The sequence below is a fragment of the Enterobacter sp. V89_11 genome (assembly GCF_029967775.1).
Taxonomy (GTDB): Bacteria; Pseudomonadota; Gammaproteobacteria; order Enterobacterales; family Enterobacteriaceae; genus Enterobacter; species Enterobacter ludwigii.
In genome coordinates this window covers 1-56,789 of record NZ_JASCAN010000013.1, presented here as the reverse complement: position 1 = coordinate 56,789, position 56,789 = coordinate 1, and the positions used below count along the sequence as shown (strand labels likewise).

Below are 56,789 nucleotides of genomic sequence, written 5' to 3'. Positions count from 1 at the left end.
TCTTCCTGGCGAAACGCTAACGGCTGATATGAGTAAGAAAGTCAGCGGTGACAGCAGCGTTAAGTTTTTCCCGGCCAGCCGCTATGGCGTTGAGGTACCGAGCTTTACGTCGGAATTAAATAAATAAAATAGGGATATGACGGTGAGTAAACAAAGCCGCCTTGCACTTTGTGTCCGCGCCATTCTTTGCGGCACATTACCTCTGGTGTTACTTGATTCAACATCCGTTCTGGCGAGGGAGGTCACCTTCGACACGGGGATAATGCAAACGCTGGGGTTGAATAAAGATCTCAACCATTACTTCGCAGAAGCACCACGCTTTTTACCCGGAACCCACTCCGTTTCGGTGAAGGTAAACGGGAAAGAGCGAGGAATGGCTGCAGTTCGTTTCAACAAAGATGGCATGCTTTGCTTTGATAACGATCTCATGGAGTTTGCTGGGCTGATGCCTGTGTCAATAAAGTCCGGTGAGGAGTGTCATGATATTCGGGATAACTATCCTAAAGCCGTCATCAACGCCTTGCCTAACCAGGAGGCCGTTGAACTCTATCTGCCAGCTGAAGCGGTGAACAGTCTGTCGTCGGATATCAAAAACTTCCAGCATGGCGGAACGGCGGCGCTGCTGAACTATTCATTGTTCAGCACCCATAACGACTATGGTGACAATGACAGCAGCCGCTACTCTCAGGCCAGCCTGGAAGCCGGATTCAACACGATGGACTGGGCGCTGCGCAGCCGTTATATCCTGACGGATGACGACGGTAGCCGAAATGCCGAAAGCATTTACACTTATGCTGAGCATGTCTTTACCGCGCAAAAAATGACGATGCAGGTGGGTGAAATCAACGCCATGTCCAACGTGTTGAGCGGGGTGCCGATTACCGGCGTTCAGTTTATGCCGACCAGCGGTCTGGCGAGAGCAAGCTCTGGCGTGAGCGTGTCCGGTATTGCCCAGTCTTCCCAGGCACGTGTCGAAATCCGCCAGAACGGTCAACTGGTCTTCAGTACCCTTGTGCCAGCCGGCCCCTTCACGCTGGATGACGTGCCCGTGGTTCGCAACAATGTGGATCTGGACGTCTCAGTGGTGGAATCCGACGGCGCAACTAACCGTTTCATCGTCCCGGCGTCTCAGGTAAGGGCACGCAACCTTTCACGCCCGCAGGGTCTAACCCTTTCTGTAGGTCAGGTCCGCAGCATTGACAGTGACTATAACGATCCGCTGGTGATGAACATCTCTGACGGCTGGCGTGTCTCTCCGTGGATGAATCTCCTGGCTTCAGGTGCCGCTGCGGAAAACTATCAGGCGGCAGGCGGCAGGACAGAGTTCCTGATAAGCGATGACTGGACCCTTTCAACGGGTGCGGCAGTCAGCAATGCGAGCTTTGATGACAGCAGCAGCGGGGTAAAAACCGAGCTGCAAAGTGATTACATCCTGAACGAGTACGTCGGTCTTTCAGGCAGTGCGACGCATTACAGCGGAGAGTATCGCGAACTGGCTGATGCGATGGATGATGATTATCAGGGATATGACAACACCTATTCCGGCAACGTTCGTTTCTCCTCCCCTCTGGCGGGGGTGTTTAGCGCAGGGTTCAACTACAACCAGACCAGCGGTGACGGTGAAGATTCACGTTACCTCTTGCTGTCATGGGGCAAGACCTTTACGTACGCGTCAGTATCCATGAACTGGCAAAGTGCGGTCGGTAATGTCGATGACGATCAGGACAATGAGATGTTCTACGTCAACGTGAGCATCCCGCTCGGCGGCAGTCAGTCCATCAGTACCTATATGCGTAAACAGGGTGATAGCACCTCCTATGGCGCGTCTAACAGCGGCTCGCTGGGAGACAATACGAACTATTACATCTCAGCCGATCGCGATCAGGATTCGAAAGACAACAGCTTCAACGGCAACATCAACACTAACCTGCGCTATACGCAACTGAGCGTGGGGGGCGGAACCAGTGGGGATAATCAGCGGAACTACAATGTGACATTGTCGGGTGGCGTGGCCATGCATAAAGAGGGTGTGACTTTCTCGCCGTATACGATTCAGGACACCTTCGCGATTGCCAGACTGAGCGAGAAGAAGAGCGGCGTTGAAATCTCCACTCCGCAAGGTACCGTCTGGACCGATCCATGGGGCCAGGCCGTGGTGCCTTCACTCAACGAATGGCATAACTCCCGCATAGAAATTGATGCTAATAAGCTGCCGCAGAGTATGACGCTGGCTAACGGCACGAAATATATTGCCGCAGGCCATGCCTCGGTCAGCGAGATTGATTTCAAAGTACTCAACAGCCGCCGCGTCATGCTAAGCGTTAAGCAGGCTGACGGTCAGCCCCTGAGTAAAGGGATCTCGATTGTTGATGAGAAAGGTAACTATATCGTGACCACGGTTGATGATGGCCACGTCTTTATTAACGATGCCGATCAGCTGAGCGCGCTCTACGCGCTAGACGGTGACAATAACCGACTGTGTAAGATTGATTACACCCTGGCTGATAAGCATGACGAAAATGCCTTCTATGAAGAAGTGAATGGAGTCTGCCGATGAACAGTCGACACTTATCGGGCTTAGTGGCCTTGCTGATGCTCGGTGTGACAGGAATAACCCATGCTGAAGAGTGCCAGCTCAGTCTCTCACAGCCGGTGGTGGATTATCATGAAATGCGCCGGGATACGATCGAAACGACGCAGCAGGACTGGCATAAAATGGCCGATCGTGACATCACGGTAAATGTTTTTTGCCCTCAGTCTCAGCAGATGGCGGTGATACTGCTTGGTACAGCGGGAGATAAGGGGCGGTTTCTTTTTGGGCAGTCCGGCGGTGTCGCAGTCAAAATTGACAACATGACCGTCGATGGCAAAAGTTACACCGTGGGTAAAACGGTCGATCAGCTGAATTTTACGCCGGAAAACGGTACACCGACGCCGTTCTATCTGCGTAATAACGAGGCGGTGATTGCGCTTGAGAATAACCAGGTCCCTTCCGGCCAGCAGATGAGTTTCAACGTAACGCTCTCACCGGTTCTCAACGAAAGCGCGTTCAGCCATCTGACAGATCAAACTACGCTGGAAAGTGATTTGACCTGGAGCTTATTGACGAAGTAACCCTTCTTTTTGCGGCACCACAGAAAAGCGGAGCTGCAGGGGGAAAACCAACGGCGGTTAACCGCATAAAAAAAGCCGGATGGTATTTGCCATCCGGCTTTTTTCTTACACTTCCAGGTAGTTCAGAATACCGTCAGCGGCTTTACGACCTTCGGCAATTGCGGTAACGACCAGGTCGGAACCGCGAACGATATCACCGCCAGCAAAGATTTTCGGGTTGCTGGTCTGGAACGCGTTTTCGTTGCCTTCCGGCGCAATAACACGACCCTGAGAGTCCAGCTCTACGCTGTGCTTCGCCAGCCACTCCATGCTGTGAGGACGGAAACCGAACGCCATTACTACGGCATCGGCCGGGATCACATGCTCGGAGCCTGCCACGATCTCTGCGCGACGACGACCTTTCGCATCCGGCGCACCCATCTCAGTGCGCGCCATTTTCACGCCGCTCACTTTGCCATTGGCATTCACTTCAATACCCAGAGGCTGGATGTTGAACTGGAATTCCACGCCCTCTTCACGCGCGTTTTTCACTTCGCGTTTAGAGCCCGGCATGTTCTCTTCGTCACGACGATAGGCGCAGATCACGTGTGCCGCATTCTGGCGAATGGAGGTACGCACGCAGTCCATCGCGGTATCACCCCCGCCCAGCACCACCACGCGTTTGCCTTCCATGCTGACATACGGCTCATCGGCGGTTTCGCCATAGCCCATGATCTGTTTGGTATTGGCAATCAGGAATGGCAGTGCGTCGAATACGCCCGGCGCATCTTCGTTTTCCAGACCACCGCGCATGGACTGATAGGTTCCCACGCCCAGGAAGACGGCGTCGTAATCCTTCAGCAGGTCGTCGAGCTGCACGTCGCGACCCACTTCCACATTCAGTTTGAACTCAATGCCCATACCGGTGAAGATTTCACGGCGGCGGGTCATGACCTCTTTTTCCAGCTTGAAGGCCGGAATACCGAAGGTCAGCAGACCGCCGATTTCCGGATGGCGGTCAAAGACCACCGCCTTCACGCCGTTACGGGTCAGAACGTCCGCACAGGCCAGGCCCGCCGGGCCCGCACCGATGATCGCCACACGCTTGTCGGTTTGCTTCACGCCGGTCATATCCGGACGCCAGCCCATTTCGAAGGCTTTATCGTTGATATAGCGTTCGATATTACCGATGGTCACCGCGCCAAATTCGTCGTTCAGCGTACAGGAACCTTCACACAGACGGTCCTGAGGACACACGCGGCCGCACACTTCCGGCAGGGTGTTTGTCTGATGAGACAGCTCGGCAGCTTCAAAAATACGTCCTTCGTTGGCCAGTTTCAGCCAGTTCGGGATGTAGTTATGGACCGGACATTTCCATTCGCAGTAAGGGTTACCGCAGGACAGGCAGCGGTCTGCCTGTGCTTTGGCCTGGCCTTCTGAAAACGGCTCATAGATTTCTACAAATTCAATTTTACGGATCTTCAGCGGTTTCTTTGGCGGATCAACACGCTGCAGGTCGATAAACTGGTATACGTTCTGGCTCATCTGAATTCCTTACTGCGCCTGCACACGCAGCTCTGCTGCGCTACGACTACGGTGACCCAACAGGGCTTTAACATCGCTGGACTTCGGTTTAACCAGCGCGAATTTCGCAGAGAACGCCGGCCAGTTGGCCAGGATCTCTTCGCCGCGCGAAGAACCGGTATGCTGCACGTGTTCGGTAATCAAACCGCGCAGGTGTTCTTCGTGGATAGCCAGCGTTTCAACGTCCAGCACTTCCACCAGTTCAGGGTTCACGCGTTTGCGGAACTCACCGTCTTCATCCAGGACGTAAGCAAAACCGCCCGTCATGCCTGCGCCAAAGTTCACGCCGGTTTTACCCAGGACGCACACAATCCCGCCCGTCATGTATTCACAACCGTTATCACCGATACCTTCAACCACGGTGATGGCACCGGAGTTACGTACGGCAAAACGTTCACCTGCACGACCCGCTGCAAACAGACGACCACCGGTCGCGCCGTACAGACAGGTGTTACCGATGATGCTGGCATCGCAGCTACGGAAGGCTGAACCGACCGGCGGACGCACCGCCAGCAGACCACCCGCCATGCCTTTACCGACATAGTCGTTGGCATCACCGGTCAGATACAGTTCAACGCCGCCGGCGTTCCACACGCCGAAGCTCTGACCCGCAGTACCGCTGAAATGCGCGGTAATCGGGTCGGCCGCCAGGCCCTGGTCACCGTGTGTTTGCGCGATGTAACCGGAAAGCGATGCACCGACAGAACGATCAGTGTTGCGGATATCAAACCAGAACGTTTTGCTCTGCTTGTCATCCACGTACGGTTTCGCTTGCTGCAGCAGCTGCGCGTTCAGCACGCCATTGTCGAACGGCGGGTTGTTCTCGGTGCAGTAGACCGCTTTGCCAGGATGTGGCTCGGCAGTTTCCAGCAACTTAGACAGCTCCAGCTTCTGCTGTTTGGCGGTGAAACCTTCCAGCTCTTTGAGCAGGTCGGTACGGCCAATCAGATCCACCAGGCGTTTCACGCCCAGCTGTGCCATCAGCTCACGGGTTTCGCGGGCGATGAAATCAAAGTAGTTCGTCACTTTGAACGGCAGGCCGTGGTAATGGTTCTTACGCAGCTTCTCGTCCTGGGTTGCAACACCGGTAGCACAGTTGTTCAGGTGGCAAATACGCAGGTATTTACAGCCGAGCGCGACCATAGGGCCCGTGCCGAAACCAAAGCTTTCCGCACCCAGAATCGCCGCCTTGATGATGTCGAGGCCGGTTTTCAGGCCGCCATCCACCTGCAGACGGATCTTATGACGCAGACCGTTAGCCACCAGCGCCTGCTGGGTTTCCACCAGGCCAAGCTCCCACGGACAGCCCGCGTATTTCACGGAGGAGAGTGGGCTTGCCCCGGTACCACCGTCATAACCGGCGATGGTGATCAGGTCCGCATAGGCTTTTGCCACACCAGTCGCGATGGTGCCAACGCCCGGTTCGGAAACCAGCTTCACGGAGATCATCGCTTTCGGGTTGACCTGTTTCAGGTCGAAAATCAGCTGCGCCAGATCCTCGATAGAGTAAATATCGTGATGCGGTGGCGGAGAAATCAGCGTCACACCCGGTACGGAGTAGCGTAATTTGGCGATATACGGCGTGACTTTATCACCCGGTAACTGGCCGCCTTCGCCCGGTTTTGCACCCTGAGCGACTTTAATCTGAATCACGTCGGCGTTAACCAGATACGCTGGCGTGACGCCAAAGCGACCGGATGCAACCTGCTTGATACGTGAGACTTTGTTGGTGCCATAACGGGCAGGGTCTTCACCACCTTCACCGGAGTTTGAATTGCCGCCGATGCTGTTCATCGCTTCAGCCAGCGCTTCGTGAGCTTCCGGGCTGAGCGCACCGATGGACATTGCCGCGGTGTCAAAGCGTTTAAACAGTTCAGTGGCAGGCTCAACGTCGTCAATGCTGACGGCTTCATCACCCGGGTTCAGCGCCAGCAGGTCGCGCAGCGTCGCCGCCGGACGGCTGTTCACCAGTTCAGCATACTGCTGGTAATCGCTGTACTCGCCGCTCTGAACGGCCTGTTGCAGCGTACGCACCACGTCCGGGTTATAAGCGTGATATTCACCGCCGTGGACATACTTCAGCAGACCACCTTGATCCAGCGGCTTACGTGCCAGCCAGGCGCGTTTCGACAGGTTCATCAGATCCTGCTGGAAGTCAGCGAATCCGGCACCGCCGATACGGCTGATAACACCCTGGAAGCAAAGTGTCGCCACGTCGTCATGCAGACCGACCGCTTCAAACAGCTTCGAGCAGCGGTAGGAGGCGATGGTCGAGATGCCCATTTTGGACATGATTTTGTACAGGCCTTTGTTGATGCCGTTACGGTAGTTCAGCATCACCGTGCGGTAATCTTTGTCGATAGCACGGGTATCCACGAGACGCGCCAGCGTTTCGTAGGCCAGGTACGGGTAAATAGCCGTCGCACCAAAGCCTAACAGCACGGCAAAGTGGTGCGGATCGCGGGCGCTGGCGGTTTCAACAATGATGTTGGCGTCGCAGCGCAGGCTCTTATCGACCAGACGCGTCTGGATAGCACCTACCGCCATTGGGGCCGGTACCGGCAGACGGTTTTTCGCAATATTGCGGTCAGAGAGCACCAGCAGAACGGTACCGTTACGCACCATCTGTTCCGCTTTGTCACACAGCGCATTCACCGTCTCTTCGAGGGTCGCTTCGGTCACGTCGAAAGTGATATCGAGCGTGTCGGCGCGGTAGTGATCCTCTTTCAGGGTGGTGAGCTGTTTGAAATCAGAGTACAGCAGGATCGGCGATTTAAAGGTCAGGCGGTGCGCCTGGCCTTCAGCTTCGCAGAAGACGTTCATCTCGCGACCGATGCTGGTGGCCAGTGACATCACGTGTGCTTCACGCAGCGGATCGATTGGCGGGTTGGTCACCTGCGCAAACTGCTGACGGAAGTAATCATAAATGATGCGTGGCTGGCTGGAGAGCACGGCAAACGGGGTATCGTCACCCATGGAGCCGACCGCTTCCTGGCCATTTTCACCGAGTACGCGGATCACTGAATCCAGCTCTTCGGCGCTGTAGTTAAACTGTTTCTGGAAGCTGGCGAGCGTATCGTCGTCCAGCTCACGACTGCCCACTTCTTCATCCGGCAGATCTTCGAATGGCACCAGGCGACGAACGTTTTTCTCCATCCACTCTTTGTACGGATGGCGGCTCTTCAGATCGTTATCGGTTTCAGCAGAGTGCAGAATGCGCCCACCGCGGGTGTCGATAACCATCAGCTCGCCCGGGCCAACGCGGCCTTTCTCAACCACTTCGTCAGGCTGGTAATCCCAGATACCGACTTCAGAGGCGCAGGTGATGAGCTTATCTTTGGTGATGACGTAGCGTGCCGGACGCAGACCGTTACGGTCCAGGTTACAGGCAGCAAAGCGACCGTCGGACATAACGATGCCCGCCGGGCCATCCCACGGCTCCATGTGCATGGAGTTAAAGTCGAAGAACGCGCGCAGCTCTGGATCCATATCCGGGTTGTTCTGCCATGCCGGTGGCACGAGCAGACGCATGGCGCGCACGATATCCATACCGCCTGCCAGCAGCAGCTCCAGCATGTTATCCATGGAGCTGGAGTCAGAGCCGGTTTCGTTAACGAACGGCGCGGCATCGTGCAGGTCAGGGATCAGTGGCGTCTGGAACTTATAGGTACGAGCACGCGCCCACTGGCGGTTACCGGTAATGGTATTGATCTCGCCGTTGTGCGCCAGGTAGCGGAACGGCTGTGCCAGCGGCCAGCGAGGGACGGTGTTGGTGGAGAAGCGCTGGTGGAAGAGGCAGATGGCCGATTCCAGACGCAGGTCCGCCAGGTCCAGGTAGAAGCGCGGCAGGTCAGCCGGCATACACAGACCTTTATAGATGTTCACCAGGTTAGAGAGGCTACAGACGTAGAACTCCTTGTCGTCCTGGAGACGTTTTTCAATGCGACGACGGGCGATAAACAGACGGCGTTCCATATCACGCGGACGCCAGCCCGCAGGGGCATTAACAAAAATCTGTTCAATTCGAGGCAGCGAGGAGAGGGCGATTTCGCCGAGTACCCCTTCGTTGGTTGGCACATCGCGCCAGCCAACAATAGACAGGGTTTCACGTTGAAGTTCTTCTTCGACGATGCGGCGTGAGGCGGCAGCTTTTTCAGGATCCTGATTCAGGAACAGCATACCGACAGCGTAGTTTTTGGCTAAACGCCAGCCGCGCTCTTCCGCAACGATACGGAAGAAACGATCCGGTTTTTGCAGCAGCAGACCGCAACCGTCGCCGGTTTTACCATCAGCAAGGATGGCACCACGGTGCTGCATGCGGGCCAGTGCGTGAATAGCAGTACGCACTACCTTGTGGCTAGGTTCGCCTTCTATGTGGGCGATCAGGCCGAAACCACAGTTATCCTTCTCAAGGGATTTATCGTACAACATATCAGTGAACCTCCCCAGGCTCGTCGGGCTTCCCACTGAACCGTGGCGCACAGGCACAGAAAGAGCATGGCGACGGGGTTTGCGTTTCATACGCGTACCTCGCATTCGCCCTCTTTTTCATCCTTTCGCGCAGGTAAACAAGTTTGAGGACTTGCTTCAGAGGGAATCTCAATTACTGCATAAATATGATGAGCAGGCTGCTCATCCAGAAAGCTTCCAGCGGATTTCCAACTTATCGGGAATTGGTACACAGGTCAAATGGCAATCTTATTTATACAAAAATGTGCTAAAGAGCTATTAACTATTTGTATATAAAAGAAATTCAACTCTATTTACAACGTTTGTAAGCTGTGGTGAGACGCAGCGGAGTGTGATCTGACTCACTATATGAAAGCGGTATTATCGATGTAGCGTGCTGAATAGCCGTTTTTTAGCAGAATAATTCTCTACGATGAAATGCAAACCCGCATAAAGTCACTGTTTTTCAGTGCTGACGCTATAAGTGAAAAAAACAATCAGAACATAAGGAAAAGTAATCACAACTGGCGTGAATGAAATTGCAGTAATCCTGAGTATTTATTCATAGAGATAAAGGCCGTCCAGGGCGATTGATCCAGGTCATCGCCGACAGAGGCTAAAAATGGCAGGCTTGTCCCCTTTCTTTGGGACGGTCTATCAGATTATGCAGTTACAGAAATTAGTCAACATGTTTGGTGGGGATCTTTTGCAGCGTTATGGGCAAAAGGTTCACAAGCTGACGCTGCATGGCGGTTTTAGCTGCCCGAACCGTGACGGGACGATCGGGCGCGGGGGCTGTACTTTCTGTAATGTGGCGTCTTTTGCTGACGAAGCGCAGCAGCATCGTTCTATCGTCGAACAGCTGTCCCATCAGGCGAGTCTGGTCAACCGTGCGAAACAGTATCTGGCCTATTTCCAGGCCTACACCAGCACATGGGCGGAAGTACAGGTCTTGCGTTCCATGTATCAGCAGGCGGTAAGTCAGGCCAGTATCGTAGGGCTGTGTGTGGGCACCCGCCCGGACTGCGTGCCGGAAGCGGTACTGGACCTTCTCAGCGAGTACAAGGAGCAGGGGTATGAGATCTGGCTGGAGCTGGGCCTGCAAAGTGCGCACGACAAAACTCTGCACCGCATCAACCGTGGACATGATTTTGCCTGTTACCAGCGCACCACACGTCTCGCGCGTGAGCGTGGGCTAAAGGTGTGCTCACACCTGATTGTCGGCCTGCCAGGCGAAGGGCAGCAGCACGGTCTTGAGACACTGGAAAAGGTGGTCGAGACCGGTGTGGACGGAATTAAGCTGCATCCACTGCACATCGTAAAGGGCAGTATCATGGCCAAAGCCTGGGAAGCCGGGCGCTTAACCGGTATTGAGCTTGATGCGTATACGATGACGGCGGGGGAGATGATTCGGCACACCCCGCCGGAGATTGTCTACCACCGCATCTCCGCCAGCGCCCGCCGTCCAACGCTTCTTGCACCGCTCTGGTGTGAGAACCGCTGGACGGGGATGGTGGAAATCGACCGTTATCTGCAAGAGCACGGCGTACAGGGGTCGGCGCTTGGTCGCCCCTGGGTTCCCCGCTTACCGGCGACGACCGCCTAACAGGCTCCCCAGCATGCCGCGTACAATCTGATTCGTGACCTGACGCGCTGCACTTTTCGCCATGGTCTGCACGACGCCATCGCGTTTGCCGCCGCGTGGTCCGGTTGTACCAAACAGGATATCCTTAAGCCCGCCCAGGATGCCGTCGTCCACGGCAACAGACTGGCCTTTGGCGGCAGGCGCGTCCTGGGATTCGGTGGTGGCCTGTACCCCTTTTTGCAGCATCTCGAATGCCGACTCGCGATCCACGTCGTCCTCATACTTACCATACAGCGGGGAGCGGTTAATCAGGCCGTTGCGTTCATCGTCCGTCACGGGTCCCATCCGGGAGCAAGGGGCAATCACCATTGCGCGCTCCACAACGGACGGGCTGCCTTTTGCATCCAGGAAAGAGATAAGCGCTTCACCGGTGCCCAACGCCTGGATGGCCGCTTCGGTATCAAATGCCGGGTTCGCTCGCATGGTTTGTGCGGCGGCTTTAACGGCCTTCTGATCTTTCGGCGTAAAGGCGCGCAGGGCATGCTGTACGCGGTTGCCAAGCTGTCCCAGCACGTTGTCAGGAATATCGGACGGGTTTTGCGAAACAAACCAGACGCCGACGCCTTTAGAGCGGATCAGGCGGATCACCTGTTCAATCTTATCCAGAAGAACCTGTGGCGCATCGTTAAACAGCAGGTGCGCTTCGTCGAAGAAGAAGACCAGCTTGGGTTTGTCGAGATCGCCGGCTTCAGGTAACTGCTCGTACAGTTCAGAGAGCATCCACAGCAGGCTGGCGGCGTAGAGCTTCGGCATCTGGTAAAGCTTCTCTGAGCTCAGAATATTGATGATGCCTTTCCCGTTGCTGTCGGTGCGCATCCAGTCCTTGATATCCAGCATCGGCTCGCCAAAGAAATGTTCGGCACCCTGTTGCTCCAGGGTCAGTAACCCGCGCTGGATGGCCCCGACGGAGGCGCTGCTGATATTACCGTACTGGTTCTGGAACGATTTGGCGTTATTACCGATGTACTGGGTAATGGCCCGCAGATCTTTGAAATCAAGCAGCAGCAGACCCTGGTCGTCGGCAATACGGAAGATGATGTTCAGCACACCGGACTGCACGTCGTTGAGGTTGAGCAGACGAGCCAGCAGCAGTGGACCGAGATCAGAGACGGTTGCACGTACCGGGTGACCTTTCTCACCAAAGATATCCCATAACACGACCGGATTGTTGTGCGGTGTCCAGTCCGTGATGCCGATATTTTTGAGTCGGTCGAGCAGTTTTTCGGACGGAGTGCCTTCCTGAGCCACACCGGTTAAATCGCCTTTTACATCGGCCATAAAGACCGGTACGCCAATCTCTGAAAGCGACTCTGCCAGCTTCTGCAGGGTCACGGTTTTCCCCGTCCCGGTGGCCCCGGTGATGAGACCGTGGCGGTTGGCCATCGCGGGCAGTAAAAACAGCTCTTTGTCCAGCGTGCGGGCAATTAACAATGGTGTACTCATAATGCGCTTCCTCTCTTAGTCCTCGGTCGAGTATAGGCAACCTGACGGCAAAATGGCTGAGTAAATTGCTGACTTTGCGGCGCATTATCCAGCGCGGACTATGCTTTTGCATACGGTTCACAAAATTTTGGAAAACTATGTCCAGATTCTTCTTTAACGATCGCAAACAGCTGGTCAACGACGCCATCGAAGGCATACTGATTTCGGCACCACACGCTAATCTCGTCAAACTTGATATCGACCCGGCCATTCGGGTGGTGGCGCGCAGCGACTGGGATAAAAGCCGGGTGGCGGTTATTTCAGGCGGTGGCTCTGGTCACGAACCTGCACACGCCGGGTTTGTCGGCAAAGGGATGCTCACGGCAGCGGTGTGCGGGGATCTTTTTGCTTCGCCGAGCGTTGATGCGGTGCTGAACGCCATTGTGGCGGTAACGGGCGATCGGGGTTGTCTGCTGATCGTGAAAAATTACACCGGCGACCGGCTTAATTTCGGCCTGGCGGCAGAAAAAGCCAAGCGCTATGGCCTGAAGGTCGAGATGGTCATTGTCGCCGATGATATTGCCCTGCCGGATAACAAACAGCCGCGCGGTATCGCCGGTACGGCACTGGTTCATAAAATCGCGGGCTATGCGGCAGAGCACGGCAAATCACTGACCGAGGTGCGCGATATCGCGCAACAGGCTTGCGATAATCTCTGGAGCCTGGGCGTGGCAATGCAAACCTGTAACCTGCCGGGCAGTGATGATGAAGAGGGGCGGATCAAGCAGGGGCACGTGGAGCTGGGGCTTGGGATCCACGGGGAGCCTGGTGCCTCGGTTGTCGATACGCAAAACAGCAAAGCCATCATCGACACGCTGGTCGAGCCGCTCAAAGCGCAGGCCGGTAACGGGCGTTTTGCGGTGCTTATCAATAACCTCGGCGGCGTGTCGGCGCTGGAGATGGCGTTGCTCACCAAAGAGCTCGCCCACTCGGCGCTGAAAGAGAATATCGCTTATCTGATTGGTCCGGCACCGCTGGTGAGTGCCCTGGATATGAAAGGCTTTTCGCTGACGTTGCTGAAGCTTAACGATCTGTTCGAAAAAGCTCTCCATGAAGAGGTGGAGACGTTGGGCTGGCAGAAGCCGGTGGCGTTTGCGCCGCTGCGCGTGCAGGAACATAGCGCGATCCATGACCGCGTGGAATATACCGCCTCGGACAATCCACGGGTCGCAGAGATCGTCTCCACGGTCACGCAGACGCTGATCCAGCTGGAAAACCGCCTCAATGCGCTGGATGCCAAAGTGGGTGATGGCGATACGGGCTCTACCTTTGCGCAAGGGGCGCGGGATATTGCGCAGCGTCTGGAGAAGAAACAGCTTCCGCTAAATGATGTGTCGACGCTGTTGCTGCTGGTTGGCGAGCGGCTGGCAACGGTTATGGGGGGCTCAAGCGGTGTGCTGATGTCGATCTTCTTTACCGCTGCCGGGCAGACGCTGCACGATGGTCAGCCGTTGCCGGAAGCGCTCTTAAGCGGGCTGGCGCAGATGAAGCAGTATGGTGGGGCAGATCTTGGCGATCGCACCTTGATCGATGCCCTGCAACCGGCGCTGGAGGCATTGCAGAAAGGCGACCTTCAGGCTGCTGCGCAGGCTGCGAACGCGGGCGCTGAGGCGACAGCGAATATGGTGAAAGCGGGTGCCGGACGTTCGTCGTATGTCAACAAAGAGAACCTGGAGGGGGTGACCGACCCGGGGGCCGTGGCGGTGGCAGAGGTGTTCAAGGCAATGACCGCAGCAAAACGGTAACACCCGTTAGCGTTTTGAGTATTACACCCTCTCCCGATGGGAGAGGGTGGAGATGCGTGCAATCAGGCCGCACGCACCCCGCGCGTTCACATCAAAAATCCGCTTTCAACACCACGCGATAACGGGCTTTACCGTCACGCACATGCTGGATAGCTTCGTTGATTTTAGACATCGGATACAGTTCGGTGGTGGGCGCCACTTTAGTGCGTCCGGCAAACTTCATCAGTTTGCGCAATTCGAACGGCGTACCGGTTGCTGAACCGGAGACGCTGCGATCCCCCCCGATCAGCGTAAACGCAGGCACCGGCAGCGGCTTCATCACCGCACCGACGGTGTGGAAGTTACCGCCGTGGGCCAGCGCTTCAAAGTACGGTTGCCAGTCGAGATCGACGTTAACGGTATTGATGATCAGATCAAACTGACCTGCCAGCGACTTGAGCGCTTGCGGATCGCGGCTGTTGACTACCTTATCCGCCCCCATCGCCAGCACTTCTTTCTCTTTGGCCGGGTTCGAGCTAAACGCCGTGACTTCACAGCCCATCGCGTGCAGCAGTTTAATTGCGATATGGCCCAGACCACCAATCCCGATGACACCCACACGGCTGGTGGCGGTGACATGATGCATCAGCAGCGGTTTGAATACGGTGATACCGCCGCACAGCAGCGGACCGGCAGATTCGATATCAATGCTGTCCGGCAGGGGAATAACCCATTGCCAGTCGGCACGCAGTTTATCGGCGAAACCGCCTTTGTTCAGAATGGTAGGGACTGCGCCTTCGAGGCAGTTGATTTGGTTACCGCTGATACAGGCATCGCAGTGACCACAGCTGCGCGCCGTCCAGCCAATACCCACGCGCTGGCCGACCTTCAGCCCTTTGTCCTGTGCGGCGCTACCGAGCGCCACAACGCGGCCAATGACTTCGTGGCCAGCAATCAGTGGATACTGTGAGAAGCCCCATTCATTGTCGATCATGGAGAGATCGGAGTGGCAGATCCCGCAGTAATCAACCTGCACTTCGACGTCTTCTGCTTTTAGGTCGCCCGCATCGTATTCGTACAGCTCAAGTTCTGCACCCGCCTGCGGTGCGGCGTAGCTTTTTATCTTCGACATCGTGTTTCCCCCGTTATGGTGTGAACTGAGAGTGTAGAGCATTCAGTTTACAGTCGCTTAACAGAAGAGGGCAGGAATGCCCTTTACAGAGTTTTCAGCATCCTGACTTCGCAATCGACGTGGCCGGTACAGCCCAGCGGCGCATCAATATGCGTAAAGCCCAGATGTTCATACAGGCCAATGGCCTCTTTGAGGAAGGCGGTTGTTTCCAGGTAACAGCGTTTAAAACCCTGAGTACGCGCATGTTCAAGGGCGATAAGCGCCAGCTTTTTCGCCAGCCCTTGCCCGCGTACTGATGGCAGGAAATACATTTTTTGCAGTTCGCAGATATCCGGCTCGCTGCAGCTTAAAGGCGCCACGCCACCGCCGCCCACCACCTGGCCGTTCTGCTCAATAACCCAATAGGCGTAGCCCGGCTGGCTGTACAGCTGAAACAGCTCATCCAGATTCGGGTCGGCAACGGTATAGCCTTTGTCGGCGGTCAGGCCATACTCAGCGGAAACCGTTCGGATAACGGCGGCAATAGCCGGGTTGTCCTGCTCAGTGATCCGACGCATCGTCGTCGCGACGGGGGTAATCACGCTCATAGTCTTACTCATTACAAAAATTGACACACAACTGCTGTTAATAGCACTGCAGTAAAGGGAGCGCAAGCGAGGAGTTTTCAGGAAGGATACCCCTTACGCCCTGAAGCGTAAGGGGTAAAAGCATTACAGGGCTGCAATAACCGCCTGCTGCTCGATCAGTTTGGTCTTAGCATCGGCGAAGGCAACCAGACGCTCACGCTCTTTCGCGATAACCGCTTCCGGCGCGCGGGCAACAAAGCCTTCATTCGCCAGTTTGCTTTCGATTTTGCCAATTTCCACATCGACCTTAGCCACTTCTTTTGCCAGACGAGCCAACTCAGCGTCTTTGTCGATAAGACCTGCCATCGGGATCAGCAGTTCGGCGCCGTCGATGATTTTGGTCACGGATACCGGACCTTTGTCATCCGCAGGCAGCACGGTGATGCTTTCCAGACGCGCCATGGTTTTCAGGAAGGTGTTGTTCTCGGTGACACGGCGAACAGCAGCCTCACTGCAACCGCGCAGCAGCAGCTCCAGAGGTTTACCCGGGGCGATGTTCATTTCGGCACGGATATTACGTACCGCCACGATCGCCTGTTTCAGCCATTCGGTATCGGCTGACGCCGCTTCATCGACCTTCGCTGCATCGAATTCCGGGAACGGCTGCAGCATGATGGTGTCGGCGTTGATGCCGGCAATCACTTTCACACGCTGCCAGATGGTTTCGGTGATGAATGGAATAATCGGGTGCGCCAGACGCAGCAGACCTTCCAGAACGGTAATCAGCGTGTTGCGCGTACCGCGCAGTTCCGCTTCAGAACCGCCGTTCATTACCGGTTTTGCCAGCTCAAGGTACCAGTCACAGAACTGGTTCCAGGTGAATTCATACAGAATGCCCGCCGCGATATCGAAGCGGTAGCTGTCCAGCGCTTCGCGGAAGGCTTTCACCGTCTGGTTGAACTCTGCCAGGATCCAGCGATCGGCCAGAGACAGGGTCATCTCGCCGCCGTTGAAGCCGCAATCCTGATCTTCGGTGTTCATCAGCACGAAGCGGCTGGCGTTCCACAGCTTGTTACAGAAGTTACGGTAACCTTCCAGGCGCTTCATGTCCCAGTTGATGTCACGACCGGTTGAAGCCAGTGCCGCCAGAGTGAAACGCAGGGCGTCAGTACCGTGAGGTTCGATCCCATTCGGGAACTGTTTCTCAGTACGCTTGCGGATCTTCTCTGCCAGCTGCGGTTGCATCATGTTGCCGGTACGTTTTTCCAGCAGCTCTTCGAGGGAGATACCGTCAACCATGTCCAGCGGGTCGATAACGTTACCCTTGGACTTGGACATCTTCTGGCCTTCGTCGTCACGAATCAGACCGGTCATGTAGACGGTATGGAACGGAACCTGTGGCTTGCCGTTTTCATCTTTGATGAAGTGCATGGTCATCATGATCATGCGGGCGATCCAGAAGAAGATGATGTCGAAGCCGGACACCATCACGCTGGTTGGGTGGAACTGACGCAGCGCGTCGGTGTTCTCCGGCCAGCCCAGCGTGGAGAAGGTCCACAGTGCGGAGGAGAACCAGGTGTCCAGTACGTCTTCGTCCTGACGCAGGGCAACATCGGCACTCAGGTTGTTCTCCTGACGAACTTCATCTTCGCTGCGGCCAACATAGACGTTGCCTTCGCTGTCGTACCAGGCCGGGATACGGTGGCCCCACCACAGCTGACGGGAGATACACCAGTCCTGAATATCACGCATCCAGGAGAAGTACATGTTTTCATACTGCTTCGGCACGAACTGGATGTCGCCGTTCTCAACCGCTTCAACAGCCGGTTTCGCCAGCACGTCGGCGCGCACATACCACTGGTCGGTCAGCATTGGCTCGATAACAACACCCCCACGGTCACCGTACGGCACGGTCAGATCGTGAGGTTTGATCTCTTCCAGCAGGCCGAGTGCATCCACTGCAGCGACAATCGCTTTACGCGCGGCAAAACGTTCCATTTTCTGGAATTCAGCCGGAATGTCGCTGGAGTAAACGTCGGATTCGTTACCTTTGGTGTCATACACTTCCGCGCTTTCACGGATATCACCGTCGAACGTCAGAATGTTGATCATTGGCAGGGCGTGACGACGACCCACTTCGTAGTCGTTGAAGTCGTGTGCCGGGGTGATTTTCACACAGCCGGTGCCTTTTTCCATGTCGGCGTGTTCATCGCCCACAACGGGAATGCGGCGGTTAACCAGCGGCAGCACCACGAATTTACCAATCAGATCTTTATAACGCGGATCTTCCGGGTTAACGGCCACGCCGGTATCGCCCAGCAGGGTTTCCGGACGGGTGGTCGCTACCACCAGATAATCTTTACCGTCTGCCGTTTTAGCGCCGTCGGCCAGCGGATAGCGGATATGCCACATGGAGCCTTTAGACTCACGGTTTTCCACTTCCAGGTCGGAGATAGCGGTGCGCAGTTTAGGGTCCCAGTTTACCAGGCGCTTGCCACGGTAAATCAGGTCTTCTTTGTACAGACGGACAAACACTTCTTTAACGGCGTTGGAAAGGCCTTCGTCCATGGTGAAGCGCTCGCGCTCCCAGTCCACGGAGTTGCCAAGACGGCGCATCTGACGGGTGATGGTACCGCCGGATTCTGCTTTCCACTGCCAGATTTTATCGATGAACGCGTCGCGACCGTAGTCGTGGCGGGTTTTACCTTCTTCAGCGGCAATTTTACGCTCAACCACCATCTGGGTCGCGATACCCGCGTGGTCAGTCCCCGCCTGCCACAGGGTGTTTTTGCCCTGCATGCGCTGGTAGCGGATCATGGTATCCATGATGGTCTGCTGGAAGGCATGACCCATATGCAAACTGCCGGTGACGTTCGGCGGTGGGATCATGATGCAGAAGGACTCTTTGCTTTCATCGCCGTTAGGCTTGAAATAGCCCTGCTGTTCCCAGTGCTCGTAAAGCGGCTGTTCGATATCGCGTGGGTTATATGTCTTTTCCATTATTTCCAGGTTGCCGTATTCAGGTTAAAACCAGCCAGGCGGTACGCTTTATAGCGTTCGCGCGCCAGTTGTTTCAAAGATTCTTCGTAAGGGACAAAGTCTACCACTTCTGTGAAAGCGGTGGCAAAATCTGCAAAATCTATCCGCAGGCTAATCAGAATATCGCGCGCGCTGCTGTTGCGCTTTTGCGGCCAGGCAATCTCTACCGGTGCGCCGCCACGAGGGCCTTCGCCAGACAGATTATGCGGAACAAAACTCTCCGGCGGGCGTGCCCAGAGTGCTTCGTCAAGGCGGATGGCCTGCTGCTCATCTTCGCAGGCAATCAGAACGCGTTTACCTGCACGCCAACGTTCTGCGGCAATTTCACACACCAGCTGTTCAACTGCGCTGAGGCCGTCCTGATGGGTGTCGTTGTCCAGAAGGTAGAACGTTGCATTCTTCATATATGGGGCTTCTTGTTGTGGATTTAAATGCAAGGCCGGGCTGACCCGGCCTACAAACGGCATCTTTCCGTAGGCCCGGTAAGCGTAGCGCTACCGGGCATCTGACGGCAATTACTCTTCGCCGTTAAAACCCGCACGATTGAGCAGGAACTGCGACAGTAACGCGACCGGACGACCGGTTGCGCCTTTGGCCTTACCGGAACGCCAGGCGGTACCTGCGATATCCAGATGCGCCCAGTTGTACTTACGGGTAAAGCGCGCCAGGAAGCAGCCCGCAGTAATTGCCCCGCCAGGACGACCGCCGATGTTCGCCATATCGGCGAAATTAGACTCCAGCTGTTCCTGGTACTCGTCACCCAGTGGCAGACGCCATGCGCGGTCGCCGGCCTGTTCGGACGCGCCAATCAGCTCGTGCGCCAGAGGATTGTGGTTCGACATCAGCCCGGTGATGTGATGGCCCAGCGCAATCACACAGGCACCGGTCAGCGTGGCCACGTCAATGACCGCTTCAGGCTCGAAGCGCTCAACGTAGGTCAGCACGTCGCACAGCACCAGACGGCCCTCGGCGTCGGTGTTCAGCACTTCAACGGTCTGGCCGGACATGGTCGTCAGAACGTCACCCGGACGGTACGCACGACCGCCTGGCATGTTTTCACAGCCCGCCAGCACGCCAATGACGTTTATCGGCAGCTGAAGTTCCGCCACCATACGCATCACGCCATACACTGCTGCTGCACCACACATGTCGTACTTCATCTCGTCCATGCCTTCGGCAGGCTTGATGGAGATACCGCCGGAATCGAAGGTCAGACCCTTACCAACCAGCACAATCGGACGCGCATCTTCAGACGGGTTACCTTTGTACTCGATAACCGACATCAGCGACTCATTCTGGGAGCCGTTGCCGACTGCCAGATAGGAGTGCATTCCCAGCTCTTTCATCTGCTGTTCGCCGATGACGCGGGTGATGACATTCTTACTGTAGGCGTCAGCCAGCTGACGTGCCTGAGAGGCCAGATACGCTGCGTTACAGATGTTAGGCGGCATATTGCCCAGATCTTTTGCGGCTTTAATCCCGGCAGCAATTGCCAGACCGTGCTGGATAGCGCGTTCACCGCTGGTCAGCTCGCGACGGGTCGGTACGTTAAAGACCATCTTACGCAGCGGACGACGTGGCTCGCTTTTGTTGGTTTTCAGCTGGTCGAAGCTGTACAGGCTCTCTTTTGCCGTTTCGACCGCCTGACGCACTTTCCAGTAGGTGTTACGGCCTTTGACGTGCAGCTCGGTCAGGAAGCAAACGGCTTCCATTGAGCCGGTATCATTCAGCGTATTAATCGTTTTCTGAATAACCTGCTTATACTGACGTTCATCCAGCTCGCGCTCTTTACCGCAGCCAATCAGCAGAATACGTTCAGACAGTACGTTTGGAACATGGTGCAGTAACAGCGTCTGCCCAGGTTTGCCTTCCAGTTCGCCACGGCGCAGCAGGGCGCTGATGTAGCCATCACTGATCTTATCGAGTTGCTCGGCGATCGGGGAGAGTCGGCGTGGTTCAAAGACGCCCACAACGATGCAGGCACTCCGCTGTTTCTCCGGGCTACCGCTTTTTACACTGAACTCCATGCACTACGCTCCTGAATCTTAAAGACAACAGCGGCTGCTACAGATAGAATTGAAACCTTTCGTAACTCATGTCCGCTGTTGTGGTGACTTCGTGTTAATCTTACGTTACTACGGTTTCGACACGTCAGAAAAAGTCCTGAAGCGTGAATCCGCCGGATGTTTTAATCTTAGCGATGATTTCGACGACTCAAGAGAATAAATGACGTTTAAGCCATGAAACAAGCGATTTTCCAGCAAAGAGACGGGTTTTTACGGGCGTATTTAAAGTGATAATCATAAGATATCTGGTGCGGGAGACGCTCAAAAGCCAGCTGGCGATCCTCTTCATCCTGCTGCTGATTTTTTTCTGTCAGAAGCTGGTCAGGATCCTCGGTGCGGCCGTTGACGGCGAAATTCCTACGAATCTGGTGCTTTCCCTGCTTGGTTTAGGGATCCCGGAAATGGCGCAGCTTATCCTGCCGCTAAGTCTTTTCCTCGGTCTGCTCATGACGCTCGGCAAGCTTTATACCGAGAGTGAAATCACCGTGATGCACGCCTGCGGCTTGAGTAAAGCCGTACTGGTGAAAGCCGCTATGGTTCTGGCGCTTTTCACAGGTATTGTTGCGGCGGTGAATGTGATGTGGGCGGGCCCAACGTCTTCCCGTCACCAGGATGAAGTGCTGGCAGAAGCCAAAGCAAACCCGGGTATGGCCGCACTGGCGCAGGGCCAGTTCCAGCAGGCGACGGACGGGAATTCTGTTCTCTTTATCGAAAGCGTGGATGGTAGCCGCTTTAACGATGTGTTCCTTGCGCAGCTCCGCACCAAAGGGAATGCCCGTCCTTCCGTCGTGGTGGCCGATTCGGGTCAACTGTCACAGCGTAAAGATGGCTCTCAGGTAGTGACGCTGAATAAAGGCACGCGCTTCGAAGGCACTGCGATGCTGCGCGATTTCCGCATCACCGATTTCCAGAACTACCAGGCCATTATTGGTCACCAGACCGTGGCGCTCGATCCAAGTGATACCGAGCAAATGGATATGCGTACCCTGTTCAATACGGACAACAACCGTGCGCGTGCCGAACTGCACTGGCGTATCACGCTAGTATTCGCCGTATTTATGATGGCTCTGATGGTCGTTCCGCTGAGTGTGGTTAACCCACGTCAGGGACGCGTGCTGTCAATGTTGCCAGCCATGCTGCTGTACCTGGTGTTCTTCCTGTTGCAGACCTCAATTAAGTCTAACGGTGGTAAGGGTAAAATTGACCCGTTCGTCTGGACCTGGGTGGTCAATGGTCTGTATCTGCTGCTGGCGGTGGGACTCAACCTGTGGGATACGGTGCCTGTGCGCCGCATTCGTGCCCGCTTCTCGCGTAAAGGAGCCCTCTAATGCAGGCGTTTGGCGTTCTTGACCGCTATATCGGTAAAACTATTTTTTCCACCATCATGATGACGTTGTTCATGCTGGTGTCGCTCTCCGGCATTATCAAATTTGTCGATCAGTTGAAAAAAGCCGGGCAGGGGAGCTATGACGCGCTGGGTGCGGGCATGTATACCCTGCTCAGCGTGCCAAAAGATGTGCAGATCTTCTTCCCGATGGCAGCCCTGCTGGGTGCGCTGTTGGGCTTAGGGATGCTGGCACAGCGCAGTGAACTGGTTGTTATGCAGGCTTCGGGCTTCACCCGTATGCAGGTTGCGCTGTCGGTGATGAAAACCGCGATCCCGCTGGTGCTGTTGACCATGGCAATTGGCGAGTGGGTGGCACCGCAGGGTGAGCAGATGGCGCGTAACTATCGTGCGCAGGCGATGTACGGTGGCTCATTGCTCTCAACGCAGCAAGGGTTGTGGGCAAAAGATGGTGACAGCTTCGTCTATATCGAACGTGTGAAGGGCGATGACGAACTGGGGGGCGTGAGTATTTACACCTTCAATAACGATCGTCGTTTGCTCTCCGTGCGTCACGCCTCTTCGGCCAAGTTTGACGCCGAGCATAAGCAATGGCGGTTGTCGCAGGTGGATGAGTCAGACCTGACCGATCCAAAACAGATCTCCGGCTCTCAGACGGTGTCGGGCATGTGGAAAACCAAACTCACGCCCGACAAACTCGGCGTGGTGGCGCTGGATCCTGACGCTCTCTCCATCAGTGGTTTGCACAACTACGTGAAATACCTGAAGTCGAGCGGACAGGACGCCGGACGTTATCAGCTCAACATGTGGAGCAAAATCTTCCAGCCGTTGTCCGTGGCGGTGATGATGCTGATGGCACTGTCGTTTATCTTTGGCCCGTTGCGTAGCGTGCCGATGGGCGTGCGCGTGGTGACCGGGATCAGCTTCGGCTTTGTATTCTACGTTCTCGATCAGATCTTCGGCCCGCTGACGCTGGTTTATGGCATTCCGCCTGTTATCGGCGCGCTGCTGCCGAGCGCCAGCTTCTTCCTGATCAGCCTCTGGCTGATGCTGAAACGCTCCTGACAGACCTCTCCTCGCTTCCGGCGAACCGGAAGCGAGGCTAATCTCCTGTTTCACCCCGCACTTTTTCTCACAACCTTCAACGCCCCGCCGCGAATTTGAGTATTATTGAGCGATAAAGTCGTGAAGGGATCCTCTATGAAGCAAATTCGAATGCTGGCCCAGTACTACGTCGATCTGATGATGAAGCTTGGGCTGGTGCGTTTCTCCATGCTGCTGGCACTGGCGCTGGTCGTTCTGGCCATTGTCGTACAGATGGCCGTAACCATGGTTCTGCACGGTCAGGTCGAGAGTATCGACGTGATCCGCTCCATCTTCTTTGGCTTGCTGATTACACCCTGGGCGGTCTATTTCCTATCTGTGGTAGTTGAACAACTGGAGGAGTCCCGTCAGCGCCTGTCAAAACTGGTCGATAAACTGGAAGAGATGCGCGATCGCGATCTGAAGCTCAACGTTCAGCTAAAGGATAATATCGCCCAACTGAACCAGGAGATTTCGGATCGTGAGAAGGCGGAGGCTGAACGCCAGGCGACGCTGGAGCAGCTGAAAATCGAAATGAAAGAGCGCGAGGTGACGCAGATCCAGCTTGAGCAGCAATCCTCTTTCCTGCGCTCGTTCCTTGATGCATCACCGGATCTGGTTTTCTACCGTAATGAAGATAAAGAGTTTTCCGGCTGTAACCGGGCGATGGAACTGCTGACCGGGAAGAGTGAGAAGCAGCTGATTCACCTGAAGCCGCAGGACGTATACTCCGAAGAGGCGGCCGCCAAAGTGATGGAGACGGACGAAAAAGTGTTCCGTCATAACGTTTCGCTGACCTATGAACAGTGGCTGGATTACCCCGACGGGCGCAAAGCCTGCTTTGAGATCCGTAAGGTGCCGTACTACGACCGCGTGGGGAAACGCCACGGTCTGATGGGGTTTGGCCGCGATATCACCGAGCGTAAGCGCTATCAGGATGCCCTTGAACGTGCCAGCCGCGATAAAACCACCTTCATCTCCACCATCAGCCATGAACTGCGTACGCCACTTAACGGAATTGTCGGCCTGAGCCGCATTCTGCTGGACACCGATCTCACCGCAGAACAGGAAAAATACCTTAAAACCATCCATGTCTCAGCGGTCACGCTGGGGAATATCTTCAACGATATTATCGATATGGATAAGATGGAACGCCGCAAAGTGCAGCTTGATAACCAGCCGGTTGATTTCACCGGTTTCCTTGCCGATCTGGAAAACCTGTCGGGTTTGCAGGCGCAACAGAAGGGGCTGAGCTTTGTCATGGATCCCACGCTGCCGCTGCCGCACAAGGTGGTTACCGACGGCACGCGTCTGCGCCAGATCCTGTGGAACCTTATCAGCAATGCGGTCAAATTTACCCAGAAAGGGCAGGTCTCGGTACGTATTCGCTATGACCAGGGCGACATGCTGCACTTTGAGGTGGAAGACTCCGGCATTGGGATTCCGCAGGAAGAGCAGGACAAAATCTTTGCGATGTACTATCAGGTGAAGGACAGCAACGGCGGCAAGCCCGCTACCGGCACGGGAATTGGTCTGGCGGTGTCTAAACGTCTTGCGAAGAGCATGGGCGGTGATATTACCGTCGCCAGCCATCCGGGCAAAGGCTCAACCTTCACGCTGACGGTGCACGCGCCGGCGGTGGCGGAAGAGGTGGAAGATACCTTCGAAAACGACGATATGCCGCTGCCCGCGCTGCATGTCCTGCTGGTGGAAGATATTGAGCTTAACGTGATTGTCGCACGCTCTGTCCTGGAAAAACTGGGCAACAGTGTGGATGTGGCGATGACCGGTAAAGCCGCGCTGGAGATGTTTAAGCCGGGTGAATATGATCTCGTTCTGCTGGATATTCAGTTGCCGGACATGACCGGGCTGGATATTTCCCGTGAACTGACGAGCCAGTACGCTGCCGACGAACTGCCGCCGCTGGTGGCGTTGACGGCGAACGTGCTGAAAGATAAAAAAGAGTACCTCGATGCCGGTATGGATGATGTACTTAGCAAGCCGCTGGCGGTGCCTGCCCTGACCGCCATGATCAAGAAGTTCTGGGATACCCATGATGAAGAGGAGAACACCATGACGTCTGTGGATAGTGCGAAAGCCCAAACGATACTCGATACCGCGATGCTGGAGCAGTACATCGATCTGGTTGGTCCAAAACTGATTACCGACGGTCTGGCGGTATTTGAAAAAATGATGCCGGGCTATCTGAGCGTGCTGGAGTCAAATCTGACAGCGCGGGATCAGAAAGGCATTGTGGAAGAAGGGCATAAAATCAAAGGTGCGGCCGGCTCGGTCGGCTTACGTCACCTGCAGCAGCTGGGACAACAGATTCAGTCACCTGATCTACCTGCCTGGGAAGATAACGTAGGTGATTGGGTTGAAGAGATGAAACAAGAGTGGCAGAACGATGTGGCGGTGCTTAAAGCCTGGGTGGACGCCAGAAAAAAATGACCCCGGCTTAACCGGGGTGCGCTAATACTGCGCCAACACCAGGGAAATTGTGGCTGCGCCTGTTTTTTTGTGTTGTTTTCGTATGGACGCCGCCTGAAAATTTAGGCCGTACGCAAATAAGATAGCAAATCTTAAATGGTTTGTTACAGGAATCAGTGAAATGTGTGAAGCATAGCGTTTTAATCAAAATTAATTATGTGCTTCAGCGAGTTGCAGAGAAGGATCGTCATGATGAAAAAGATTGGTGTCGTACTGAGCGGATGTGGCGTTTACGATGGTTCTGAGATACACGAAGCCGTCATCACATTGCTGGCCCTGGCAAGAGAGGGGGCTGAAGTCATTTGCTTCGCGCCAGACAAAAATCAGGCTGATGTCATTAATCATCTGACCGGGGAGCCGATGGCGGAAACCCGTAACGTCCTGATTGAAGCCGCGCGTATTGCGCGTGGCGAAATTCATCCTCTGATTCAGGCGGACGCGGCAGAGCTTGATGCGTTAATTGTGCCGGGCGGGTTTGGGGCGGCTAAAAACCTCAGCACGTTTGCCACGCAAGGCGCCGGGTGTCAGGTTGATCCGCATTTAAAAGCGTTATCACAGGCCATGCATGCGGCGGGTAAACCGCAGGGCTTTATCTGTATCGCTCCGGCCATGCTTCCGACAATTTTTGATTTCCCGCTGCGCCTGACCATCGGGACCGATATTGATACAGCGGAAATCATCGAGGAGATGGGAGGCGAGCACATCCCTTGTCCGGTGGATGACATTGTGGTGGATGAAGACAATAAAATCGTCACCACACCTGCGTATATGCTGGCGCAGACTATCGCGGAAGCCGCTTCAGGCATTGAAAAGCTGGTGGCCAGAGTGCTGGTGCTGACTGAATGAGGCGTCAATTCGCCGCAGGCGCCTGGGTAAAACGTATTCTTTGGCGTGCCGTGCTGGTGCTGGCGGTGTTCTGGGGCGGCGGACTGGCATTATTCAGCATTCTGCCGGTTCCGTTTTCTGCCGTGATGGTTGAGCGTCAGCTGAGCGCGTGGTTCACCGGTGACTTCAGCTATGTTGCCCACTCTGACTGGGTGAGCACAGATGAAATCTCCCCGTGGATGGGGCTGGCGGTGATAGCGGCGGAGGATCAGAAATTCCCGGAGCACTGGGGGTTTGACGTGGCGGCAATCGAGAAAGCGCTCGCCCATAATGAACGCCATGAAAACCGCGTGCGCGGCGCATCGACGCTGTCACAACAGACGGCCAAAAACCTGTTTTTGTGGGATGGCCGCAGCTGGGTGCGAAAAGGGCTGGAAGCCGGATTGACCCTGGGGATGGAAACGGTCTGGAGCAAGAAACGTATTCTGACGGTCTATCTGAACATTGCCGAGTTTGGTGATGGCGTGTTTGGTGTCGAAGCCGCGTCGCAGCGATATTTCAATAAACCTGCCAGCCGGCTGAGCCTTTCTGAAGCTGCGCTGTTGGCCGCGGTCTTGCCTAACCCAATTCGCTTTAAAGCCGATGCACCCTCAGGCTATGTGCGAAACCGACAGGCGTGGATCATGCGCCAGATGCGGCAGCTGGGAGGGGAAGGGTTTATGGCGAGAAATAAATTGATGTAAGGCGGGTAAGCGTAGCGCTACCCGCCATGAAAGAGGTGTTAGTCTTCGTCAAACCCGGCGTTAAACAGCGCAATCACCGCCGCCAGCGCTTCCTCTTCCTGTGGACCGGTAGCTTCTACTTCAATCTGGCGGCCTTTGGCGGAGTCCAGCATCAGCAGCGCAATCACGCTGTTCGCTTCCGCCTCGGTACCTTCATCGTTACGCAGCAGAACTTCTGCATCGAAACCCTGCATCAGCTCAAACAGTTTCATCGCCGGACGTGCATGCATGCCCAGCTTATTGGTGATCTCAACGGTTTGTTTTACGGTCATGTTTTACGTTTTTCCAGCGTGCGATGACGGGACTGAACGTTCTTCCCGCGTGAGCGGAAATAGTCGGCCAGCTGTTCGGCGATATAGACCGAACGATGTTTACCGCCGGTACAGCCAATCGCCACGGTCAGGTAGCTACGATTGTTTGTCTCCAGCATAGGTAACCATAGCTCAAGGTAGCTTCGCGTCTGGTAGATAAAATTGTGAACTTCTGTGTGTCTGTCGAGGAAGGCCGCGACGGGCTTATCGAGACCGGTCATTGGACGCAGCTTCGGATCCCAGTGCGGGTTCGGCAGGAAGCGCACGTCGAAAACATAATCCGCATCGATAGGAATACCGTGCTTAAAGCCAAATGACTCGAACACCATCGTCAGTTCACGCTCGCGTTTGCCCAGTAAACGGGTACGCAGCATTTCCGCCAGCTCATGCACGGACATTTCGGATGTATCGACAATCAGGTCAGCACGGGAACGCAGCGGTTCCAGCAGATCGCTCTCTTCGTCGATAGCACTTTCCAGTGAGAGGTTCTTGCTGGAAAGCGGGTGCAAACGACGGGTATCGCTGTAGCGACGGATCAGAGTATTGCGGTCTGCATCGAGGAACAGCAGCTGAGGCGAGAATGAATCAGGCAGGTTGCTCATTGCCTGTTCAAAAATTTCTGGCGATTCAGGCATGTTACGAACGTCGATACTGACGGCGGCAGAGATTTGCCTCTCCGCAAGTGTGCGTGCCAGGTCTGGCAACAGCACGACCGGCAGGTTATCTACGCAGTAAAACCCCATGTCTTCCAGCGCGCGCAGGGCCACGGATTTCCCGGACCCTGAACGGCCACTGACAATCATCAGCACCATGTTCCGTTTCTCCTCAGGACAACAGATGTGAAGGCCATCTCCTGGTTATGCATCATCCTGATTGCCTTCTGCTTCAGTGATAATTTGATATAGCTCTTCATCACTTTGGGCTGCGCGCAGTCGACGGCAAATGGTTTTATCGGCCAGGCGTTTTGCGACCAGCGAAAGCGTATGCAAATGGGTTTTCGTCTGGTCGGCAGGCACCAGCAGCGCGAAGAGGAGATCGACGGGCTGATTATCGATGGCATCGAAGGCGATAGGCGTCTCCAGCTGCACAAACACACCGACGGCACGCAGGGTGTCCTCTTCCAGTTTGCCGTGCGGGATCGCGATGCCGTTGCCGATGCCGGTACTGCCCATTTTTTCACGGGTCAGGATCGCTTCGAACACGACCTGCGGCGGCAGGCCCAGCTGTTTTGCGGCCAGTTCACTGATGATCTCCAGCGCACGTTTTTTGCTCTGGCAGTGAACAGCACTGCGCGTACATTCCTGGTTAAGGACATTGCTCAGTTGAAGAGCGGAATCGTTGTTCATCATAATTTCACCTAAGCGCTAACTGTACAAACGGCCTGTTGTGTTTCACAACAGGCCTTCCTGCACCCGTTAACTGCCCGGACAATTAGTGTTGTTTCAGTTTGTCTTTATGTTTATTGAGCTGTCGTGCAAGCTTATCAATCAAGCCGTCGATAGCAGCGTACATGTCTTGCCCTTCCGCACTGGCATGGAGCTCACCCCCGTTGACATGCAGGGTCGCATCCGAGATATGAGTCACTTTCTCCACTTTCAATACAACATAGACCTGGTTGATCCTTTCGAAATACTGCTCGAGTTTCGCGAATTTAGCATTCACAAAATCACGTAAAGCCTCAGTAATCTCGACGTTATGTCCTGTGATATTGAGCTGCATAGTGTCTTCCTTATCGGTTGTGTCAGACCAGCTGTTTACGCTGGTTAGACGGCGGAATGGATAAAGACTCTCGATACTTCGCAACAGTTCGGCGTGCCACCATAATACCCTGGTCGGACAGTATGGTGGTTAACTTACTGTCGCTCAGTGGCTTCGCGGGGTTCTCTGCGGCGATCAACTTCTTCACCAGGGCGCGAATGGCCGTTGACGACGCTTCACCGCCGCCCTCGGTATTCACATGGCTGGAGAAGAAATACTTAAGCTCAAAAATACCGCGTGGACTGTGCAGATACTTCTGCGTGGTCACGCGGGAAATGGTTGATTCATGCATCTCGACGGCCTGGGCGATATCCGCCAGCACCATCGGTTTCATATACTCTTCGCCCTGCTCAAAGAACGCCTGCTGCTGTTCGACAATACAGCGGCTTACGCGGAGCAGCGTATCATTTCGGCTCTCCAGACTTTTGATCAACCATCGCGCTTCCTGCAAATTGCTACGAATGTATTGATTATCGGAGTCGTTACGCACGCTGGTGCACATGGAGGCATACTGCTGGTTGATTTGCAGGCGAGGAATGCTGTCTGAGTTCAGTTCAACGACCCAGCGGTCATTGTGTTTTCTGACCAGCACATCCGGGATGACGTACTCGGGTTCGCTGGTCTGAATGGACTGACCGGGGCGCGGATCGAGGGACTGAATCAGATTGACCGCCTCTTTCAGCACCTCTTCTTTCAGGCGCGTGACGCGCATCAGGCTGCGGAAATCGTGATTGGCCAGAAGATCCAGATGGTCGCTGATGATCAAGCGGGCTTCATCAAGCCATGGCGTCTCTTTACTGAACTGAGAAAGTTGGATAAGCAGGCAGTCGCGCAGATCTTTTGCGGCCACCCCAACCGGATCGAAACGCTGAATGCGCTTCAAAACGGCTTCTATCTCCTCGAGTTCAATCTCTTCGTCACCCATGCTTTCCAGAATTTCGTCCAGCGTGACGGTCAGATAACCGGTGTCATCCACGGCATCGACAATGGATGTCGCTATCGCGCGGTCGGTATCGGAGAAGGGGGTAAGTTCCACCTGCCACATCAGGTAATCCTGCAGTGACTGGGTAGTTTCACCCTGATAAACCGGTAGCTCATCGTCCTGGTAGTCTGCACGCGTACCGGAAGGGGTTCCGGCGGTGTAGATTTCATCCCAGCTGGCATCCAGCGGAAGCTCGTCCGGCATCTCTTTTTGTTCGAGCGCATCGGCGGTGTCGAGTGCTTCAGTATCCTGCGACTGCTGGGTATCTACCTCTTCATGAAGATCGGCTTGCTCCAGCAACGGATTGCTATCCAGCGCTTGCTGGAGCTCCTGCTGGAGTTCTAAGGTGGACAGTTGCAACAGGCGAATCGCCTGCTGTAGCTGCGGCGTCATCGCCAGTTGTTGGCTGAGCCGTAATTGCAAACCTTGCTTCATGTTCAGAGCATTTTTCTCCGGTTCGGCGTTACATTACCTCTACCCTATCAGAGTCTGAAGTCTTCCCCAAGGTAGACACGCTTAACATGATCATCTTCGAGGATCTGCTGCGGCGTACCGTGGGCGATCAGATTGCCCTGGCTCACGATGTATGCGCGTTCGCACACGGCCAGCGTTTCACGGACGTTATGGTCAGTGATCAATACGCCAAGCCCGCTGTCGCGCAGATGCTCAATGATACGTTTAATGTCGATAACGGAGATGGGGTCAACGCCTGCAAACGGTTCATCCAGAAGGATAAATTTCGGGTTTGCAGCCAGCGCACGCGCAATCTCAACGCGACGGCGTTCACCGCCGGACAGCGCCTGACCGAGGCTGTCGCGCAGATGTTCGATATGGAACTCTTCCATCAGCTCGTTAGCCCGGTCCTGACGCTGTTCGCTGGTCAGATCGTCACGAATTTGCAGGACGGCCATCAGGTTATCAAAGACGCTCAGGCGGCGGAAAATGGAGGCTTCCTGCGGCAGATAGCCGATACCGCGACGCGCACGCGCATGCAGCGGCAGAAGACTGATATCTTCATCATCAATGACGATGTTGCCCGCATCGCGCGACACGATACCAACGACCATGTAGAAAGTTGTGGTTTTGCCCGCACCGTTAGGGCCAAGCAGGCCTACAATTTCGCCGGAGTTGACGGTCAGACTGACATCTTCTACGACACGGCGGCCCTTATAGGCCTTCGCGAGATTTTTTGCAGTTAATGTTGCCATAACGAATTAGTTACTCTTCTTCTGTGCCGGGGCCTGACCCTTACCTTTGTCCTGCAGCTGCGACGGAACCAGCACGGTGGTTACGCGTTTGCCTTTCTCGCTGGAGGCCTGCATTTTTTGCTCTTTCACCAGATAGGTGATCTGGTCGCCGGTGATGTTGCTGTCCAGCTGTTCCAGATAAGCGTTACCGGTCAGGATGACCAGGTCCTTCGCCAGCTCATAGTGCATATGCGTGGCGCGGCCTTTCACGGGTTTGCCGTTATCCTGCATCTGGTAGAAGGTTGCCGGGTTGCCATAGCCATCAATGATCTCTTTGCCTTGCTCGCCACCGGGACGGGTAACGACCACTTTATCGGCGTTGATTTTGATGGTGCCCTGGGTCATGACGACGTTACCGGTAAAGGTAACGACATTGCCTTGCATATCAAGCGACTGCGTGTCGGACTCGATATGGATAGGTTGGTCAGTATCGCCCGTTACAGCAAGCGCGGGAAGACTGGTCGCCAGCATCGCACTGGCGATAATTACTTTAAGGCTGAGTTTGTTTGTTTTGAATTTCATAGGAGGTTCTAACCTTTTCAATCAGCTCGGCGTTTTTGCTGCGTAAGTTCCCGCGCATTCTTAAACCGCTGGAATTAAATGTTGTGCCATACAGTGTGACCAGATCCTGCGACGTCACGTCCTGGGTCACGAGGTTGATCTGTGCATTATCCGTCGTGATTTTGCGCAGTTGTGAGTCAGCGGTCAGGGCGTTGACTTCAACGTGGCCATACAGATAAAGCATACGGTCATTCGTCAGTTTTGCCCGGTCAGATTTAATCGACCACGTCGGCACTTTGTCTTTATCAAACGTGGTCATGACAGGCTGGGTAAACCACGAAATACCGTCATCTGAAAAATATTCAACATGCTGGGCAATCAGGCGATAGTTCAGCGCACCTTCCGGGCTGTAGACCACGGTGTCACTGTGATCGCTTTTATAGGTTGGTTCGCTCGTATTGACCACTTCCGTCTGCGTATCGTCGCGATCGGCAAGGTTCACGCCAATCAATACCAGTGCGACAAGCGAAAGCAGAATGATAACCCAACGTCTGGTTTTACTCATATCGATTGCCCTTTGGCCTCATCAAGCTTGCCCTGCGCCAGCAAAAGCAGATCGCAGACTTCACGTACGGCACCACGGCCACCGTTAATATGGGTGACATAGTCAGCACGCGGGATCAGCAGCGGATGCGCATCGGCCACGGCGATACTCAGACCGACTTCAGCCATCACCGGCCAGTCAATCAGATCGTCCCCGACATAGGCCACGTTTTCCGGCGCGACAGCCAGTTTACCCAGTAAATCGTTGAACGCCGCCATCTTATCGGACTGACCCTGATACAGATGGGTAATGCCTAACGTTTCACAACGGTCTTCTACCAGTTTAGCTTTCCGACCGGTGATGATGGCAACGTCGATGCCTGATGTGAGCGCACAACGAATACCGTAGCCATCGCGAACGTTAAACGCTTTCAGCTCTTCACCATTATTGCCCATGTAAATCAGGCCATCAGAGAGTACCCCATCCACATCCAGGATGAGCAGGCGAATGTTTTCCGCCTTTGCCATCATATGGGTACTGACCGGACCATAACAGGTTGCAAGGGATGCACCCGCATTACTCATTGTCTTATCCTTCATTACACTACGCCTGCGCGCAGCAGATCATGCATATGTACCACACCCAGCAACTGGTCGCCATCGGCAACCATCACTGAGGTGATATGACGGGACTGCATCAGGTTCAGCACATCCACCGCCAGCGTGCCCGGACGAACACGGATACCGCCGGACGTCATCACATCAGCGATGCCCAGCGTGCGAACATCAACACCCATGTCGAACACGCGTCGCAGGTCGCCATCGGTGAAGATCCCCTGGATCTTCATCAGGTCGTCGCACACAACCGTCATACCCAGATTCTTGCGGGTGATCTCCAGCAGCGCATCGCGCAGGGAGGCCTCTTTACTGACGTGAGGGATCTCATCGCCAGTGTGCATAATATCGTTAACCCGAAGCAGAAGCTTACGCCCGAGCGCGCCGCCTGGGTGGGAAAGCGCGAAATCTTCCGGGGTAAAACCGCGGGCTTCCAGCAACGCAACGGCAAGCGCATCGCCCATGACCAGCGCAGCGGTCGTGCTGGACGTTGGAGCAAGACCCAGCGGGCAGGCTTCTTTAGGCACTTTCACGCACAGGTGAATATCCGCCGCGCGCGCCATGCTACTTTCCGGGCGGCTGGTCATGCAAATAAGCGGAACCCGCAGCCGCTTCAGCACGGGGATCAGCGCCAGGATCTCATTAGACTCACCGGAGTTCGATAGCGCGATGACGATATCCTGCGGCGTTACCATGCCCAGATCGCCGTGCGCGGCTTCCCCCGGGTGTACAAAGAAGGAAGAGGTTCCGGTGCTGGCAAACGTTGCCGCCATTTTGCGCCCAATGTGACCGGACTTGCCCATGCCCATCACCACGACTTTACCGGCACAGTAGAACATCTTCTCACATGCCAGACTAAAATCCTGATTAATGTACTGATCTAACTGCGCCAGACCTTCACGTTCAATCTCCAGAACCTCTTTGCCTGCTTTCTGAAAGTCAAAACCCGGCTGCAATTCTATTTGCGACATAATGCGTTTCCGTTTACCCAGAGAGAAGAGGCGAAAGCCAGTACAGCATCGCCATCCATACGATAAATCCACCCGTCAGCAGCGCCCCTGCGCCTTTGCCGATCTGTCGTTGCCGCCGCCAGCAGAGCAGGGCAAAAATGACGCTGACCAGCAACATCACCCCGTAATCGCGTGAGAATGCCAGGGGGTTAAAAGGCCCGGGCGTTATCAGGGCCGGCAGGCCCATCACGATGGCGATATTAAAAATGTTTGAACCGATAATATTGCCTATGGCAATGTCATCTTCACCTTTACGTGCCCCTGCGATAGCGGTGGCCAGTTCTGGCAGACTGGTGCCAATGGCAATGACCGTCAGGCCAATGGTGAGCTCACTCATGGCGAAATAGTTCGCCAGCACCGTGGCGTTATCGACGACCATGCGCGTGGCCATCGGCATGATGATCAGCGCGACGCCGAGCCACAGCAGCGCCACAGGCAGCGTGCCTTCACGCGGGAGCTCGGCGACCTGCTCTCGCGTCAGGCTGTCCTGGCCCTGTTTTTCTGCCAGACGGGCGATTTTAACACTATACAGCAGCCAGATAACGGCCAGCGCCAGCAAGAAAATGCCGTCACCGTAGCTCAGTACGCCATCATAAAATACGCACCCTGCCAGCAGGCTTACGATTAACATTAGCGGCAATTCACGGCGCAGAACATCAGAATGCACGCGAAATGGATGGAGCAGGGCCGCCAGGCCAAGGATCAGTAAGATATTGACGATGTTGGAACCAATCGCGGTGCCGACGGCAAGGTCTAACTGACCGTGCAGTGATGCCGTGACAGAGACGATGATTTCAGGAAGCGAGGTGCCGACACTGACCACGGTCATCCCGATGACGACAGGCGGTACGCCAGTCAGGCGGCACAGGATAGATGCAGCAAATACCAAACGGTCAGCACTGTAGACCACCAAAAGTAAACCAATTATTAACAGTGCTGTTGCTAAAAGCATCAAAAGTCCTTTCTTCAGGTATACTCGTCGGTCCATCGCGCAGGAATGGAATGGCAGGACTGCATACAGTCTGAGGCGTAACGAATTCCTAATTTTGACTTTATGCGCCGGAAAAGTAAAACAAATGCCAGCTTTCGCTAACCTCAACGGCTAATATTCTGTAAAAATGCTGAGTTTAGGGCTGATTCAGTCTGCATGCTTAACGTGAGCAGGGTAAGAAAGGAACCATAAATGAGCCACACTATGGCGAATTTAGTTGATGTCCGGGGTGTGAGTTTTTCTCGCGCCAACAGATTGATATTCGATGATATTTCGTTGACCGTACCGCGTGGCAAGATCACTGCCATCATGGGGCCGTCCGGGATCGGTAAAACGACCCTGCTGCGCCTTATTGGTGGCCAGATCCCACCTGATAGCGGTGAAATCCTCTTTGACGGCGAAAACATCCCGGAGATGTCACGATCGCGCCTGTATACTGTTCGTAAACGCATGAGTATGCTTTTCCAGTCGGGAGCGTTGTTCACGGACATGAACGTCTTTGATAACGTGGCCTATCCGCTGCGCGAACACACCCGTCTGCCGCCAGAGCTGCTGAAAAGTACGGTGATGATGAAGCTTGAGGCCGTGGGGCTGCGAGGGGCTGCAAAACTGATGCCCTCAGAGCTGTCCGGCGGTATGGCACGCCGCGCCGCGCTGGCACGCGCCATCGCCTTAGAACCCGATTTAATCATGTTCGACGAACCGTTCGTCGGGCAGGACCCTATCACGATGGGCGTGCTGGTGAAGCTCATCTCTGAACTGAACAGCGCGCTCGGCGTAACCTGTATAGTGGTTTCTCACGATGTACCGGAAGTGCTGAGCATCGCCGACTATGCCTACATTGTGGCAGACAAAAGGATCGTCGCGCATGGCAGCGCTCAGGCGTTGCAGGAAAACTGCGATCCGCGTGTACGGCAGTTCCTCGACGGCATTGCGGATGGGCCTGTGCCGTTCCGCTATCCGGCGGGCGACTATCGTGACGATTTACTGGGAATAGGGAGTTAAGCCACTGATGCTGTTAAATGCATTGGCCGCTCTTGGACACCGTGGCATAAAAACCATCAGGACGTTCGGGCGTGCCGGATTGATGTTGTTCAACGCGCTGGTCGGCAAGCCGGAATTTCGTAAGCATGCACCGCTACTGGTGCGGCAGCTCTATAATGTCGGCGTGCTGTCGATGCTCATCATCATTGTCTCCGGTCTGTTTATCGGCATGGTGCTGGGGCTGCAGGGCTACCTCGTTCTGACGACCTACAGCGCCGAAACCAGCCTCGGCATGCTGGTGGCGCTGTCGCTGCTGCGTGAGCTGGGGCCGGTGGTGGCGGCGCTGTTGTTCGCCGGGCGTGCAGGGTCGGCATTGACCGCTGAAATTGGCCTGATGCGTGCGACCGAGCAGCTTTCCAGCATGGAGATGATGGCGGTCGACCCGCTGCGTCGCGTGATCTCGCCACGCTTCTGGGCGGGGGTGATTTCCTTACCGCTCCTGACGATCCTCTTTGTCGCCGTGGGTATCTGGGGCGGCTCGCTGGTTGGCGTTCACTGGAAGGGCATCGATGCGGGCTTCTTCTGGTCGGCCATGCAGGACGCCATCGATCTGCGAATGGATCTGGTGAACTGTCTGATTAAAAGCGTGGTATTTGCCATTACGGTCACCTGGATCGCCTTGTTCAATGGCTATGATGCGATCCCGACCTCGGCGGGCATCAGCCGTGCAACTACACGTACTGTCGTACATTCGTCGCTGGCCGTACTGGGTCTGGATTTTGTGCTCACCGCACTGATGTTTGGGAATTGAGTTCATGCAAACGAGAAAAAATGAAATTTGGGTCGGCGTGTTCCTGTTACTGGCGTTGCTGGCCGCGCTGTTTATCTGCCTGAGAGCGGCGGATATCACGTCTGTGCGCACCGAGCCGACTTATCGCATTTATGCGACGTTTGATAACATCGGCGGGCTGAAGGCGCGCTCGCCGGTACGTATAGGCGGGGTGGTCATCGGGCGTGTCTCTGACATTACGCTTGATGAGAAAACCTATCTGCCGCGCGTGTCGATGGATATTGAAGAGCGTTACAACCATATCCCGGACACCAGCTCGCTTTCTATCCGCACGTCCGGCCTCCTGGGTGAGCAATATCTGGCGCTTAACGTCGGTTTTGAAGACCCGGAGCTGGGAACGACTATCCTTAAAGACGGTAGCGTAATCCAGGATACGAAGTCCGCGATGGTACTGGAGGATATGATTGGTCAGTTCCTTTATAACAGTAAAGGAGATGATAAGAAGTCCGACGCTGCCCCTGCGCAGAGCGAAGATCCTGCCAGTGTCGCACCGACACCAGGCACGACGAATTAATTTCAGGAGAAGTCATTCATGTTTAAACGACTGTTAATGGTTGCCATGCTGGTCATTGCCCCTCTCACCGCGGCGCATGCTGCGGATCAGAGTAACCCGTACAAACTGATGGATGAGGCTGCGAAGAAGACCTTCGACCGGCTTAAAAACGAACAGCCGAAAATTCGTTCCAATCCTGATTATCTGCGCGACGTGGTTGATCAAGAGCTGCTGCCGTACGTGCAGATCAAATATGCGGGTGCGCTGGTTCTGGGCCGTTATTACAAAGACGCGACCCCGGCGCAGCGCGATGCCTATTTCGCCGCGTTCCGTGAATACCTGAAACAGGCTTACGGTCAGGCACTGGCGATGTATCACGGTCAGACCTATCAGATTGCGCCAGAGCAGCCGCTGGGCGACGCGACTATCATTCCTATCCGCGTCACGATTATCGATCCTAATGGCCGTCCGCCAGTACGCCTGGACTTCCAGTGGCGTAAAAACAGCCAGACCGGTCACTGGCAGGCCTATGACATGATTGCCGAAGGGGTGAGCATGATCACCACTAAACAGAACGAGTGGAGTGACCTGCTGCGCACCAAAGGCATTGATGGCCTGACCGCACAGCTGCAGTCTATCTCGCGTCAGAAAATCTCTCTGGACGAGAAGAAGTAATGTCGGATCAACTGAGCTGGTCGCGTGAGGGTGAGACGTTGAAGCTGACGGGTGAACTCGACCAGGATCTGCTGAACCCGCTCTGGGACAAACGTTTTGAAGCGATGCAGGGCGTGACGGTTATCGATCTGAGCGGCATTTCACGGGTGGACACGGCAGGCGTCGCGCTGCTGGCCCATCTTGTTGCCGTGGGGAAAAAGCAGGGGACAAGCGTTACGCTGCACGCGGCGAGCGATAATGTGGTCACCCTGGCCCAGCTCTATAATCTCCCTCAGGACGTACTGCCTCGTTAATATTTTCAGTGCGTTACTTCTGAAAGCCCTGACAGATTCAACGTCGGGGCTTTTTGCTTGTTTAAGACGACGCCACTTTGCTCTAAGATGTTGGGCTTGTTTTCACTATCAGATGATTAAGAACCCATGGAAAATCATGAAATCCAGACAGTGCTGATGAATGCACTCTCCCTTCAGGAAGCCCACGTCACTGGCGATGGCAGTCACTTCCAGGTTATTGCTGTGGGTGAGATGTTCGACGGTATGAGCCGTGTGAAGAAACAGCAGGCTGTATACGCGCCGCTGATGGAATACATTGCGGATAACCGCATCCACGCCCTGTCGATTAAAGCGTTCACCCCTCAAGAGTGGGCACGCGATCGCAAACTAAACGGTTTTTGAGTTGTGGGCGACACGCCCGCAGCACGGTTGAATTTATAAGAGAGCACACAATGGATAAATTTCGTGTACAGGGGCCAACGCGTCTCCAGGGCGAAGTCACAATTTCTGGCGCAAAAAATGCCGCGCTGCCCATCCTCTTTGCTGCGCTGCTCGCGGAAGAGCCGGTAGAAATTCAGAACGTACCGAAGCTGAAAGATATCGACACCACCATGAAGTTGCTCAGCCAGCTGGGCACCAAAGTTGAGCGTAACGGTTCCGTCTGGATCGACGCCAGCAACGTAAACAACTTCTCTGCACCTTACGATCTGGTGAAAACCATGCGTGCATCCATCTGGGCGCTTGGCCCGCTGGTGGCACGTTTTGGTCAGGGTCAGGTTTCCCTGCCGGGTGGCTGCGCAATCGGCGCACGTCCGGTTGACCTGCACATCTTTGGCCTGGAGAAACTGGGCGCCGAGATCAAACTCGAAGAAGGTTATGTTAAAGCGTCTGTGAATGGCCGCCTGAAAGGCGCGCACATTGTCATGGACAAAGTGAGCGTTGGTGCCACCGTCACCATCATGTCTGCGGCAACGCTGGCAGAAGGTACTACCATCATCGAAAACGCCGCGCGTGAACCGGAGATTGTGGATACCGCGAACTTCCTCGTGGCGCTGGGTGCGAAGATCACCGGCCAGGGCACCGACCGTATCACCATCGAAGGCGTTGAGCGTCTGGGCGGCGGCGTGTACCGCGTCCTGCCAGACCGTATCGAAACCGGGACGTTCCTGGTTGCTGCCGCGATTTCAGGCGGGAAAATTACCTGCCGCAACGCGCAGCCAGATACCCTGGATGCGGTGCTGGCGAAACTGCGTGACGCAGGCGCTGATATCGAAATCGGTGAAGACTGGATCAGCCTGGACATGCACGGCAACCGTCCAAAAGCGGTAAACGTGCGTACAGCTCCGCATCCTGCTTTCCCGACCGATATGCAGGCGCAGTTCACCCTGTTAAACCTGGTGGCGGAAGGGACGGGGTTCATTACCGAGACCATCTTTGAAAATCGCTTTATGCACGTACCGGAACTGATCCGTATGGGCGCACATGCTGAGATCGAGAGTAATACCGTGATTTGCCACGGCGTTGAGAAACTGTCTGGTGCTCAGGTGATGGCAACCGATCTGCGTGCATCTGCAAGCCTGGTGCTGGCGGGTTGTATTGCGGAAGGGACGACGGTCGTTGATCGTATTTATCACATTGATCGTGGCTATGAACGTATCGAAGATAAACTGCGCGCGCTGGGTGCGAATATCGAGCGTGTGAAGGGCGAGTAATCGTTCCGGCAGCCCCCTGCCAGAAATGACCGGGGGGTTGCTGTTCCTGTCAAAAAAACCGCTATTCCTGCGGGTCTTTCTTCACTTTCCTCTGGCGGATCATGCGCGATCTGTCGATAAATTCATGGGTAATGGGATCGTGGTAACGCGAAGGCCAGATCACCCACGGATGCGTATCCAGCGCCGTCGCAATGATCAACTCTCCCTTCGGCCAGGGGCGCGTCAGGGCATTTGCCAGGGTTGAAGAACTCAGGCCATGGCGGCGAGATTCCGCAGCCAGTGATGTGCCTTTTTTGCGCAGTGCCGCAATGATATCTGCTGTGTGCCAGTCGATAAATTTCGTGTCCATAACGCTGTCCTTAAGTTCGGATTCACTTACGCCATTTCGTCTGAAACGACTGGCCTTACTATACCCATTTCAATTTCTTGTTCTAAAAAGTTCGCGTTACTGGTAGGGATATTCAGAATAAGGCATGGCTTTATTCATGCGGTCTGTAAACCGGTGCGTTTACGTGAAAGAGGAATATACAGGTGTGTACTGGAATCTCCCCGCGAGGGCCGCGGGGAGGGGAGAGCAGGATTAACGGTCGCGCTGAACGGCGATATGGGCAAGACCAATGAGCGCATCGCGCCATGGGCTGTCCGGGATAACCTGAAGTGCGGCGATGGCTTTATCCGCCTCTTCTTCGGCACGCTGACGCGTCCAGTCCAGCGATCCGCAAATGGCCATTGTTTCCAGCACGGGTTCCAGAAGATGACGACCATTTCCCTGCTCGATCGCTTCACGGATCATTTTCGCCTGGTCGGCTGACCCGTTGCGCATCGCATGGAGTAGCGGCAGCGTCGGTTTGCCTTCGTTCAGGTCATCACCCACGTTTTTACCGAGCGTTTCGCCGTCTGCACTGTAATCCAGCAAATCATCAATCAGCTGGAATGCGGTACCCAGATAACGGCCATAGTCCTGCAGCCCTTTTTCCTGGGCTTCGCTACAGCCAGCCAGAATGCCGGAACACTGTGCAGCCGCTTCAAACAGGCGCGCAGTTTTGCTGTAAATCACGCGCATGTAGTTTTCTTCGGTGATGTCAGGGTCGTTGACGTTCATCAGCTGAAGCACTTCGCCCTCAGCAATCACGTTAACGGCTTCAGACATGACCTCCAGCACTTTCAGCGAACCCAGGCTGGTCATCATCTGGAAGGCACGGGTATAGATAAAATCCCCCACCAGGACGCTGGCAGCATTGCCAAAGGCGGCGTTGGCGGTGGCTTTACCCCGGCGCATGTCTGATTCATCCACAACATCATCATGAAGAAGCGTCGCAGTGTGAATAAATTCGATCAGTGCCGCGATCGTGACGTGAGCATTTCCCTGATAGCCGACGGCTCGGGCAGCCAGGATGGCAATCATCGGGCGAATGCGTTTACCGCCGCCGCTGACGATGTAATAGCCCAACTGATTGATCAGCTGAACGTCAGAATTGAGTTGCTCCAGGATTGCTGCATTCACACCCGCCATATCTTGCGCGGTTAACTCGTTGATTTTTTCTAAATTCATCGCAAAAGCCGGGCTTTTTATCCTGTTTATCCCATCTTCAATGGGGTAACGAAGGGTTAGGTTTATCAATAGTAGTGCTGATTGTACTGAAAAAACGGCTCAGATAAACGTTACCTTACGCGTTGTGTTTTTTTTCTTCATGTATTGATGGTAGCACTTGTCAAAGGCTCGCGTTTTGCGTAATATTCGCGCCCTATTGTGAATATTTATAGCGCACTCTGATTCATACGAGGATGTGCGCGGAAGCGGAGTTTATATGTACGCGGTTTTCCAAAGTGGTGGTAAACAACACCGAGTAAGCGAAGGTCAGACCGTTCGCCTGGAAAAGCTGGACATCGCAACTGGCGAATCTGTTGAGTTCGCAGAAGTTCTGATGATCGCAAACGGTGAAGAAGTCAAAATCGGCGTTCCTTTCGTTGATGGCGGCGTTATCAAAGCTGAAGTTGTTGCTCACGGTCGTGGCGAGAAAGTTAAAATCGTTAAGTTTCGTCGTCGTAAACACTACCGTAAGCAGCAGGGCCACCGTCAGTGGTTCACTGATGTGAAAATTACTGGCATCAGCGCCTAAGACCTGAGGAGAGATTTAAATGGCACATAAAAAGGCTGGCGGCTCCACACGTAACGGTCGCGATTCAGAAGCTAAACGCCTGGGCGTTAAGCGTTTCGGTGGCGAATCCGTTCTGGCGGGTAGCATCATTGTTCGTCAACGTGGCACCAAATTCCACGCTGGCAACAACGTAGGTTGCGGTCGTGACCACACTCTGTTTGCTAAAGCAGACGGTAAAGTGAAATTTGAAGTTAAAGGCCCGAACAACCGTAAATACATCAGCATCGTTGCTGAGTAAGGTTTTCTCGGTCCGGTAACGGATTAAAGCCCCGCAACCTGTTGCGGGGCTTTTTACATTGGAAACCCGGTAATTTTTTCTGTAGGGAAAACGGGCATGAAGCAGCAGGCCGGCATTGGTATTCTTTTGGCGCTCACGACCGCAATGTGCTGGGGTGCGCTGCCAATTGCAATGAAGCAGGTACTGGAAGTGATGGAGCCGCCAACGGTGGTGTTTTATCGCTTTCTGATGGCAAGTATCGGCCTTGGGGCCATCCTCGCGATCAAAGGTAAGCTTCCGCCGTTGCGTATCTTCCGTAAACCGCGCTGGCTGGTGTTGCTGGCTATCGCGACGGGTGGCCTGTTCGGTAACTTCATACTGTTCAGTTCTTCCCTGCAGTATCTTAGCCCCACGGCGTCGCAGGTGATTGGTCAGCTTTCACCGGTCGGCATGATGGTCGCCAGCGTCTTTATCCTCAAGGAGAAGATGCGTGGCACGCAAATTATCGGGGCGAGCATGTTGCTCTGTGGTCTGGTGATGTTCTTCAACACCAGTCTGATAGAGATTTTTACCCGACTGACGGATTACACCTGGGGTGTGATCTTCGGTGTGGGAGCAGCAACGGTTTGGGTGAGTTATGGCGTCGCGCAAAAGGTGTTATTGCGTCGTTTGGCCTCACAGCAGATCCTCTTTTTGCTGTACACTTTGTGTACAATAGCATTATTGCCGTTAGCAAAACCGGGTGTGATCACCCAGCTTAGCGACTGGCAACTGGCGTGCCTCATTTTTTGTGGGCTGAACACGCTGGTCGGTTATGGCGCGCTGGCCGAAGCGATGGCGCGCTGGCAGGCAGCACAGGTGAGCGCACTCATTACGCTTACCCCGCTGTTTACGCTGTTATTTTCAGATTTGTTATCAATGGCCTGGCCCGATGTCTTCGTCAGACCGATGCTCAACATGTTGGGCTATCTCGGTGCGTTTGTCGTGGTTGCGGGCGCGATGTATTCCGCCATTGGTCATCGTCTTTGGGGGCGTTGGCGCAAAAATGAAGCGGTCGTAGTAGTCCCCCGCTCAGGCGAATGAGTTACGGAGAGTAAAATGAAGTTTGTTGATGAAGCGACAATCCTGGTCGTGGCAGGTGATGGCGGCAATGGTTGCGTGAGCTTCCGCCGTGAGAAATATATTCCACGTGGCGGTCCTGACGGCGGTGACGGTGGGGACGGCGGTGACGTGTGGCTGGAGGCGGATGAGAACCTCAACACGCTGATCGACTACCGTTTCGAAAAATCCTTCCGCGCTGAGCGTGGTCAGAACGGTCAAAGCCGTGACTGTACGGGCAAACGCGGCAAAGACGTGACCATTAAGGTTCCGGTCGGTACGCGTGTGATTGACCAGGGGACGGGCGAAACCATGGGCGATATGACCAAACACGGTCAGCGTCTGATGGTGGCGAAAGGCGGCTGGCACGGTCTGGGTAACAGCCGTTTCAAATCGTCCGTAAACCGTACCCCGCGTCAGAAAACGATGGGTACGCCGGGCGACAAGCGCGATCTGCAGCTGGAGCTGATGCTTCTGGCCGATGTCGGGATGCTGGGTATGCCAAACGCCGGTAAATCGACGTTTATTCGCGCGGTCTCTGCAGCCAAGCCAAAAGTGGCGGATTATCCGTTTACCACGCTGGTACCAAGCCTGGGCGTTGTCCGTATGGATAACGAGAAGAGCTTTGTGGTTGCTGATATCCCGGGTCTGATTGAAGGTGCTGCAGAAGGTGCCGGTCTGGGGATCCGCTTCCTGAAACACCTTGAGCGCTGCCGCGTACTGCTGCATCTCATCGATATCGATCCAATCGACGGTTCCGATCCGGTAGAAAATGCCCGCATTATTATCGGCGAGCTGGAAAAATACAGCGAAAAACTGGCGAACAAGCCGCGCTGGCTGGTCTTTAACAAGATCGATTTGATGGATAAAGCTGAAGCGGAAGCGAAAGCGAAAGCCATTGCTGAAGCGATGGGCTGGGAAGATAAATACTACCTGATCTCCGCGGCAAGCCAGGTTGGCGTGAAAGATCTGTGCTGGGATGTGATGACCTTTATCATCGAGAACCCGGTTGTTCAGGCTGAAGAAGCGAAACAGCCAGAAAAAGTCGAATTCATGTGGGATGACTACCACCGCCAACAGCTCGAAGAGCTGGAAGTGGAAGAGGAAGAAGACTGGGACGACGACTGGGATGAAGACGACGAAGAAGGTGTCGAGTTCATCTACAAGCACTAATCGCAGTTTAAAGCCCCCGGAAGGGGGCTTTTTTATTGCAGGCTGGACGGCAACCAGCAGCTGGCGATTAAGCCGCCCTCAGCACCATTCTCCAGCGTCAGCTTGCCGTGGTGGAGCTGCACGATACGTTGCACAATACTCAGCCCCAGGCCGCTGCCACCGTAGCGCTGGTCAAGACGACGGAACGGTTCAGTAATCGACTGGCGGTGCGCTTCATATATCCCCGGCCCCTGATCGAGAACGCTGACCTGTGTCCCCCCGTCAACGTCGGCCAGAGTCACGCGAATCGTTGTGCCTGACGGACTGTAGCGCCCGGCGTTCTCAAGCAGATTGCGCAGCATCAAACGCAGAAGTACCGCATCACCCTGCACCGTGAGCGGACTTTTGTCCGGCCATATCACTGTATGCTCTTTGGCTTCATGTCCAAGACCGAGCGGCATGATGATATCGTCTGTCCAGTTGACGGTTTCATAGTGACCGCTCGCCATCGCCTGTCCGGCACGGGACAACATCAGCAGTTGCTCAACCGTGTGCATCAGCTGATCGATACGGGTAATTAACGTCGTGGCCTGTGGAGAGCCGGACTGCGCCATCAGTTCCAGATGCAGTCTGATCCCCGCAAGCGGCGTTCGCAGCTCGTGAGCGGCGTCCGCGGTGAAGAGACGTTCCTGTTGAATGGTGTGATCCAAACGGGCGAGGAGCTGGTTGAGCGAGGTTGTGACGGCACCAATTTCTTCCATGTCGGAATAGACAGGGAGTGGGGTTAAGTTATCCGCCGAGCGGTTCGCCAGGCTGACGCGCAGTTGATTCAGCGGCCGGGTTATCCAGGTGACCGCCCAGAATGAGAAGCACAGCGTAAAACCGACCATCACCAGAGAGGGGACCAGCAGCGAGGCAATCGCTTCACGGATCTCTTTCTCGACATGATTATTGCGCGATTTCGCCGAGAGCGTTTCGTTGACCAGAAAACCAATCTGTTCACGGCTTTCATGCCAGAGCCAGATCACGCTTATCAGCTGGAAAAATAACAGAATGACCGCCAGCAGAACCATTAATCGCCGACGCATGCTGTTCATTTCTGGCTCTCCAGACGGTAGCCTACGCCTCGGACAGTTTTAATCCGGTCTTTACCCAGTTTGCGACGCAGATTGTGAATATGCACTTCGAGGGTATTTGAGCCGGGATCGTCCTGCCAGGAATAAATATCCTGCTGCAGGGTTTCGCGGTGTACCGTTTGTCCGCTGCGCATAATCAGGCGCGTCAGCAGCGCAAACTCTTTAGGGGTTACTTCAACCGGCAGGGACTGGCACAGCACCTGCTGGGTTTGCAGATTCAGCGTAATATCGCCGTCGGTCAGTAAGTTATCGCTGTGTCCCTGATAACGACGAATCAACGCCCTTACCCGCGCCTGAAGCTCCGCAAGGGCAAACGGTTTCACCAGGTAATCATCAGCGCCAGAATCGAGGCCGTTGATACGATCTTCAATGGCATCCCGTGCTGTCAGGATCAATACCGGATTGGCGATACCCCGGCGGCGCCACTGGCTTAACTGCGTAGCGCCGTCTTTATCCGGTAAGCCTAAATCGAGGATCACCAGACTGTATTCGCCGCTCTGGATCAGGGCATCCGCCTCAGCCGCCGTGGCGGCGCAGTCGAGGGCATATCCTTCATTGGCCAGCGCCAGAGCCAGCCCTTCCTGCAATAACAGATCGTCTTCAACTATGAGTAGTTTCATCGCTAGTTATTCTGGTAGATGTCCTTATAAAGCCTGCTTTCGAAGCGAACCAGTGGAATACGACGATTACGCTGGTCGGTCGGTTCGACGGCATAGCCGGAAAGATACTGCACGAATGCCATGCGTTGCCCGCTGGCGGTAGTGATGAAGCCTGCAAGGTTATAAACCCCCTGCAGTGAACCTGTCTTGGCTGAAACTTTTCCATCCACCCCGGCCGCATGAAGGCCGGCACGGTACTGAAGTGAACCGTCATGCCCGGCAAGTGGCAGCATCGAAATAAAGTTTAGCTCAGTGTCATGTTGTGCAATGTACTGAAGTACTTGCATCATCGTTGCCGGGGAGATCAAATTATGCCGCGATAACCCAGAGCCATCGACGGCAATGGTGTTGCCAAGATCGATCCCCGCCTGTTGGCGCAGGATCTGACGTACGGCGTCGGAACCCGCACGCCAGGTTCCTGGCACGCCGAAACGCGCGTGACCAATCATGCGGAACACCGTGTCAGCAATCATGTTGTCAGACTTTTTCAGCATAATCCGTAGCAAATCGTGCAGCGGCGCAGATTGTTTGCTGGCGATCACCGTACCGGGTTGATTGACCTGCGTCTGGCGCAGCAGGGTACCGGAATAGGTTATTCCCGCTTGCTTCAGTTCATCCTTGAGAATGGCACCCGCATAGCTTGCGCCATCCTGTATCGCAAAGGCCAGCGGCAATGGGTCGGCGCGCTGTGTCAGGCACCCGGTCAGCGTGAAGCGGTTAAGATCGCCTGGCACCACGTCCAGCTCGCAATACTGCGCATCCGGGGAGCCTTTTGCGAGGGTACGAACCTGGCTGAACATCGTCACCGGGTAGTAAGACGCCACGCGAATAAACGCTAAATCATCCGGTTTTGGCGCGCTGTAAAGTGAAATGGAGAAGCAGTTACGATCCACAATCGCGGCGGCTGGCGGAGCGCTAAAGCATTGTGTCATGTCGTTCCACGGCCATCCTGGTGCTTTATCGTGGCTGGCAAAAATAGAGGTGTCGATTAACACATTGCCATCAATCTTCTGCACGCCAGATTTTTTCAGCGACGCGACCATGTTGCGGATATCCTGGCGTTTAAACGTAGGATCTCCCCCGAAACGGGCGATAAGATCGCCTTTCAGTTCGCCACCCTCGATGTTGCCTTTGGTCTCGAGCGTGGTGGTAAAACGGAAGTCAGGCCCAAGCTGAAGCAGTGCGGCGAGTGCGGTGATCACCTTCTGGGTACTGGCAGGCAGCGCCATCTGTTGACTGTGATAGTCAATCTCTGGCGACTGCGCCCCGACCTTCTGCACCATCAAGGCAAGGTTGGCACCTGCGGGTAGCTGATTAATGTACTCATCAACATTCGCGGCCTGAACGCTGAACGCTATACTGGTAGTCAATCCGATGATAAATCTGGAAAATCGCATAATCTCGCGCTAACAACCCGAAAACAAACCGTCATACTACGGTGCATAGCACTGCAAAGTAAACGATGACCCATAGTGAACTTCGCGGTAAAATGCGTATCAAATTGAAAATTGTTGCTGACCTGGGGCTTCGCTCCCGGGTCGGTTTTCTTTTTGCTTCTGGCCCGCTCATGGGGGCCGGGGCAGGGAACACTGCTCCCAACAGGAATGTTTAAGAGGTATAACAAATGCAAGCTATTCCGATGACCTTACGTGGTGCCGAAAAACTGCGCGAAGAGCTGGATTTTCTGAAATCCGTTCGTCGCCCTGAAATCATCGCCGCTATCGCGGATGCGCGTGAGCATGGCGACCTGAAAGAGAATGCTGAATACCACGCGGCGCGTGAGCAGCAGGGCTTCTGTGAAGGGCGTATTAAAGATATCGAAGCAAAACTGTCCAATGCGCAGGTTATCGATATCACCAAAATGCCTAACAATGGCCGCGTCATTTTTGGTTCAACCGTTACCGTGCTGAACCTGGACAATGACGAAGAGCAGACTTATCGCATCGTGGGTGATGATGAAGCGGACTTTAAACAGAATCTCATTTCGGTGAACTCCCCGATTGCTCGCGGCCTGATTGGCAAAGAGCAGGATGATGTTGTCACTATCCGCACCCCGGGTGGCGAAGTGGAATACGAAATTATTAAGGTTGAATACCTGTAATTCGCATCTCGACTAAGATGTTGATACATTGTAAAGAAAAGAAAAAGGCCGCATAGCGGCCTTTTATCAACTCAAGGAGCGTGGCATTTTGCTCACCTGCTGACAGAAATCCCTCGTTTTACACAGAAAATGTGTTCGATTCAGGATATCCTTAGCGTGGCAGCGAGATTTTACGCTCTTTAGATGGGCGATAGAGCACCAGCGTTTTACCGATGACCTGTACATTACAGGCACCCGTTTCACGCACGATGGCTTCCACGATCAGGTTTTTAGTGTCTCGGTCTTCAGAGGCGATTTTCACCTTGATCAGCTCGTGGTGTTCCAGCGCTTGTTCAATCTCGGCAAGCACCCCTTCGGTCAAACCATTGTTGCCAAGCATGACTACAGGCTTGAGCGGATGTGCCAGACCTTTAAGGTGCTGTTTTTGTTTAGTACTCAGATTCATCGTATATTTTTGCTTACGTTGGGATTGAAAACGGTTCATTCTACCGCCATCTCCCTTATATCGCCAAATAGCTGCGTAGAAATTTACGTCACAGGCAAGTAACGATGAACCAGGACGGAAATGTTAAATGACAGGTAAAAAGCGTTCTGCCAGCTCCAGCCGCTGGCTTCAGGAACACTTTAGCGATAAATATGTTCAACAGGCACAGAAAAAGGGGTTGCGTTCCCGTGCCTGGTTTAAACTTGATGAAATACAGCAAAGTGACAAACTTTTTAAGCCGGGAATGACGGTTGTCGATCTCGGTGCAGCACCTGGCGGATGGTCCCAGTATGCGGTTACGCAGATCGGCGGAACGGGCCGAATCATCGCATGCGACCTTTTACCAATGGATCCCATCGTCGGTGTCGACTTCCTTCAGGGCGACTTTCGTGATGAATTAGTGCTGAAAGCGCTACTTGAGCGTGTAGGTGATAGTAAGGTCCAGGTTGTCATGTCAGATATGGCACCAAATATGTGTGGAACACCGGCGGTGGATATCCCCCGCGCCATGTATTTGGTGGAGCTAGCGTTAGAAATGTGTCGTGATGTACTAGCGCCTGGTGGTAGTTTTGTTGTGAAGGTGTTTCAGGGCGAAGGTTTCGAGGAGTATCTTAAGGAAATTCGCTCCCTGTTTGCGAAGGTTAAAGTTCGTAAGCCGGACTCTTCCCGGGCCCGTTCCCGAGAAGTGTATATTGTAGCGACCGGGCGAAAATGATAACCCGCGTCTTTCAGACGAAAGTTTGAATGACACGGGATATAGAGTATCCTGACGCTGTTTTTAACACAGTTGTAATATGAGGTTAATCCCTTGAGTGACATGGCGAAAAACCTAATACTCTGGCTGGTCATTGCCGTTGTGCTGATGTCAGTATTCCAGAGCTTTGGGCCCAGCGAGTCGAATGGCCGCAAGGTGGATTATTCTACCTTCCTGCAGGAGGTCAATCAGGACCAGGTTCGCGAAGCGCGTATCAACGGACGTGAGATCAACGTTACCAAGAAAGATAGTAACCGTTACACGACTTACATCCCGGTGAACGATCCTAAGCTGCTTGATAACCTTCTGACCAAAAACGTCAAGGTGGTAGGCGAGCCGCCAGAAGAACCAAGCCTGCTGGCTTCTATCTTCATCTCCTGGTTCCCGATGCTGCTTCTTATTGGCGTCTGGATCTTCTTTATGCGCCAGATGCAGGGCGGCGGTGGCAAAGGTGCCATGTCGTTCGGTAAGAGCAAGGCGCGTATGCTAACGGAAGATCAGATCAAGACCACATTTGCCGACGTTGCAGGTTGCGACGAAGCAAAAGAAGAAGTGGGCGAACTGGTTGAATACCTGCGCGAGCCGAGCCGTTTCCAGAAACTGGGCGGTAAGATCCCGAAAGGCGTTCTGATGGTGGGGCCTCCGGGTACCGGTAAAACCCTGCTGGCGAAAGCCATCGCGGGTGAAGCGAAGGTGCCGTTCTTTACTATTTCAGGTTCTGACTTCGTTGAAATGTTCGTGGGTGTTGGTGCATCTCGTGTGCGTGACATGTTCGAGCAGGCCAAGAAGGCAGCACCGTGCATTATCTTCATCGATGAAATCGACGCCGTAGGCCGCCAGCGTGGCGCAGGCCTGGGCGGTGGTCACGATGAACGTGAACAGACGCTGAACCAGATGCTGGTTGAGATGGATGGCTTCGAAGGTAACGAAGGTATTATTGTTATCGCGGCGACTAACCGTCCGGACGTTCTTGACCCTGCGCTGCTGCGTCCAGGCCGTTTCGACCGTCAGGTTGTGGTTGGTCTTCCGGATGTACGTGGTCGTGAACAGATTCTGAAAGTTCACATGCGTCGCGTGCCGCTGGCACCTGATGTCGACGCGGCAATCATCGCGCGTGGTACGCCGGGCTTCTCCGGTGCTGACCTGGCAAACCTGGTCAACGAAGCTGCACTGTTTGCTGCTCGCGGTAACAAACGCGTTGTGTCGATGGTGGAGTTCGAGAAAGCGAAAGACAAAATCATGATGGGTGCGGAACGTCGCTCCATGGTGATGACGGAAGCGCAGAAAGAGTCCACGGCTTACCACGAAGCCGGTCACGCGATTATCGGTCGCCTGGTGCCGGAACACGATCCGGTGCATAAAGTGACGATTATTCCGCGCGGTCGTGCGCTGGGTGTGACGTTCTTCCTGCCGGAAGGCGATGCCATCAGCGCCAGTCGTCAGAAGCTGGAAAGTCAGATTTCAACCCTTTACGGCGGTCGTCTGGCAGAAGAGATTATTTACGGTGCGGAACATGTTTCGACCGGTGCGTCCAACGACATTAAAGTCGCGACCAACCTGGCGCGTAACATGGTGACCCAATGGGGCTTCTCCGAGAAGCTGGGTCCCCTGCTGTATGCGGAAGAAGAAGGCGAAGTGTTCCTGGGCCGCTCCGTGGCGAAAGCGAAACACATGTCCGATGAAACCGCACGTATCATTGACCAGGAAGTGAAGCTGCTGATCGAGCGTAACTACAATCGCGCCCGTCAGATCCTGAACGATAACCTGGACATTCTGCATTCGATGAAAGATGCGCTCATGAAATATGAGACCATCGATGCTCCGCAGATTGACGACTTGATGGCTCGCCGCGAAGTGCGTCCGCCAGCGGGTTGGGAAGACCCAGGCGCTTCCAACAATTCTGACAACAATGGCACACCGCGTGCGCCGCGTCCGGTTGATGAACCGCGTACGCCGAACCCGGGCAACACCATGTCAGAACAGTTGGGCGACAAGTAAGTCACTGCTGTTGAAATCTATGTTTGCACCTCAAACCCTGGAGCTTGCTCCGGGGTTTTTCTTTTCTGTAAAACCATATTGATACCAGGGATTTGACCATGAAACTATTCGCCCAGGACTCGCATCTCGATCTCTCACATCCGCATGTGATGGGTATCCTGAATGTCACGCCTGACTCCTTCTCTGACGGCGGCACGCATAACACGCTTATCGAGGCTGTGAAACACGCAAATTTGATGATTAACGCGGGCGCCACCATCATTGACGTGGGCGGGGAATCGACGCGCCCTGGGGCGGCAGACGTTTCGGTGGAAGAAGAACTGGCGCGCGTGGTGCCTGTGGTTGAAGCTATCGCACAGCGGTTCGAGGTGTGGATCTCCGTCGATACCTCTAAACCTGAAGTGATCCGTGAAGTCGCGAGAGTGGGTGCTCACATCATCAATGATATTCGCTCGCTGACGGAGCCTGGCGCACTGGAGGCGGCCGCGGAGACCGGGCTACCGGTTTGCCTGATGCACATGCAAGGACAGCCGAAAACCATGCAGGAAGCGCCAAAGTATGACGATGTTTATGCCGACGTAAATCGCTTCTTTATTGAGCATATTGCACGTTGTGAACGTGCGGGTATCGCAAAAGAGAAATTGCTGCTCGACCCGGGGTTCGGTTTCGGTAAAAATCTCTCTCACAATTATGAGCTGCTTGCGCGCTTATCGGAATTCCATCATTTCGACCTGCCATTGCTGGTTGGTATGTCGAGAAAGTCGATGATTGGTCAGTTACTGAATGTAGGGCCGAGCGAACGTCTGAGCGGAAGCCTGGCCTGCGCTGTAATTGCGGCGATGCAGGGCGCGCACATTATTCGTGTCCATGACGTTAAAGAAACAGTAGAAGCCATGCGTGTAGTGGAAGCTACACTGGCAGCGAAGGAAAACAAACGCTATGAGTAATCGTAAATATTTTGGTACCGATGGTATTCGTGGGCGCGTGGGTGATGCGCCAATCACCCCTGATTTTGTACTGAAACTGGGCTGGGCAGCGGGTAAAGTCCTTGCGCGTCATGGCTCCCGTAAAATCATCATTGGTAAAGATACCCGTATCTCCGGGTATATGCTGGAGTCAGCGCTGGAGGCCGGTCTGGCTGCCGCGGGGCTTTCCGCTTCCTTCACTGGCCCAATGCCAACGCCTGCTGTGGCATATCTGACGCGTACTTTCCGTGCTGAAGCAGGGATTGTGATTTCGGCGTCGCATAACCCGTTTTACGACAACGGCATTAAATTCTTCTCCATCGACGGCACTAAGCTGCCGGATGAAGTGGAAGAGGCGATCGAAGCGGAGATGGAAAAAGAGATCACCTGTGTCGACTCCGCCGAGCTGGGTAAAGCGAATCGCATTGTCGATGCTGCGGGTCGTTACATCGAATTCTGCAAAGGTACTTTCCCGAACGAACTGAGCCTGGCCCATCTTAAAATTGTGGTGGACTGCGCCAACGGTGCGACCTATCACATTGCGCCGAATGTTTTCCGCGAACTGGGTGCGAACGTGATTACCATCGGCTGTGAGCCTGATGGCCTGAATATTAACGAACAGGTGGGTGCGACTGACGTTCGTGCTCTGCAGGCACGCGTTCTGGCGGAAAAAGCCGATCTGGGCATCGCACTGGATGGCGACGGCGATCGCGTGATCATGGTCGATCACGAAGGTAATAAGGTCGACGGCGACCAGATCCTCTATATCATTGCGCGTGAAGGTCTGCGTCAGGGCCAGCTGCGCGGCGGGGCAGTAGGCACGCTGATGAGCAACATGGGTCTGGAACTGGCGCTGAAACAGCTGGGTATTCCATTTGTCCGTGCAAAAGTGGGCGACCGCTATGTGCTGGAAAAACTGCAGGAAAAAGGCTGGCGCATCGGGGCTGAAAACTCAGGCCACGTGATCCTGCTGGATAAAACCACCACCGGAGACGGTATCGTCGCTGCGCTGCAGGTTGTTGCCGCCATGGCGCGCAACCATATGAGCCTGCACGATCTCTGCAGCGGCATGAAAATGTTCCCGCAGATCCTGGTGAATGTGCGTTTCACCGCCGGTAAAGGCGATCCGCTGGAAAATGAAAATGTGAAAGCGGTGATGGCTGACGTTGAAGCCGCGCTGGGCAACCGTGGGCGTGTGCTGCTGCGTAAGTCTGGAACCGAACCGCTGATCCGCGTAATGGTGGAAGGTGAAGACGAAGCGCAGGTGAATGAATTTGCGCACCGTATTGCGGATGCCGTAAAAGCTGCATAGTTTTTCACGTTAAGTGATTAAAAAGGCGGCGGTTGCCGCCTTTGTTTTGAGCAATTGATGGCTTTTTGCTGTTTTTTTCCGCAGTTGATACAATGCGTCAAAATTGCCCTTGCGAAGCACATTCGCTTTGGTTAGTATTCACACCCGCTTCAGTGGGAAACAAAAATCCTGCTAATTGGTCGAAGCATTGGTATGCGGCAAATCCGCAAGGAACAGGTTGATTATGTACGAAGCTCTTTTAGTTATTTTCCTTATTGTAGCCATCGCTCTCGTAGCGCTGATTATGCTGCAGCAAGGTAAAGGCGCTGATATGGGAGCCTCCTTCGGAGCAGGCGCTTCCGGTACGCTGTTCGGTTCAAGTGGTTCTGCGAACTTCATGACCCGCACAACGGCGATTCTGGCTACGCTGTTCTTCATCATCAGTCTGGCGCTTGGCAATATCAACAGCAACAAGACCAGCAAAGGAAGCGAGTGGGAAAATCTGAGCGCGCCAGCGAAAACTGAGCAGACTCAGCCAGCTGCACCGGCTAAGCCGACCAGCGATATCCCGCACTAAGTATTCAGTACCGAGGTGGTGGAATTGGTAGACACGCTACCTTGAGGTGGTAGTGCCCTAACGGGCTTGTGGGTTCGAGTCCCATCCTCGGTACCAATATTCCAGAAGAAAGACGTCGAAAGACGTCTTTTTTTTCGTCTGTAGATTTCGTCTGTAGAATGAGCGTTTTCGTCGGCGGGTACGTTCGTGCCAGCGGGACCGGTTCTGCAGCGATCGTAAAAAAGCGCCCACTGGGCGCCTTTTGCATTTCTGCGTAAGCCTTACTTCTTAACGCTGTGCTCCAGGTTTTCAACCTGCGGCAGGCCATTACCGGCGCTTGCGGAGAGCAGGCCATTCTCAACGTAGTTGAACAGCTTCTCACGGGTATCGGTGATGTCCAGGTTACGCATGGTCAGCTGGCCAATACGATCGTCCGGAGAGAACACGGATTCACCTTTCTCCATGGTCAGACGCTCTGCTTTATAAGTCAGGTTGTCGGACACGGTGTTCAGAATCGAGTAGTCATTCCCGCGACGCAGCTCCAGCGTCACTTCGCCGGTGATCGCGCTTGCCACCCAACGTTGCAGTGCATCACGCAGCATCAGGGCCTGTGGGTCGAACCAACGGCCCTGGTACAGCAGTTTACCGAGCTGACGACCATGAGAGTGATACTGCTCGATGGTGTCTTCATTGTGAATACCGGTCAGGAGACGTTCATAAGCGATGTGCAGCAGCGCCATCCCAGGGGCTTCATAGATGCCACGGCTTTTTGCTTCAATAATACGGTTTTCAATTTGGTCGCTCATGCCCAGACCGTGACGGCCACCGATACGGTTAGCTTCCAGCATCAGTTCCACATCGTCAGAGAAGGTCTTGCCGTTCAGGGCAACCGGATGGCCGCGCTCGAAACGCACGGTAACTTCTTCCGCCTGGATTTTGACGTTTTCGTCCCAGAACTTCACGCCCATGATCGGGTTAACGATCTTCACGCTGGAGTTCAGGAATTCCAGGTCCTTCGCTTCGTGCGTCGCACCCAGCATATTGGAATCGGTAGAGTAGGCTTTCTCAACGGACATCTTATAGTCGAAGCCACAGGCGATCATAAACTCGGACATTTCATGACGGCCGCCCAGCTCGTCGATAAAGTCGGTATCGAGCCACGGTTTATAAATCTGCAGCTCGGCGTTGGTCAGCAGGCCATAACGATAGAAACGTTCGATATCGTTTCCTTTATACGTACTGCCATCACCCCAGATGTTTACGCCATCTTCTTTCATGGCGGCAACCAGCATGGTACCGGTCACTGCACGGCCCAGCGGGGTGGTATTGAAATAGGTCAGGCCGCCGGTGGTATTATGGAAAGCACCACACTGAATAGCAGCAATACCTTCAGCGACCAGTTGCTTACGGCAGTCAATCAGGCGCGCGTTCTCTGCGCCATACTCTTTAGCGCGACGAGGGATTGCATCATAATCGTCCTCATCCGGCTGACCCAGGTTCGCAGTATATGCATACGGAACCGCTCCCTTCTGGCGCATCCACAGCAGTGCAGCGCTGGTATCCAGGCCGCCTGAAAAAGCGATGCCAATACGTTGTCCTACCGGAAGATGCTTGAGAATCGTCGTCATAAAATAAAACCCTGCTTGATTGACTGATTAAGAGACCGCTTTCGCTCTCGATGCATGTTTATGCAAAATAAGTGAGTATTCATTTAATCATCTTTTGTCGATGACCGGAAGAGACTCGTGCGTTTTTTGTAAAATTTTCCCTTTGTTTGACCTGGCGGAAACTGGCTTGACAGGTGGGGTTCACTATCAATATACTAAACGCCGATTTTACGTCCCGTCTTCGGTACCAAATCCCAGCATTATTTGCAAATTCTCTCCAAAACGCGTAGAATTTGCCACGTTTCAGGCGCGGGGTGGAGCAGCCTGGTAGCTCGTCGGGCTCATAACCCGAAGGTCGTCGGT

Annotated in this window: 53 protein-coding genes and 1 tRNA gene (1 of these 54 running past the window's edge); 28 read left to right on the top strand and 26 right to left on the bottom strand. The window is 54.5% G+C overall.

Going from position 1 to position 56,789, the window contains the following annotated elements:
• The 3 genes in view from QLG09_RS11710 to QLG09_RS11700 are tightly spaced (at most 9 nt apart) and all read left to right on the top strand, a layout consistent with a single transcriptional unit that may run on beyond the window.
• Nucleotides 1-127 carry the end of a fimbria/pilus chaperone family protein gene (locus QLG09_RS11710; protein ID WP_014171838.1) on the top strand. 578 nt of this gene lie to the left of the window's left edge, so 127 of the gene's 705 nt are visible here — the last part of the coding sequence; the start codon falls outside the window, past its left edge; its stop codon occupies nucleotides 125-127.
• Nucleotides 128-136: 9 nt separating this feature from the next.
• The gene (locus tag QLG09_RS11705) at nucleotides 137-2,557 is read left to right on the top strand and encodes a fimbrial biogenesis usher protein (protein WP_282488915.1); all 2,421 of its coding nucleotides are present in this window, start codon (nucleotides 137-139) and stop codon (nucleotides 2,555-2,557) included.
• On the top strand, nucleotides 2,554-3,114 hold the full coding sequence (locus tag QLG09_RS11700; RefSeq protein WP_049021919.1) for a hypothetical protein: 561 nt from the start codon (nucleotides 2,554-2,556) through the stop codon (nucleotides 3,112-3,114). The genes QLG09_RS11705 and QLG09_RS11700 overlap by 4 nt, the downstream gene beginning before the upstream one ends.
• Before the next feature lie 105 nt (nucleotides 3,115-3,219).
• Here QLG09_RS11700 and QLG09_RS11695 read toward each other — a convergent pair whose 3' ends face one another.
• Both QLG09_RS11695 and gltB read right to left on the bottom strand, forming a co-directional pair.
• On the bottom strand, nucleotides 3,220-4,638 hold the full coding sequence (locus tag QLG09_RS11695; protein WP_014171835.1) for a glutamate synthase small subunit: 1,419 nt from the start codon (nucleotides 4,636-4,638) through the stop codon (nucleotides 3,220-3,222).
• 9 nt (nucleotides 4,639-4,647) lie between these two features.
• Nucleotides 4,648-9,108, bottom strand: a complete 4,461-nt coding sequence (gltB, locus tag QLG09_RS11690) for a glutamate synthase large subunit (RefSeq protein WP_032679060.1) — start codon at nucleotides 9,106-9,108, stop codon at nucleotides 4,648-4,650.
• Between the two features lie 682 nt (nucleotides 9,109-9,790).
• Here gltB and QLG09_RS11685 point away from each other — a divergent pair.
• Nucleotides 9,791-10,732: a TIGR01212 family radical SAM protein gene (locus QLG09_RS11685; protein WP_139252549.1), complete on the top strand. Its 942-nt coding sequence runs from the start codon at nucleotides 9,791-9,793 to the stop codon at nucleotides 10,730-10,732.
• On the opposite strand, the gene QLG09_RS11680 is transcribed toward QLG09_RS11685, so the two are convergent.
• Nucleotides 10,712-12,214, bottom strand: coding sequence for a helicase HerA-like C-terminal domain-containing protein (locus QLG09_RS11680; RefSeq protein WP_049021913.1), 1,503 nt, complete (start codon nucleotides 12,212-12,214; stop codon nucleotides 10,712-10,714). The two genes, QLG09_RS11685 and QLG09_RS11680, sit on opposite strands and share 21 nt — an antisense overlap.
• Nucleotides 12,215-12,351: 137 nt before the next feature.
• Between QLG09_RS11680 and QLG09_RS11675 the strand changes: the two genes are divergently transcribed.
• The gene (locus QLG09_RS11675) at nucleotides 12,352-13,998 is read left to right on the top strand and encodes a glycerone kinase (protein WP_032680191.1); all 1,647 of its coding nucleotides are present in this window, start codon (nucleotides 12,352-12,354) and stop codon (nucleotides 13,996-13,998) included.
• 91 nt (nucleotides 13,999-14,089) lie between these two features.
• Here QLG09_RS11675 and QLG09_RS11670 read toward each other — a convergent pair whose 3' ends face one another.
• The 5 genes from QLG09_RS11670 to pepA all read right to left on the bottom strand — a co-directional run bounded on the left by QLG09_RS11670 (nucleotide 14,090) and on the right by pepA (nucleotide 20,741).
• Entirely contained in the window at nucleotides 14,090-15,109 is a 1,020-nt protein-coding gene (locus tag QLG09_RS11670) for an NAD(P)-dependent alcohol dehydrogenase (RefSeq protein ID WP_020883520.1), read from the bottom strand.
• A gap of 83 nt (nucleotides 15,110-15,192) precedes the next feature.
• On the bottom strand, nucleotides 15,193-15,696 hold the full coding sequence (locus QLG09_RS11665; RefSeq protein ID WP_020883521.1) for a GNAT family N-acetyltransferase: 504 nt from the start codon (nucleotides 15,694-15,696) through the stop codon (nucleotides 15,193-15,195).
• 123 nt (nucleotides 15,697-15,819) lie between these two features.
• On the bottom strand, nucleotides 15,820-18,675 hold the full coding sequence (locus QLG09_RS11660) for a valine--tRNA ligase (RefSeq protein WP_020883522.1): 2,856 nt from the start codon (nucleotides 18,673-18,675) through the stop codon (nucleotides 15,820-15,822).
• The gene (holC, locus tag QLG09_RS11655) at nucleotides 18,675-19,118 is read right to left on the bottom strand and encodes a DNA polymerase III subunit chi (RefSeq protein ID WP_008502815.1); all 444 of its coding nucleotides are present in this window, start codon (nucleotides 19,116-19,118) and stop codon (nucleotides 18,675-18,677) included. Before holC ends, QLG09_RS11660 begins: the two co-directional genes overlap by 1 nt.
• A 111-nt stretch (nucleotides 19,119-19,229) precedes the next feature.
• On the bottom strand, nucleotides 19,230-20,741 hold the full coding sequence (gene pepA, locus QLG09_RS11650; RefSeq protein ID WP_014171826.1) for a leucyl aminopeptidase: 1,512 nt from the start codon (nucleotides 20,739-20,741) through the stop codon (nucleotides 19,230-19,232).
• A gap of 266 nt (nucleotides 20,742-21,007) precedes the next feature.
• Between pepA and lptF the strand changes: the two genes are divergently transcribed.
• The 5 genes from lptF to mtgA all read left to right on the top strand — a co-directional run bounded on the left by lptF (nucleotide 21,008) and on the right by mtgA (nucleotide 27,266).
• Complete coding sequence (lptF, locus tag QLG09_RS11645; protein ID WP_014171825.1) at nucleotides 21,008-22,108, top strand: LPS export ABC transporter permease LptF; 1,101 nt, start codon at nucleotides 21,008-21,010, stop codon at nucleotides 22,106-22,108.
• Entirely contained in the window at nucleotides 22,108-23,190 is a 1,083-nt protein-coding gene (gene lptG, locus QLG09_RS11640; protein WP_014171824.1) for an LPS export ABC transporter permease LptG, read from the top strand. The genes lptF and lptG overlap by 1 nt, the downstream gene beginning before the upstream one ends.
• A gap of 135 nt (nucleotides 23,191-23,325) precedes the next feature.
• Complete coding sequence (gene arcB / locus QLG09_RS11635) at nucleotides 23,326-25,659, top strand: aerobic respiration two-component sensor histidine kinase ArcB (protein WP_032679053.1); 2,334 nt, start codon at nucleotides 23,326-23,328, stop codon at nucleotides 25,657-25,659.
• Nucleotides 25,660-25,890: 231 nt separating this feature from the next.
• Nucleotides 25,891-26,544, top strand: coding sequence for an isoprenoid biosynthesis glyoxalase ElbB (gene elbB, locus QLG09_RS11630; protein WP_032670144.1), 654 nt, complete (start codon nucleotides 25,891-25,893; stop codon nucleotides 26,542-26,544).
• Nucleotides 26,541-27,266, top strand: a complete 726-nt coding sequence (mtgA, locus tag QLG09_RS11625) for a monofunctional biosynthetic peptidoglycan transglycosylase (protein WP_014171821.1) — start codon at nucleotides 26,541-26,543, stop codon at nucleotides 27,264-27,266. The genes elbB and mtgA overlap by 4 nt, the downstream gene beginning before the upstream one ends.
• 38 nt (nucleotides 27,267-27,304) lie before the next feature.
• Here the strand turns inward: mtgA and npr are convergent, their stop codons facing one another.
• The 11 genes from npr to QLG09_RS11570 all read right to left on the bottom strand — a co-directional run bounded on the left by npr (nucleotide 27,305) and on the right by QLG09_RS11570 (nucleotide 35,224).
• Nucleotides 27,305-27,577: a PTS phosphocarrier protein NPr gene (npr, locus tag QLG09_RS11620; protein WP_003861872.1), complete on the bottom strand. Its 273-nt coding sequence runs from the start codon at nucleotides 27,575-27,577 to the stop codon at nucleotides 27,305-27,307.
• Nucleotides 27,574-28,428, bottom strand: coding sequence for an RNase adapter RapZ (gene rapZ, locus QLG09_RS11615; RefSeq protein WP_014171820.1), 855 nt, complete (start codon nucleotides 28,426-28,428; stop codon nucleotides 27,574-27,576). Before rapZ ends, npr begins: the two co-directional genes overlap by 4 nt.
• Nucleotides 28,429-28,473: 45 nt before the next feature.
• Nucleotides 28,474-28,965, bottom strand: a complete 492-nt coding sequence (gene ptsN, locus QLG09_RS11610) for a PTS IIA-like nitrogen regulatory protein PtsN (protein ID WP_014171819.1) — start codon at nucleotides 28,963-28,965, stop codon at nucleotides 28,474-28,476.
• 82 nt (nucleotides 28,966-29,047) lie between these two features.
• Complete coding sequence (gene hpf / locus QLG09_RS11605) at nucleotides 29,048-29,335, bottom strand: ribosome hibernation promoting factor (RefSeq protein ID WP_014171818.1); 288 nt, start codon at nucleotides 29,333-29,335, stop codon at nucleotides 29,048-29,050.
• A gap of 22 nt (nucleotides 29,336-29,357) precedes the next feature.
• Nucleotides 29,358-30,791 (bottom strand): RNA polymerase factor sigma-54, encoded by a 1,434-nt coding sequence (gene rpoN, locus QLG09_RS11600; RefSeq protein ID WP_014171817.1) that lies wholly within the window; start codon nucleotides 30,789-30,791, stop codon nucleotides 29,358-29,360.
• 47 nt (nucleotides 30,792-30,838) lie between these two features.
• Nucleotides 30,839-31,564, bottom strand: coding sequence for an LPS export ABC transporter ATP-binding protein (lptB, locus tag QLG09_RS11595; protein WP_014171816.1), 726 nt, complete (start codon nucleotides 31,562-31,564; stop codon nucleotides 30,839-30,841).
• A 6-nt stretch (nucleotides 31,565-31,570) separates the two neighbouring features.
• Nucleotides 31,571-32,125: a lipopolysaccharide ABC transporter substrate-binding protein LptA gene (lptA, locus tag QLG09_RS11590; RefSeq protein ID WP_020883526.1), complete on the bottom strand. Its 555-nt coding sequence runs from the start codon at nucleotides 32,123-32,125 to the stop codon at nucleotides 31,571-31,573.
• Entirely contained in the window at nucleotides 32,094-32,669 is a 576-nt protein-coding gene (gene lptC, locus QLG09_RS11585) for an LPS export ABC transporter periplasmic protein LptC (protein ID WP_014171814.1), read from the bottom strand. The genes lptA and lptC overlap by 32 nt, the downstream gene beginning before the upstream one ends.
• Nucleotides 32,666-33,232: a 3-deoxy-manno-octulosonate-8-phosphatase KdsC gene (gene kdsC, locus QLG09_RS11580; RefSeq protein WP_014171813.1), complete on the bottom strand. Its 567-nt coding sequence runs from the start codon at nucleotides 33,230-33,232 to the stop codon at nucleotides 32,666-32,668. Before kdsC ends, lptC begins: the two co-directional genes overlap by 4 nt.
• A gap of 14 nt (nucleotides 33,233-33,246) precedes the next feature.
• Complete coding sequence (kdsD, locus tag QLG09_RS11575; protein ID WP_020883527.1) at nucleotides 33,247-34,233, bottom strand: arabinose-5-phosphate isomerase KdsD; 987 nt, start codon at nucleotides 34,231-34,233, stop codon at nucleotides 33,247-33,249.
• Nucleotides 34,234-34,246: 13 nt separating this feature from the next.
• Complete coding sequence (locus QLG09_RS11570; RefSeq protein ID WP_020883528.1) at nucleotides 34,247-35,224, bottom strand: calcium/sodium antiporter; 978 nt, start codon at nucleotides 35,222-35,224, stop codon at nucleotides 34,247-34,249.
• 231 nt (nucleotides 35,225-35,455) lie between these two features.
• Here QLG09_RS11570 and mlaF point away from each other — a divergent pair, with 231 nt between their 5' ends.
• From mlaF to murA, 7 genes are all read left to right on the top strand, one after another.
• Entirely contained in the window at nucleotides 35,456-36,268 is an 813-nt protein-coding gene (mlaF, locus tag QLG09_RS11565; RefSeq protein ID WP_049021911.1) for a phospholipid ABC transporter ATP-binding protein MlaF, read from the top strand.
• A gap of 7 nt (nucleotides 36,269-36,275) precedes the next feature.
• Nucleotides 36,276-37,058, top strand: coding sequence for a lipid asymmetry maintenance ABC transporter permease subunit MlaE (mlaE, locus tag QLG09_RS11560; RefSeq protein ID WP_010436044.1), 783 nt, complete (start codon nucleotides 36,276-36,278; stop codon nucleotides 37,056-37,058).
• 4 nt (nucleotides 37,059-37,062) lie between these two features.
• Nucleotides 37,063-37,611, top strand: a complete 549-nt coding sequence (gene mlaD, locus QLG09_RS11555) for an outer membrane lipid asymmetry maintenance protein MlaD (protein ID WP_025202923.1) — start codon at nucleotides 37,063-37,065, stop codon at nucleotides 37,609-37,611.
• Nucleotides 37,612-37,629: 18 nt separating this feature from the next.
• Nucleotides 37,630-38,265, top strand: a complete 636-nt coding sequence (mlaC, locus tag QLG09_RS11550) for a phospholipid-binding protein MlaC (protein ID WP_014171807.1) — start codon at nucleotides 37,630-37,632, stop codon at nucleotides 38,263-38,265.
• The gene (gene mlaB / locus QLG09_RS11545; RefSeq protein WP_014171806.1) at nucleotides 38,265-38,558 is read left to right on the top strand and encodes a lipid asymmetry maintenance protein MlaB; all 294 of its coding nucleotides are present in this window, start codon (nucleotides 38,265-38,267) and stop codon (nucleotides 38,556-38,558) included. Before mlaC ends, mlaB begins: the two co-directional genes overlap by 1 nt.
• A 126-nt stretch (nucleotides 38,559-38,684) precedes the next feature.
• Nucleotides 38,685-38,939 (top strand): BolA family iron metabolism protein IbaG, encoded by a 255-nt coding sequence (ibaG, locus tag QLG09_RS11540; protein ID WP_008501458.1) that lies wholly within the window; start codon nucleotides 38,685-38,687, stop codon nucleotides 38,937-38,939.
• A 50-nt stretch (nucleotides 38,940-38,989) separates the two neighbouring features.
• Nucleotides 38,990-40,249 carry a UDP-N-acetylglucosamine 1-carboxyvinyltransferase gene (gene murA / locus QLG09_RS11535; RefSeq protein ID WP_020883531.1) on the top strand — a complete coding sequence of 420 codons (1,260 nt, stop codon included), beginning with the start codon at nucleotides 38,990-38,992 and terminating at the stop codon, nucleotides 40,247-40,249.
• A gap of 61 nt (nucleotides 40,250-40,310) precedes the next feature.
• On the opposite strand, the gene sfsB is transcribed toward murA, so the two are convergent.
• Both sfsB and ispB read right to left on the bottom strand, forming a co-directional pair.
• On the bottom strand, nucleotides 40,311-40,598 hold the full coding sequence (sfsB, locus tag QLG09_RS11530; protein WP_014171802.1) for a DNA-binding transcriptional regulator SfsB: 288 nt from the start codon (nucleotides 40,596-40,598) through the stop codon (nucleotides 40,311-40,313).
• Between the two features lie 231 nt (nucleotides 40,599-40,829).
• Nucleotides 40,830-41,801: an octaprenyl diphosphate synthase gene (gene ispB / locus QLG09_RS11525; protein ID WP_020883532.1), complete on the bottom strand. Its 972-nt coding sequence runs from the start codon at nucleotides 41,799-41,801 to the stop codon at nucleotides 40,830-40,832.
• A gap of 256 nt (nucleotides 41,802-42,057) precedes the next feature.
• Between ispB and rplU the strand changes: the two genes are divergently transcribed.
• The 4 genes from rplU (at nucleotide 42,058) to cgtA (ending at nucleotide 44,896) form a co-directional block, all read left to right on the top strand.
• Nucleotides 42,058-42,369: a 50S ribosomal protein L21 gene (rplU, locus tag QLG09_RS11520; RefSeq protein ID WP_003025032.1), complete on the top strand. Its 312-nt coding sequence runs from the start codon at nucleotides 42,058-42,060 to the stop codon at nucleotides 42,367-42,369.
• A 19-nt stretch (nucleotides 42,370-42,388) separates the two neighbouring features.
• The gene (rpmA, locus tag QLG09_RS11515; protein WP_004385076.1) at nucleotides 42,389-42,646 is read left to right on the top strand and encodes a 50S ribosomal protein L27; all 258 of its coding nucleotides are present in this window, start codon (nucleotides 42,389-42,391) and stop codon (nucleotides 42,644-42,646) included.
• Between the two features lie 96 nt (nucleotides 42,647-42,742).
• Nucleotides 42,743-43,708: a DMT family transporter gene (locus QLG09_RS11510; RefSeq protein WP_014171799.1), complete on the top strand. Its 966-nt coding sequence runs from the start codon at nucleotides 42,743-42,745 to the stop codon at nucleotides 43,706-43,708.
• A gap of 15 nt (nucleotides 43,709-43,723) precedes the next feature.
• Nucleotides 43,724-44,896 (top strand): Obg family GTPase CgtA, encoded by a 1,173-nt coding sequence (gene cgtA / locus QLG09_RS11505; RefSeq protein WP_014171797.1) that lies wholly within the window; start codon nucleotides 43,724-43,726, stop codon nucleotides 44,894-44,896.
• 32 nt (nucleotides 44,897-44,928) lie between these two features.
• On the opposite strand, the gene pmrB is transcribed toward cgtA, so the two are convergent.
• From pmrB to dacB, 3 genes are read right to left on the bottom strand one after another with little or no spacing between them, the layout of a single operon-like run.
• On the bottom strand, nucleotides 44,929-45,972 hold the full coding sequence (pmrB, locus tag QLG09_RS11500; protein WP_049021910.1) for a two-component system sensor histidine kinase PmrB: 1,044 nt from the start codon (nucleotides 45,970-45,972) through the stop codon (nucleotides 44,929-44,931).
• Entirely contained in the window at nucleotides 45,969-46,631 is a 663-nt protein-coding gene (gene pmrA / locus QLG09_RS11495; protein ID WP_014171795.1) for a two-component system response regulator PmrA, read from the bottom strand. Before pmrA ends, pmrB begins: the two co-directional genes overlap by 4 nt.
• A gap of 2 nt (nucleotides 46,632-46,633) precedes the next feature.
• Entirely contained in the window at nucleotides 46,634-48,067 is a 1,434-nt protein-coding gene (gene dacB / locus QLG09_RS11490; RefSeq protein ID WP_025202924.1) for a serine-type D-Ala-D-Ala carboxypeptidase, read from the bottom strand.
• A gap of 227 nt (nucleotides 48,068-48,294) precedes the next feature.
• Here dacB and greA point away from each other — a divergent pair, with 227 nt between their 5' ends.
• Complete coding sequence (gene greA / locus QLG09_RS11485; protein ID WP_014171793.1) at nucleotides 48,295-48,771, top strand: transcription elongation factor GreA; 477 nt, start codon at nucleotides 48,295-48,297, stop codon at nucleotides 48,769-48,771.
• 151 nt (nucleotides 48,772-48,922) lie between these two features.
• On the opposite strand, the gene yhbY is transcribed toward greA, so the two are convergent.
• Nucleotides 48,923-49,216: a ribosome assembly RNA-binding protein YhbY gene (gene yhbY / locus QLG09_RS11480; protein WP_003861814.1), complete on the bottom strand. Its 294-nt coding sequence runs from the start codon at nucleotides 49,214-49,216 to the stop codon at nucleotides 48,923-48,925.
• 127 nt (nucleotides 49,217-49,343) lie between these two features.
• On the opposite strand from yhbY, the gene rlmE reads away from it, so the two are divergent.
• The 6 genes from rlmE to QLG09_RS11450 all read left to right on the top strand — a co-directional run bounded on the left by rlmE (nucleotide 49,344) and on the right by QLG09_RS11450 (nucleotide 54,936).
• Nucleotides 49,344-49,970, top strand: a complete 627-nt coding sequence (gene rlmE / locus QLG09_RS11475; protein ID WP_014171792.1) for a 23S rRNA (uridine(2552)-2'-O)-methyltransferase RlmE — start codon at nucleotides 49,344-49,346, stop codon at nucleotides 49,968-49,970.
• 102 nt (nucleotides 49,971-50,072) lie between these two features.
• A complete protein-coding gene (ftsH, locus tag QLG09_RS11470; protein WP_025202925.1) occupies nucleotides 50,073-52,007 on the top strand; it encodes an ATP-dependent zinc metalloprotease FtsH in 1,935 nt (644 codons plus the stop codon).
• A gap of 98 nt (nucleotides 52,008-52,105) precedes the next feature.
• Nucleotides 52,106-52,954: a dihydropteroate synthase gene (gene folP / locus QLG09_RS11465; RefSeq protein ID WP_020883535.1), complete on the top strand. Its 849-nt coding sequence runs from the start codon at nucleotides 52,106-52,108 to the stop codon at nucleotides 52,952-52,954.
• The gene (glmM, locus tag QLG09_RS11460; RefSeq protein WP_014171789.1) at nucleotides 52,947-54,284 is read left to right on the top strand and encodes a phosphoglucosamine mutase; all 1,338 of its coding nucleotides are present in this window, start codon (nucleotides 52,947-52,949) and stop codon (nucleotides 54,282-54,284) included. Before folP ends, glmM begins: the two co-directional genes overlap by 8 nt.
• 223 nt (nucleotides 54,285-54,507) lie before the next feature.
• A complete protein-coding gene (gene secG, locus QLG09_RS11455) occupies nucleotides 54,508-54,840 on the top strand; it encodes a preprotein translocase subunit SecG (protein ID WP_020883537.1) in 333 nt (110 codons plus the stop codon).
• A gap of 9 nt (nucleotides 54,841-54,849) precedes the next feature.
• A tRNA-Leu gene (locus tag QLG09_RS11450) sits at nucleotides 54,850-54,936 on the top strand.
• A 164-nt stretch (nucleotides 54,937-55,100) separates the two neighbouring features.
• On the opposite strand, the gene argG is transcribed toward QLG09_RS11450, so the two are convergent.
• The gene (gene argG, locus QLG09_RS11445) at nucleotides 55,101-56,447 is read right to left on the bottom strand and encodes an argininosuccinate synthase (protein WP_020883538.1); all 1,347 of its coding nucleotides are present in this window, start codon (nucleotides 56,445-56,447) and stop codon (nucleotides 55,101-55,103) included.
• Between the last annotated feature and the right edge of the window lie 342 nt (nucleotides 56,448-56,789).

Excerpts from the sequence above, each read along its gene's own strand:
- QLG09_RS11705 (WP_282488915.1), top strand. The coding sequence starts at position 137 with ATGACGGTGAGTAAACAAAGCCGCCTTGCACTTTGTGTCCGCGCCATT.
- QLG09_RS11700 (WP_049021919.1), top strand. The coding sequence starts at position 2,554 with ATGAACAGTCGACACTTATCGGGCTTAGTGGCCTTGCTGATGCTCGGT.
- QLG09_RS11695 (WP_014171835.1), bottom strand. The coding sequence starts at position 4,638 with ATGAGCCAGAACGTATACCAGTTTATCGACCTGCAGCGTGTTGATCCG.
- gltB (WP_032679060.1), bottom strand. The coding sequence starts at position 9,108 with ATGTTGTACGATAAATCCCTTGAGAAGGATAACTGTGGTTTCGGCCTG.
- QLG09_RS11685 (WP_139252549.1), top strand. The coding sequence starts at position 9,791 with ATGCAGTTACAGAAATTAGTCAACATGTTTGGTGGGGATCTTTTGCAG.
- QLG09_RS11680 (WP_049021913.1), bottom strand. The coding sequence starts at position 12,214 with ATGAGTACACCATTGTTAATTGCCCGCACGCTGGACAAAGAGCTGTTT.
- QLG09_RS11675 (WP_032680191.1), top strand. The coding sequence starts at position 12,352 with ATGTCCAGATTCTTCTTTAACGATCGCAAACAGCTGGTCAACGACGCC.
- QLG09_RS11670 (WP_020883520.1), bottom strand. The coding sequence starts at position 15,109 with ATGTCGAAGATAAAAAGCTACGCCGCACCGCAGGCGGGTGCAGAACTT.
- QLG09_RS11665 (WP_020883521.1), bottom strand. The coding sequence starts at position 15,696 with ATGAGCGTGATTACCCCCGTCGCGACGACGATGCGTCGGATCACTGAG.
- QLG09_RS11660 (WP_020883522.1), bottom strand. The coding sequence starts at position 18,675 with ATGGAAAAGACATATAACCCACGCGATATCGAACAGCCGCTTTACGAG.
- holC (WP_008502815.1), bottom strand. The coding sequence starts at position 19,118 with ATGAAGAATGCAACGTTCTACCTTCTGGACAACGACACCCATCAGGAC.
- pepA (WP_014171826.1), bottom strand. The coding sequence starts at position 20,741 with ATGGAGTTCAGTGTAAAAAGCGGTAGCCCGGAGAAACAGCGGAGTGCC.
- lptG (WP_014171824.1), top strand. The coding sequence starts at position 22,108 with ATGCAGGCGTTTGGCGTTCTTGACCGCTATATCGGTAAAACTATTTTT.
- arcB (WP_032679053.1), top strand. The coding sequence starts at position 23,326 with ATGAAGCAAATTCGAATGCTGGCCCAGTACTACGTCGATCTGATGATG.
- elbB (WP_032670144.1), top strand. The coding sequence starts at position 25,891 with ATGAAAAAGATTGGTGTCGTACTGAGCGGATGTGGCGTTTACGATGGT.
- mtgA (WP_014171821.1), top strand. The coding sequence starts at position 26,541 with ATGAGGCGTCAATTCGCCGCAGGCGCCTGGGTAAAACGTATTCTTTGG.
- npr (WP_003861872.1), bottom strand. The coding sequence starts at position 27,577 with ATGACCGTAAAACAAACCGTTGAGATCACCAATAAGCTGGGCATGCAT.
- rapZ (WP_014171820.1), bottom strand. The coding sequence starts at position 28,428 with ATGGTGCTGATGATTGTCAGTGGCCGTTCAGGGTCCGGGAAATCCGTG.
- ptsN (WP_014171819.1), bottom strand. The coding sequence starts at position 28,965 with ATGATGAACAACGATTCCGCTCTTCAACTGAGCAATGTCCTTAACCAG.
- hpf (WP_014171818.1), bottom strand. The coding sequence starts at position 29,335 with ATGCAGCTCAATATCACAGGACATAACGTCGAGATTACTGAGGCTTTA.
- rpoN (WP_014171817.1), bottom strand. The coding sequence starts at position 30,791 with ATGAAGCAAGGTTTGCAATTACGGCTCAGCCAACAACTGGCGATGACG.
- lptB (WP_014171816.1), bottom strand. The coding sequence starts at position 31,564 with ATGGCAACATTAACTGCAAAAAATCTCGCGAAGGCCTATAAGGGCCGC.
- lptA (WP_020883526.1), bottom strand. The coding sequence starts at position 32,125 with ATGAAATTCAAAACAAACAAACTCAGCCTTAAAGTAATTATCGCCAGT.
- lptC (WP_014171814.1), bottom strand. The coding sequence starts at position 32,669 with ATGAGTAAAACCAGACGTTGGGTTATCATTCTGCTTTCGCTTGTCGCA.
- kdsC (WP_014171813.1), bottom strand. The coding sequence starts at position 33,232 with ATGAGTAATGCGGGTGCATCCCTTGCAACCTGTTATGGTCCGGTCAGT.
- kdsD (WP_020883527.1), bottom strand. The coding sequence starts at position 34,233 with ATGTCGCAAATAGAATTGCAGCCGGGTTTTGACTTTCAGAAAGCAGGC.
- QLG09_RS11570 (WP_020883528.1), bottom strand. The coding sequence starts at position 35,224 with ATGCTTTTAGCAACAGCACTGTTAATAATTGGTTTACTTTTGGTGGTC.
- mlaF (WP_049021911.1), top strand. The coding sequence starts at position 35,456 with ATGAGCCACACTATGGCGAATTTAGTTGATGTCCGGGGTGTGAGTTTT.
- mlaE (WP_010436044.1), top strand. The coding sequence starts at position 36,276 with ATGCTGTTAAATGCATTGGCCGCTCTTGGACACCGTGGCATAAAAACC.
- mlaD (WP_025202923.1), top strand. The coding sequence starts at position 37,063 with ATGCAAACGAGAAAAAATGAAATTTGGGTCGGCGTGTTCCTGTTACTG.
- mlaC (WP_014171807.1), top strand. The coding sequence starts at position 37,630 with ATGTTTAAACGACTGTTAATGGTTGCCATGCTGGTCATTGCCCCTCTC.
- mlaB (WP_014171806.1), top strand. The coding sequence starts at position 38,265 with ATGTCGGATCAACTGAGCTGGTCGCGTGAGGGTGAGACGTTGAAGCTG.
- ibaG (WP_008501458.1), top strand. The coding sequence starts at position 38,685 with ATGGAAAATCATGAAATCCAGACAGTGCTGATGAATGCACTCTCCCTT.
- murA (WP_020883531.1), top strand. The coding sequence starts at position 38,990 with ATGGATAAATTTCGTGTACAGGGGCCAACGCGTCTCCAGGGCGAAGTC.
- sfsB (WP_014171802.1), bottom strand. The coding sequence starts at position 40,598 with ATGGACACGAAATTTATCGACTGGCACACAGCAGATATCATTGCGGCA.
- ispB (WP_020883532.1), bottom strand. The coding sequence starts at position 41,801 with ATGAATTTAGAAAAAATCAACGAGTTAACCGCGCAAGATATGGCGGGT.
- rplU (WP_003025032.1), top strand. The coding sequence starts at position 42,058 with ATGTACGCGGTTTTCCAAAGTGGTGGTAAACAACACCGAGTAAGCGAA.
- rpmA (WP_004385076.1), top strand. The coding sequence starts at position 42,389 with ATGGCACATAAAAAGGCTGGCGGCTCCACACGTAACGGTCGCGATTCA.
- QLG09_RS11510 (WP_014171799.1), top strand. The coding sequence starts at position 42,743 with ATGAAGCAGCAGGCCGGCATTGGTATTCTTTTGGCGCTCACGACCGCA.
- cgtA (WP_014171797.1), top strand. The coding sequence starts at position 43,724 with ATGAAGTTTGTTGATGAAGCGACAATCCTGGTCGTGGCAGGTGATGGC.
- pmrB (WP_049021910.1), bottom strand. The coding sequence starts at position 45,972 with ATGAACAGCATGCGTCGGCGATTAATGGTTCTGCTGGCGGTCATTCTG.
- pmrA (WP_014171795.1), bottom strand. The coding sequence starts at position 46,631 with ATGAAACTACTCATAGTTGAAGACGATCTGTTATTGCAGGAAGGGCTG.
- dacB (WP_025202924.1), bottom strand. The coding sequence starts at position 48,067 with ATGCGATTTTCCAGATTTATCATCGGATTGACTACCAGTATAGCGTTC.
- greA (WP_014171793.1), top strand. The coding sequence starts at position 48,295 with ATGCAAGCTATTCCGATGACCTTACGTGGTGCCGAAAAACTGCGCGAA.
- yhbY (WP_003861814.1), bottom strand. The coding sequence starts at position 49,216 with ATGAATCTGAGTACTAAACAAAAACAGCACCTTAAAGGTCTGGCACAT.
- rlmE (WP_014171792.1), top strand. The coding sequence starts at position 49,344 with ATGACAGGTAAAAAGCGTTCTGCCAGCTCCAGCCGCTGGCTTCAGGAA.
- ftsH (WP_025202925.1), top strand. The coding sequence starts at position 50,073 with ATGGCGAAAAACCTAATACTCTGGCTGGTCATTGCCGTTGTGCTGATG.
- folP (WP_020883535.1), top strand. The coding sequence starts at position 52,106 with ATGAAACTATTCGCCCAGGACTCGCATCTCGATCTCTCACATCCGCAT.
- glmM (WP_014171789.1), top strand. The coding sequence starts at position 52,947 with ATGAGTAATCGTAAATATTTTGGTACCGATGGTATTCGTGGGCGCGTG.
- secG (WP_020883537.1), top strand. The coding sequence starts at position 54,508 with ATGTACGAAGCTCTTTTAGTTATTTTCCTTATTGTAGCCATCGCTCTC.
- argG (WP_020883538.1), bottom strand. The coding sequence starts at position 56,447 with ATGACGACGATTCTCAAGCATCTTCCGGTAGGACAACGTATTGGCATC.